Origin of the sequence: Gottfriedia sp. NPDC056225 (assembly GCF_042267765.1) — a bacterium.
Lineage (GTDB): Bacteria > Bacillota > Bacilli > Bacillales > Bacillaceae_G > Gottfriedia.
Genome location: NZ_JBHJTJ010000032.1, coordinates 1 through 53,176 on the forward strand (window position 1 = coordinate 1; position 53,176 = coordinate 53,176).

Annotated in this window: 39 protein-coding genes, 1 rRNA gene and 1 riboswitch; of the genes, 37 read left to right on the forward strand and 3 right to left on the reverse strand. The window is 35.7% G+C overall.

Features of this window, described 5'->3' with window-relative positions:
* The 15 genes from rrf to purD form a co-directional block, all read left to right on the forward strand.
* Positions 1-95: ribosomal RNA gene (gene rrf, locus ACFCYN_RS17970) — 5S ribosomal RNA — on the forward strand; the annotation flags it as partial.
* 163 nt (positions 96-258) lie between these two features.
* Complete coding sequence (locus tag ACFCYN_RS17975) at positions 259-816, forward strand: GNAT family N-acetyltransferase (RefSeq protein WP_172446773.1); 558 nt, start codon at positions 259-261, stop codon at positions 814-816.
* A gap of 508 nt (positions 817-1,324) precedes the next feature.
* Positions 1,325-2,422, forward strand: a complete 1,098-nt coding sequence (locus ACFCYN_RS17980; protein ID WP_375950785.1) for a PRK06851 family protein — start codon at positions 1,325-1,327, stop codon at positions 2,420-2,422.
* A gap of 423 nt (positions 2,423-2,845) precedes the next feature.
* A riboswitch (purine riboswitch) is annotated at positions 2,846-2,947 on the forward strand.
* Positions 2,948-3,079: 132 nt separating this feature from the next.
* A complete protein-coding gene (purE, locus tag ACFCYN_RS17985; protein WP_172446775.1) occupies positions 3,080-3,565 on the forward strand; it encodes a 5-(carboxyamino)imidazole ribonucleotide mutase in 486 nt (161 codons plus the stop codon).
* Entirely contained in the window at positions 3,562-4,710 is a 1,149-nt protein-coding gene (gene purK / locus ACFCYN_RS17990) for a 5-(carboxyamino)imidazole ribonucleotide synthase (RefSeq protein ID WP_375950787.1), read from the forward strand. Before purE ends, purK begins: the two co-directional genes overlap by 4 nt.
* Positions 4,707-6,002: an adenylosuccinate lyase gene (gene purB, locus ACFCYN_RS17995; RefSeq protein WP_172446777.1), complete on the forward strand. Its 1,296-nt coding sequence runs from the start codon at positions 4,707-4,709 to the stop codon at positions 6,000-6,002. The genes purK and purB overlap by 4 nt, the downstream gene beginning before the upstream one ends.
* 117 nt (positions 6,003-6,119) lie before the next feature.
* A complete protein-coding gene (purC, locus tag ACFCYN_RS18000; RefSeq protein ID WP_375950789.1) occupies positions 6,120-6,842 on the forward strand; it encodes a phosphoribosylaminoimidazolesuccinocarboxamide synthase in 723 nt (240 codons plus the stop codon).
* Positions 6,830-7,084: a phosphoribosylformylglycinamidine synthase subunit PurS gene (gene purS / locus ACFCYN_RS18005; protein ID WP_098118149.1), complete on the forward strand. Its 255-nt coding sequence runs from the start codon at positions 6,830-6,832 to the stop codon at positions 7,082-7,084. Before purC ends, purS begins: the two co-directional genes overlap by 13 nt.
* Positions 7,081-7,764 (forward strand): phosphoribosylformylglycinamidine synthase subunit PurQ, encoded by a 684-nt coding sequence (purQ, locus tag ACFCYN_RS18010; protein ID WP_375950791.1) that lies wholly within the window; start codon positions 7,081-7,083, stop codon positions 7,762-7,764. The genes purS and purQ overlap by 4 nt, the downstream gene beginning before the upstream one ends.
* Complete coding sequence (gene purL / locus ACFCYN_RS18015; RefSeq protein ID WP_172446780.1) at positions 7,748-9,967, forward strand: phosphoribosylformylglycinamidine synthase subunit PurL; 2,220 nt, start codon at positions 7,748-7,750, stop codon at positions 9,965-9,967. Before purQ ends, purL begins: the two co-directional genes overlap by 17 nt.
* A complete protein-coding gene (gene purF / locus ACFCYN_RS18020) occupies positions 9,952-11,364 on the forward strand; it encodes an amidophosphoribosyltransferase (protein ID WP_172446781.1) in 1,413 nt (470 codons plus the stop codon). The genes purL and purF overlap by 16 nt, the downstream gene beginning before the upstream one ends.
* An 84-nt stretch (positions 11,365-11,448) precedes the next feature.
* A complete protein-coding gene (purM, locus tag ACFCYN_RS18025) occupies positions 11,449-12,486 on the forward strand; it encodes a phosphoribosylformylglycinamidine cyclo-ligase (protein WP_375950794.1) in 1,038 nt (345 codons plus the stop codon).
* Entirely contained in the window at positions 12,486-13,049 is a 564-nt protein-coding gene (purN, locus tag ACFCYN_RS18030) for a phosphoribosylglycinamide formyltransferase (RefSeq protein WP_172446783.1), read from the forward strand. The genes purM and purN overlap by 1 nt, the downstream gene beginning before the upstream one ends.
* 50 nt (positions 13,050-13,099) lie before the next feature.
* The gene (purH, locus tag ACFCYN_RS18035) at positions 13,100-14,635 is read left to right on the forward strand and encodes a bifunctional phosphoribosylaminoimidazolecarboxamide formyltransferase/IMP cyclohydrolase (protein ID WP_375950796.1); all 1,536 of its coding nucleotides are present in this window, start codon (positions 13,100-13,102) and stop codon (positions 14,633-14,635) included.
* 19 nt (positions 14,636-14,654) lie between these two features.
* Positions 14,655-15,920 carry a phosphoribosylamine--glycine ligase gene (gene purD / locus ACFCYN_RS18040; RefSeq protein ID WP_375950798.1) on the forward strand — a complete coding sequence of 422 codons (1,266 nt, stop codon included), beginning with the start codon at positions 14,655-14,657 and terminating at the stop codon, positions 15,918-15,920.
* Positions 15,921-16,327: 407 nt separating this feature from the next.
* Here purD and ACFCYN_RS18045 read toward each other — a convergent pair whose 3' ends face one another.
* Positions 16,328-16,585: a YgaP family membrane protein gene (locus ACFCYN_RS18045; RefSeq protein ID WP_216853967.1), complete on the reverse strand. Its 258-nt coding sequence runs from the start codon at positions 16,583-16,585 to the stop codon at positions 16,328-16,330.
* Between the two features lie 222 nt (positions 16,586-16,807).
* Between ACFCYN_RS18045 and pcrB the strand changes: the two genes are divergently transcribed.
* The 9 genes from pcrB (at position 16,808) to gatB (ending at position 29,284) form a co-directional block, all read left to right on the forward strand.
* Positions 16,808-17,506: a heptaprenylglyceryl phosphate synthase gene (gene pcrB / locus ACFCYN_RS18050; RefSeq protein ID WP_375950799.1), complete on the forward strand. Its 699-nt coding sequence runs from the start codon at positions 16,808-16,810 to the stop codon at positions 17,504-17,506.
* Positions 17,506-19,683, forward strand: a complete 2,178-nt coding sequence (gene pcrA, locus ACFCYN_RS18055) for a DNA helicase PcrA (RefSeq protein ID WP_375950801.1) — start codon at positions 17,506-17,508, stop codon at positions 19,681-19,683. The genes pcrB and pcrA overlap by 1 nt, the downstream gene beginning before the upstream one ends.
* A gap of 15 nt (positions 19,684-19,698) precedes the next feature.
* Positions 19,699-21,699: an NAD-dependent DNA ligase LigA gene (ligA, locus tag ACFCYN_RS18060; protein ID WP_375950803.1), complete on the forward strand. Its 2,001-nt coding sequence runs from the start codon at positions 19,699-19,701 to the stop codon at positions 21,697-21,699.
* Positions 21,700-21,771: 72 nt separating this feature from the next.
* Complete coding sequence (locus tag ACFCYN_RS18065) at positions 21,772-22,974, forward strand: CamS family sex pheromone protein (protein ID WP_172446789.1); 1,203 nt, start codon at positions 21,772-21,774, stop codon at positions 22,972-22,974.
* A 201-nt stretch (positions 22,975-23,175) separates the two neighbouring features.
* A complete protein-coding gene (gene pruA, locus ACFCYN_RS18070; RefSeq protein ID WP_172446790.1) occupies positions 23,176-24,723 on the forward strand; it encodes an L-glutamate gamma-semialdehyde dehydrogenase in 1,548 nt (515 codons plus the stop codon).
* Positions 24,724-25,220: 497 nt separating this feature from the next.
* Entirely contained in the window at positions 25,221-25,745 is a 525-nt protein-coding gene (locus ACFCYN_RS18075) for a deoxycytidylate deaminase (protein WP_172446791.1), read from the forward strand.
* Positions 25,746-26,078: 333 nt separating this feature from the next.
* Positions 26,079-26,369, forward strand: coding sequence for an Asp-tRNA(Asn)/Glu-tRNA(Gln) amidotransferase subunit GatC (gatC, locus tag ACFCYN_RS18080; RefSeq protein ID WP_172446792.1), 291 nt, complete (start codon positions 26,079-26,081; stop codon positions 26,367-26,369).
* 14 nt (positions 26,370-26,383) lie between these two features.
* Positions 26,384-27,838, forward strand: a complete 1,455-nt coding sequence (gatA, locus tag ACFCYN_RS18085; RefSeq protein WP_375950806.1) for an Asp-tRNA(Asn)/Glu-tRNA(Gln) amidotransferase subunit GatA — start codon at positions 26,384-26,386, stop codon at positions 27,836-27,838.
* A 15-nt stretch (positions 27,839-27,853) separates the two neighbouring features.
* Positions 27,854-29,284 (forward strand): Asp-tRNA(Asn)/Glu-tRNA(Gln) amidotransferase subunit GatB, encoded by a 1,431-nt coding sequence (gatB, locus tag ACFCYN_RS18090; protein WP_172446794.1) that lies wholly within the window; start codon positions 27,854-27,856, stop codon positions 29,282-29,284.
* A gap of 54 nt (positions 29,285-29,338) precedes the next feature.
* On the opposite strand, the gene ACFCYN_RS18095 is transcribed toward gatB, so the two are convergent.
* Positions 29,339-29,806 carry a formate/nitrite transporter family protein gene (locus tag ACFCYN_RS18095; protein ID WP_172446795.1) on the reverse strand — a complete coding sequence of 156 codons (468 nt, stop codon included), beginning with the start codon at positions 29,804-29,806 and terminating at the stop codon, positions 29,339-29,341.
* A 260-nt stretch (positions 29,807-30,066) separates the two neighbouring features.
* On the opposite strand from ACFCYN_RS18095, the gene ACFCYN_RS18100 reads away from it, so the two are divergent.
* Positions 30,067-30,948, forward strand: a complete 882-nt coding sequence (locus ACFCYN_RS18100; RefSeq protein WP_172446796.1) for a diacylglycerol kinase — start codon at positions 30,067-30,069, stop codon at positions 30,946-30,948.
* A 111-nt stretch (positions 30,949-31,059) separates the two neighbouring features.
* Positions 31,060-32,439, forward strand: a complete 1,380-nt coding sequence (gene rlmD / locus ACFCYN_RS18105; RefSeq protein ID WP_375950808.1) for a 23S rRNA (uracil(1939)-C(5))-methyltransferase RlmD — start codon at positions 31,060-31,062, stop codon at positions 32,437-32,439.
* A 272-nt stretch (positions 32,440-32,711) separates the two neighbouring features.
* Here rlmD and ACFCYN_RS18110 read toward each other — a convergent pair whose 3' ends face one another.
* Complete coding sequence (locus ACFCYN_RS18110; RefSeq protein WP_375950810.1) at positions 32,712-37,145, reverse strand: S8 family serine peptidase; 4,434 nt, start codon at positions 37,143-37,145, stop codon at positions 32,712-32,714.
* Positions 37,146-37,768: 623 nt separating this feature from the next.
* Here ACFCYN_RS18110 and ACFCYN_RS18115 point away from each other — a divergent pair.
* From ACFCYN_RS18115 to ACFCYN_RS18165, 11 genes are all read left to right on the forward strand, one after another.
* A complete protein-coding gene (locus ACFCYN_RS18115) occupies positions 37,769-38,689 on the forward strand; it encodes an N-acetylglucosamine kinase (RefSeq protein ID WP_375950812.1) in 921 nt (306 codons plus the stop codon).
* A gap of 33 nt (positions 38,690-38,722) precedes the next feature.
* The gene (locus ACFCYN_RS18120; protein ID WP_375950814.1) at positions 38,723-39,853 is read left to right on the forward strand and encodes a MupG family TIM beta-alpha barrel fold protein; all 1,131 of its coding nucleotides are present in this window, start codon (positions 38,723-38,725) and stop codon (positions 39,851-39,853) included.
* Positions 39,854-39,878: 25 nt separating this feature from the next.
* Positions 39,879-41,246: a nucleotidyltransferase family protein gene (locus tag ACFCYN_RS18125; protein WP_375950816.1), complete on the forward strand. Its 1,368-nt coding sequence runs from the start codon at positions 39,879-39,881 to the stop codon at positions 41,244-41,246.
* 22 nt (positions 41,247-41,268) lie between these two features.
* Complete coding sequence (locus ACFCYN_RS18130) at positions 41,269-41,988, forward strand: SIS domain-containing protein (protein ID WP_375950818.1); 720 nt, start codon at positions 41,269-41,271, stop codon at positions 41,986-41,988.
* Between the two features lie 489 nt (positions 41,989-42,477).
* Positions 42,478-44,418, forward strand: a complete 1,941-nt coding sequence (locus ACFCYN_RS18135) for a BglG family transcription antiterminator (RefSeq protein ID WP_375950820.1) — start codon at positions 42,478-42,480, stop codon at positions 44,416-44,418.
* A 124-nt stretch (positions 44,419-44,542) separates the two neighbouring features.
* On the forward strand, positions 44,543-48,841 hold the full coding sequence (locus ACFCYN_RS18140; RefSeq protein ID WP_375950822.1) for an InlB B-repeat-containing protein: 4,299 nt from the start codon (positions 44,543-44,545) through the stop codon (positions 48,839-48,841).
* A gap of 105 nt (positions 48,842-48,946) precedes the next feature.
* The gene (gene celB / locus ACFCYN_RS18145; protein ID WP_375950824.1) at positions 48,947-50,251 is read left to right on the forward strand and encodes a PTS cellobiose transporter subunit IIC; all 1,305 of its coding nucleotides are present in this window, start codon (positions 48,947-48,949) and stop codon (positions 50,249-50,251) included.
* 119 nt (positions 50,252-50,370) lie between these two features.
* Complete coding sequence (locus tag ACFCYN_RS18150) at positions 50,371-50,886, forward strand: RDD family protein (protein WP_172446803.1); 516 nt, start codon at positions 50,371-50,373, stop codon at positions 50,884-50,886.
* 28 nt (positions 50,887-50,914) lie between these two features.
* Positions 50,915-51,223 (forward strand): PTS sugar transporter subunit IIB, encoded by a 309-nt coding sequence (locus tag ACFCYN_RS18155; protein ID WP_098118115.1) that lies wholly within the window; start codon positions 50,915-50,917, stop codon positions 51,221-51,223.
* A 115-nt stretch (positions 51,224-51,338) separates the two neighbouring features.
* Positions 51,339-51,650, forward strand: coding sequence for a PTS lactose/cellobiose transporter subunit IIA (locus ACFCYN_RS18160; protein WP_375950826.1), 312 nt, complete (start codon positions 51,339-51,341; stop codon positions 51,648-51,650).
* Positions 51,650-52,966 carry a 6-phospho-beta-glucosidase gene (locus tag ACFCYN_RS18165; RefSeq protein ID WP_375950828.1) on the forward strand — a complete coding sequence of 439 codons (1,317 nt, stop codon included), beginning with the start codon at positions 51,650-51,652 and terminating at the stop codon, positions 52,964-52,966. Before ACFCYN_RS18160 ends, ACFCYN_RS18165 begins: the two co-directional genes overlap by 1 nt.
* The last annotated feature ends 210 nt before the right edge of the window (positions 52,967-53,176 follow it).

Sequence of the window (53,176 nt, forward strand, 5' to 3'; positions counted from 1 at the left end):
GTCACACCCGTTCCCATACCGAACACGGCAGTTAAGCTCTTTTGCGTCGATGGTAGTTGGGGGTTTCCCCCTGTGAGAGTAGAACGTCGCCTGGTAACCAAAGCATCAGCTATTTAGCTGGTGCTTTTTTTTATTTAGGTTCTTTTACAATATACTCCTTATGCAATAAGACAAAAGTTTAGTGTGATAATGTTTTTTTAGGGATTGTTTATATTTGATAAAATATATAATGAACTTTCAATAAGCGAGGGAAAAGAAATGTTAATACATAAAATAGATCAAGAAATTTCGTTAAGAATGTTGAATATTGATGATGCAGAAGAATTTTTCAATTTAACAATTAATTCAAAGCCTTATTTAAAAGAATGGCTTGGTTGGTTAGACTATGTTGAGTGTATAGAAGATACTGCTCAAAACATTACAGCAAGACTTAAAGCATTTGCTGAAAATGGTGGTTATCCAAGGTCATTCGCTATTATTTATAAAGATCATATAGCTGGCACAATCGGTTTTAATGACATAAATAAGACTAATAAAATTGGTACAATTGGTTATTGGTTAGGTGAAAACTTCCAAGGTAAAGGTATTATGTCAAAGGCATTTAAATCATTAATTGACTATGGATTTAAAGATCTTGCTCTAAATAAAATAGAAGTTAGTGTCGCTGTTGGAAATAAAAAAAGTAGAGCACTTCCTGAACGATTTGGATTCGTTGTAGAAGGGGAAATTAGACAAGCAGAGTGGTTGTATGATCATTATGTAGACCATGTTATTTATGGACTTCTATCTAACGAGTGGAAGAAATTATGTAACTAACGGCTAGTTTTACATCAAATGGATGATATTACATAAGGTTGACAGACAATAAAATGAAGAGAAAAACAAACATACGTGCATACCTCAGTCTATTTTCCATTTGAAATTGCGAGAGAACGACTTGGCGTACAACCGACGAGCATATATTGATAGGGTCAGAAAGGGAGATATGCAGTAAACAAAGAGACAAGTTGGGAATTATGAAACTGTTATCACCCTCTAGTAGAATTAATCATCGTCTGGTCAATTTCTTACGATGAAAATCTTGCTAACGATGAATTTTCTCCATACCTCGAACAAATAACTCCATTTGTTCCTCAACCATCAAATTATGTTGTACCTTCCAAAACAAAAAGTTTAGAACCATTTTAAGCATGCTTTTTTTCCATTTACAAGGAAAGTTTCTATTTTATCTGCTAAAAATTCAATAAGTAAACAATAATATTAATTCTGGGCAAACACCCTTATGAGTAAATCTACATAATTTAGATTGAATGGAGGGAATAAGATGAGAGGAAAAATACTCAATTATTATGCAGGGGGTAATACTGCAAAAGGGTTTTATAATCTCTATGACTCAGCTTTAGAGGATTTAGATAGACTGTTTATTTTAAAAGGTGGTCCTGGAACTGGGAAATCAACATTAATGAAAACCATTGGTGAAAAGATTGTAAATAAGGGGATCGATATTGAATATTTACATTGTTCTTCAGATACAAATTCAATTGATGGTTTAATTATCCCGAAATTTCAAGTAGGTATAGTGGATGGAACAGCACCCCATGTAATTGAGCCTAAAGCTCCAGGGGTTATTGAGGAATATGTGAACTTAGGTGTCGCTTGGGATTCTAAGAAATTATCTTTACACAAGGAAGCGATACTTTCATTAAATAGTGAGATTTCTAAAAAGTTTAAAACGGCGTATGATACGTTTGCTGCGTCTTTAAAGGCGCATGATGGGATTGAAGATGTATATATTGCAAATATGGACTTTAAAGAAGCGAATAAACTAACTGATGAACTAATTGCGCTTTTCTATGGTAATGACAACAACACTGAAAAAGATTCAAAAGTAAAACATAGGTTTTTAGGTGCAGCAACACCAAGTGGTGCAGTTGATTATGTTCAAAATTTAACGGAAGAAATTGAAAAACGTTATTTTATTAAAGGAAGAGCTGGTTCAGGAAAATCGACGATGTTAAAAAAAATAGCAGCTGCAGGTGAAGAAAGAGGCTTTGATGTAGAGATTTATCATTGTGGTTTTGATCCAAATAGTCTTGATATGGTAATAATCCCGGAAAAAGGCATTGCGATTTTTGATAGTACAGCACCACATGAATATTTTCCAGATCGTGAATCAGATGAAATTATTGATATGTATGAAAGATGTATTACACCAGGAACAGATGAGAAATACGCTCAAGAAATTGAAAGAACGACAAAGTCATATAAAGACAAAATGAAGGAAGCCATTTCTTATTTGGCGGAAGTTAAAGTGCTAAGAGATGAATTAGAGGCGATTTATATAGGGGCTATGGATTTTTCTATAGTTGATAAGATTCAATCTGAAATACTAGAAGAAATTGAAAGTATCATTAATAAATAAAATAATACTAATAAAGGTGTGGCCATTTTGGTACGCCTTTTTGTGATTCATTAATTCCGCACTACACGGCTAGCTAAAATGCGGTATTTCATATAAAATCTCTGAAGTTTTAACAAAAGATCGGCTTTTTCGACAAAATAATTGGTTCTTCACGAAAAGTCAATAATTGAAATAGTGATTTTTCCATTCTATTATAGGGATAGATAGCATTAATTCTTTAGTGAAATAAAGCAGTTGAAGCGCGCTATTTTTATCAATTCATCCGATTTAGTAGTACAAATAAGAAATATACAGACATTTGTAATTTAATCCAAATAGTCTTCATAGAATAGAAAAAACAGTGTAAAACACGAACATTAAAATATTTTTTAATAAAAACATTCATATTTTATTGAAAAAAGAGTTATAAATTGATACTATAGAGATAGGAAATTTAGCAAACCTCATATAAGTTTGGGAATATGGCCCAAAAGTTTCTACCTAGTAACCTTAAATTACTGGACTATGAGGGGAAGTTAATCACACGTGTACGTTAGACTAGTATACGCCTAAGTAGATTATCTTTCTCACCATAGAGGGGATAATTCTATTTAGGCGTTTTTTGTTAGAAATTTATATAAAAAATAAAAATAGCGAATAAACTTGGGGGAAAAGCAGATGAAACCGGTAATTGGTGTCATTATGGGGAGTACAAGTGATTGGGAAACAATGCAACATGCTTGTGATGTGTTAGAAGAGTTAAATGTTAGCTATGAGAAACGAGTTGTTTCAGCACATCGTACACCAGATTTAATGTTTGAGTATGCAGAATCAGCTAGAGAACGTGGTATTAAGGTAATCATAGCAGGAGCTGGTGGAGCTGCTCACTTACCAGGAATGGTAGCAGCAAAGACAACACTTCCAGTAATTGGTGTACCAGTACAATCAAAAGCTTTAAATGGATTAGATTCATTATTATCAATTGTACAAATGCCAGGTGGAGTACCTGTTGCCACTGTAGCAATTGGTAAAGCTGGAGCAACAAATGCAGGCTTACTTGCAGCACAAATATTAAGCATCCAAGATCAAGAAGTTTATAAAGCGTTAGAAACGCGTCGCGAAAACACTACAAAACAAGTTTTAGAAAGTAGTGAATCATTATGAATAGCAAAGTTATCTTACCAGGGCAAACAATCGGCATTATTGGTGGAGGCCAACTTGGAAGAATGATGGCGCTTTCAGCAAAAGAAATGGGTTATAAAATTGCAGTTTTAGACCCGACTCCAAACTCGCCTTGTGGGCAAGTATCTGATATAGAGATTACAGCTGAGTATTCTAATATAGAAGCAATAAAACAGCTTGCGAATGTAAGTGATGTTATAACATATGAATTTGAAAATATTGATGTAAAAGCACTTGAGTATTTAGATGAACACTCATATTTACCTCAAGGTAGTGAGTTATTAAAGCTTACAAGAAATCGATTAACAGAAAAAACGGCGATTCAAAATTTAGGCATAAAGGTTGCACCATTTCGTCTAGTAGAAAACGAGGAGCAATTTACTGAAGCAGTCAATGCAATCGGATTACCAGCAGTTTTGAAAACAACAACTGGCGGTTATGATGGAAAAGGGCAGGTTGTTTTAAGATCTGAAGAAGACTTTGTTGATGGGTTAGAACTTGTTAAAAAACAACAATGTATTCTTGAAGGTTGGGTTCCTTTTGAAAAAGAATTGTCAATTATTGTCGCAAGAAATAGTAATGGAGAGGTAAGTACGTTCCCAATAGCAGAGAATGTACACATTAATCAAATTCTCCATACTTCATCTGTACCAGCAAATACTTCAAAATTAGTAATCAAAACAGCTGAAAACTATGCTGAAAAGATTGCGAGTTCATTTCATCTTGTAGGTGTTTTAGCAATTGAGCTATTTGTAACGAAAGATGAGCAGGTTTACATTAATGAATTAGCTCCACGTCCACATAATACAGGACATTATACGATGGAAGCAGTAGAAACTTCACAGTTTAAGCAGCATATTCGAGCAGTTTGTAATTTACCATTGGGCAATACAGAATTACTGAAACCAGTCGTAATGGTAAATATATTAGGTGAACATGTTGAAGAAGTCTTGAATGTAATGCAAAATGATAGTACATTAAATGTCCATCTTTATGGTAAAGAAGAAAGCAAAAAAGGCCGTAAAATGGGACATATTAATATAATGGCAGCATCAACAGAAGCAGCGATGCAAAAAGTAAATGAGTTAGGGATTTGGCAACAAAGCCCGATGGAGGTAAAAATATGATTGAACGTTATTCACGCCCAGAAATGGCAACAATTTGGACAGAAGAAAACAAATTTAAAGCTTGGTTAGAAGTTGAAATCTTAGCATGTGAAGCATGGGCTGAATTAGGAGATATTCCTAAAGAAGACGTAAAAGTGTTACGTGAAAAAGCTTCTTTCGATATAAACAGAATTTATGAAATTGAACAAGAAACACGCCACGACGTAGTTGCATTTACTCGTGCAGTTTCTGAAACATTAGGCGACGAACGTAAATGGGTACATTATGGTTTAACATCGACTGACGTAGTAGATACAGCACTTTCTTACTTACTACGCCAAGCAAATGCTATCCTATTAAATGATTTAGAGAATTTTATTGGAATCCTTGAAACAAAAGCAAAAGAACATAAATACACAGTTATGATGGGCCGTACTCACGGTGTACATGCAGAACCAACTACTTTTGGATTAAAGCTTGCATTATGGACTGAAGAAATGAAACGCAACTTAGAGCGCTTTAAGAACGCAATCGAAACAGTTCGAGTTGGTAAAATCTCAGGCGCTGTTGGAACATTTGCAAATACTCCTCCTTTTGTTGAAGAATATGTTTGTGAAAAATTAGGAATTCAAGCGGCACCAATTTCAACTCAAACATTACAACGTGATCGTCACGCACATTACATGGCAACATTATCTTTAATTGCAACATCAATTGAAAAGTTTGCAACTGAAGTTCGTGGATTACAAAAAAGTGAAACGCGTGAAGTTGAAGAATTCTTTGCAAAAGGTCAAAAAGGTTCTTCTGCAATGCCACATAAACGTAATCCAATTGGATCTGAAAATATGACAGGTTTAGCTCGTGTAATTAGAGGTCATATGGTTACAGCTTATGAAAATGTATCACTTTGGCATGAAAGAGATATCTCACATTCATCTGCAGAAAGAATCATCTTACCAGATGCAACAATACTTTTAAATTACATGTTAAATCGTTTTGGAAATATCGTTAAAAACCTTACAGTATTCCCTGAGAATATGAAACGTAATATGGATCGTACTTACGGATTAATTTATTCTCAACGTGTACTACTAGCTTTAATTGAAAAAGGTATGTCACGTGAAGAGGCATATGATACAGTTCAACCAAAAACGATGGAAGCATGGGAAACTCAAGTACAGTTTAAAGAGCTTGTAGAATCTGAAGGGAAAATTACTTCATTATTATCTCAAGAAGAGATTGATGATTGCTTCGACTATAATTACCACTTAAGTCAAGTTGATACAATTTTTGAACGCTTAGGATTAAATTAATAAAAAAATTGTTTGGCTAAGTTTAGAGAAAAAGATTCTTAGCCAAACAATTCAAATAAAAGATAAAGCAAAAATTCTATTGGGTGTTTAAATGAGGATATGGGAGGCATTGTTAGCATGGTGGAGCAAGTAATGTTGTATGAGGGAAAAGCAAAAAGGATTTTCTCTACTGAGAATCCTGAAATTGTAAGAGTTGAGTACAAAAATTCAGCAACTGCATTTAACGGTGAAAAGAAAGCAGAAATTGCCGGTAAAGGCCGTTTGAATAATGCGATTACTAGTTTACTATTTTCAAAGTTATTGGAAGCAGGGATTGCATCTCATTTCGTTGAAAAAACATCAGAACTTGAACAACTTGTAAAACGAGTAACAATTGTACCAATTGAAGTAGTTGTTAGAAATATTGTTGCTGGTAGCTTATCGAAGCGTATGGGATTAGATGAAGGTGTTAAATTAGAAAAGCCAATCATCGAATTTTACTACAAACGTGACGATTTAGGTGATCCGATTATTAATGAAGATCATATTGCTGCACTTAAACTAGCAACAACTGAAGATCTTGAAACAATTAGAGATATTGCTTTCCGTGTTAACGATGTACTAGTAGAACTATTTAATGAATGCAATGTTCGATTAGTCGATTTTAAATTAGAATTTGGCAAATTAAATGATGGAACAATTTTGTTAGCAGATGAAATTTCACCAGATACTTGCCGATTATGGGATAAAGATACAAACGCAAAATTTGATAAAGATGTATTCCGTAGAGATTTAGGTAACTTAACAGATGGATACGAAGAAATTTTAAAACGCTTAGGGGGATTATCATGTTCAAAGTAAGAGTATTCGTTACATTAAGAGAAAGTGTTTTAGATCCACAAGGAATTGCAGTAAAAAACGCACTTCATAGCATGAATTTTAGCGAAGTTGAAGATGTTCGTATCGGTAAATATATGGAATTATTAATTGATAAAAATGTTGCAGATTTAGATACAACTGTTAAAGAAATGTGTGAAAAATTATTAGCAAACATCGTAATTGAAGATTACCGTTATGAGGTAGAGGAGGTAGTCGCACAGTGAAGTTTGCAGTAATTGTGTTCCCGGGCTCAAATTGTGATGTTGATATGTATCATGCAATCAAAGATGAGTTAGGCGAAGAAGTAGAATACGTATGGCATGATTCAACGAATTTAGATGAATTTGATGGTATTTTATTACCAGGTGGTTTCTCATATGGTGATTACTTACGCTCTGGTGCAATTGCAGGATTTGCAAACGTGATGGATGCTGTAAAGAAAGCTGCTGCTGAAGGTAAACCAGTATTTGGCGTATGTAATGGATTCCAAATTCTAACTGAAGCAGGACTACTACCAGGTACTCTTAGACGTAATGAGAAATTAAAGTTTATGTGTAAACAAGTTGAATTAGTTGTTGAAAACAATGAATCAATGTTTACAACTGGATATGAAAAAGGTCAAGTAATTACAGTGCCAATTGCACATGGTGAAGGAAATTACTATTGTGATCAAGAAACTTATGAATCTCTTAAAGCTAATAATCAGATTATTTTCCGTTATCAAAATAATCCGAACGGTAGCTTAGATGATATTGCTGGAATCGTGAATGAAAAAGGAAATGTATTAGGAATGATGCCACACCCTGAGCGTGCAGTTGATGCATTATTAGGATCAGCAGACGGACTTCAACTATTTCGTTCGATTGTAAGAAACTGGAGGGAAAATCATGTCGTTACTTCTTGAGCCAAATCCAATTCAAATTGAAAATGATAGAATTTATACTACTATGGGCTTAACTGATGAAGAGTTTCAATTAGTTAAATCAATTATTGGTCGCAATCCGAACTATACAGAGCTTGGATTATTCTCAGTAATGTGGTCAGAGCATTGTAGTTATAAAAACTCAAAACCTTTATTACGTAAATTCCCAATCAGTGGTGAGCACGTTTTACAAGGACCAGGTGAAGGAGCGGGGATTGTTGATATTGGCGATGAGCAAGCTGTAGTTTTTAAAATCGAGAGCCATAATCACCCTTCTGCAATTGAACCATACCAAGGTGCTGCAACTGGTGTAGGTGGAATCATTCGTGATGTATTTTCAATGGGAGCACGCCCTGTAGCTCTTCTAAACTCTTTACGATTCGGTGAATTAGAAACGCCTAGAGTTAAATATTTATTTGAAGAAGTTGTTGCAGGTATTGCTGGATATGGAAACTGTATTGGTATTCCAACAGTAGGTGGCGAAATAAACTTCGATCCATGTTATGAAGGCAATCCTTTAGTAAATGCTATGTGCGTTGGATTAATCAACCATAAAGACATTAAAAAAGGTCAAGCACACGGTGCTGGAAACACAGTTATGTACGTAGGTGCTTCAACTGGTCGCGATGGCATTCATGGTGCAACATTTGCTTCTGAAGAATTATCTGATGCTTCAGATGAGAAACGTCCAGCTGTTCAAGTTGGCGATCCATTTATGGAGAAGTTATTACTTGAAGCATGTTTAGAAGTTGTTCAAAATGACGCTCTTGTTGGAATTCAAGATATGGGTGCAGCTGGATTAACATCTTCATCTGCTGAGATGGCTTCAAAAGCAGGAATGGGAATTGAGATGAATCTTGACTTAGTTCCACAACGTGAAGCTGGTATGACAGCATACGAAATGATGTTATCAGAATCTCAAGAACGTATGTTATTAGTAGTAGAAAAAGGTAGAGAGCAAGAGATTGTAGACTTATTTGAAAAGTATGATTTACATGCTGTATCTGTAGGAGTTGTTACAGATGATAAGATGCTTCGCTTACTTCATAAAGGAGAAGTTGTAGCTAATTTACCTGTAGATGCTCTTGCTGAAGAAGCGCCGGTATATCATAAACCATCTACTGAACCTGCATACTATGGCGAGTTCCAAGCGATGGAAAACTATATTCCTGAAATTAATGACTCAAAAGAAACGTTAAAACAATTACTATCTCAACCTACAATTGCAAGTAAAGAGTGGGTTTACGGTCAGTATGATTATATGGTTCGTACAAACACAGTAGTTGCTCCTGGTTCGGATGCTGCAGTTATTAGAATTCGCGATACAAAGAAAGCTCTAGCGATGACAACTGACTGTAATGCACGCTACTTATATCTAGATCCAGAAGTTGGCGGAAAAATTGCAGTAGCTGAAGCTGCACGTAATGTAATTTGTTCTGGTGCAAGACCACTTGCTATTACAGATTGCTTAAACTTCGGAAATCCTGAAAAACCTGAGATTTTCTGGCAGTTAGAAAAAGCAACTGACGGTATGAGTGAGGCATGTAATGTTCTAAGTACGCCTGTAATCGGTGGGAACGTATCATTATATAACGAAACAAATGGTGAAGCTGTTTACCCAACTCCTGTAGTTGGTATGGTAGGTCTAATTGAAGACGTTGAGCATATCACAACTCAAAACTTCAAAACTGCTGGCGATTTAATTTATGTAATCGGCGCGGCAGAAGCTGAGTTTGGTGGAAGTGAGCTTCAAAAATTATTAAATGGCAAAATCTTTGGTAAAGCACCAAGTATTGATTTAGCGATTGAATCTAGTCGTCAAGAGCAAATACTTGCTGCAATTCAAGCTGGTGTAGTTGCTTCAGCACATGATTTATCTGAAGGTGGTTTAGCAGTTGCGATTGCAGAAAGCACATTTGGTCAATCAGAAGTTGGTGCAACGATTACAATCGAAGGAAATGAAGTTGTATCACTATTTAGTGAAACTCAATCACGTTTCTTACTTTCAGTTAAACCTGAGCATAAAGAACAATTCGAAGCATTAGTGGATGCAAAGTTAATCGGTACAGTTACAGAAGAAACATCAGTAACAGTTCGTAATGAAAAGAATGAAACAGTTCTTCATGCTTCAGTTGAGGAACTGAAACAAGCTTGGAAAGAGGCGATCCCATGCTTGCTGAAATAAAAGGATTAAACGAAGAGTGTGGAATATTTGGAATTTGGGGGCATATTGATGCTGCCCAAATCTCCTACTATGGTCTTCATAGCTTGCAACATAGAGGTCAAGAAGGTGCAGGAATTGTTGTAACTGATGGGAATAAGCTTGAAGGTGCAAAAGGACTTGGATTAATCACAGAAGTTTTCAGTAAAGGTCAATTAAACGATTTACACGGAAAAGCTGCTATTGGTCATGTTCGTTATGCAACTGCAGGTGGAGGGGGCTACGAAAATGTTCAGCCTCTATTATTCCAATCGCATACTGGAAGCATTGCTCTTGCTCATAATGGTAACTTAGTAAATGCTTCAAGATTACGTAAAGATTTAGAAATGCAAGGAAGCATTTTCCAAACAACATCTGATACTGAAGTACTTGCTCATTTAATTAAACGTAATGGTTCGGCTCCATTAAAAGATAGCATTAAAGCATCTTTAAATATGATTAAGGGAGCATTTGCTTACTTAGTTTTAACACAGGATGCAATGTATGTTGCACTAGATCCAAACGGCTTTAGACCATTAGCATTAGCTAAACTAGGCGATGCTTACGTTGTAGCTTCTGAGACATGTGCATTTGATGTAGTTGGAGCGAAATATATTCGTGACGTTAATCCAGGAGAGTTATTAATTATCTCTGATAATGGAATTGAGACTGATCAGTTTACTTCATCAGTTAATCATTCGATTTGTAGTATGGAGTATATTTACTTCTCTCGTCCAGATAGCAATATTGATAATATCAATGTTCATGCTGCACGTAAAAGCATGGGCCGCGTTTTAGCAAAAGAAGCTCCAGTAGAAGCAGACGTTGTAATTGGTGTACCTGATTCAAGTATTTCAGCAGCGGTTGGTTACGCTGAAGAGTCTGGCATTCCTTATGAGCTTGGATTAATTAAAAACCGTTATGTAGCTCGTACATTTATCCAACCTTCTCAAGAGCTTCGTGAACAAGGAGTCAAAATGAAACTTTCTCCAGTTCGTTCAATTGTTGAAGGAAAACGTGTAGTAATGGTAGATGATTCAATTGTTCGTGGTACGACAAGCCGACGAATTGTACAAATGTTGCGTGATGCAGGAGCACTTGAAGTTCACGTTCGGATCGGTGCACCACCATTGAAAAACCCTTGTTATTACGGAATTGATACTTCTACTAGAGAAGAGTTAATTGCTGCAACTAATACAATAGAAGAAATATGCCAAGAAATTGGTGCAGATACATTAGAATTTATTAGTCTAGAAGGATTACTAAATGCTATTGGTAGAAATCATGAAGGTCCAAATAGAGGACAATGTACTGCTTGCTTTACAGGGCGTTATCCAACAGTAATCTATGATGAAAATGAATTAGTACATTCTCAGAATTAATATACAAAAATAGAGGCGGGTGATTACAGTCGCCGCCTCTTTTGATTTGAATTATTCATATGGAACGGAAGGGGAAATCATCACATGGCGAATGCATATAAACAAGCTGGAGTAGATATCGAAGCTGGCTATGAAGCAGTGAACAGAATGAAAAAACACGTTCAAAAAACAATGCGTCAAGAAGTTCTTGGTGGATTAGGAGGATTTGGAGGAATGTTTGATCTTTCTAAATTCAACTATAAAGAACCAGTTCTTGTATCAGGGACAGATGGAGTAGGAACAAAATTAAAATTAGCTTTCCAAATGGACCGTCACGATACGATTGGCATTGATGCAGTCGCGATGTGTGTGAATGATATTGTGGTTCAAGGAGCGGAGCCTTTATTTTTCCTAGATTATTTAGCAGTTGGTAAAGCTGTACCTGAACGAATTGAGCATATTGTTAAAGGTGTATCAGACGGTTGTATTCAAGCAGGTTGCTCTTTAATTGGAGGAGAAACAGCAGAAATGCCTGGTTTCTATCCAGAAGACGAATATGATATTGCTGGTTTTGCAGTAGGGATCGCTGATAAGTCAAAGCTTGTAACAGGATTAAACATTAAAGAAGGAGATATCTTATTAGGAATCTCATCAAATGGTATTCATAGTAATGGATATTCTCTAGTACGTAAGGTTTTATTAGAAAAAGGCGGCTTAGCACTTGATCAACACATTGATCAATTAGGTCATACATTAGGCGAAGAATTGCTACGCCCAACAAAAATTTATGTAAAACCGATCTTAAACGTTCTTAAAAAGACTGAAGTAAAAGGTATGGCTCATATTACTGGTGGCGGATTTATTGAAAATATCCCTAGAATGTTACCAGAAGGAATCGGTGCTGAAATAGATTATGGTTCATGGCCAATCCAACCAATCTTTGATTTATTAGAAGAGATTGGTGAATTGAAACGTGAAGAAATGTTTAATATTTTCAATATGGGTATCGGTATGGTTTTAGCTGTTAGCGAAGAAAACCTACATGAGATTATTAATCTATTAGAAGAAGACGGAGAAAAAGTATTCATTATTGGTAGAACGACATCAGGTGAAGGTGTTACCTTTGGTGGAGGTTCTCTGTAATGAAGAAGATTGCCGTATTTGCTTCAGGGAATGGCAGTAATTTTCAAGCAATTCTTGATGCAACTGTAAGCGGGGAATTGAATGCTGAAGTGAAATTACTTGTTTGCGATCGTCAAAATGCATATTGTATCGAACGAGCAAAACAAGCAAATATTCCTTCGTTTAACTTTACAGCGAAAGATTATGAATCAAAGGAGCAATATGAAGGTGAGATTATTGCCCATCTTAAAGAGTTAAATGTCGAATTTATCGTGTTAGCTGGCTATATGAGACTGATTGGGTCGACAATTTTAGACTCATTTCCTGGGAAAATCGTAAATATTCATCCTTCATTTCTACCATTATTTCCTGGAAAAGACGCAATCGGTCAAGCTCTCCTAGCTGGTGTCGAATCGACTGGTGTAACGGTTCATTATGTCGATGAAGGTATGGATACCGGGCCAATTATAGCGCAAGAGGAAATTCTTATTGAAAAGGGAGACTCTAAAGAGTCTCTTGAACAGAAGGTCCATAATGTCGAGCACGTTTTATATGTAAAAACATTAAATAAATTATTTAGTTAACTAGATTAAGATAAAGAGCATGAAATCGATTAGATAGGGGTATGTAGATCATGAAAAAACGAGCTTTAGTTAGCGTTTCAGATAAACAAGGGATTATTGAATTTGTAAGTGGATTAATTAAACATGACTTTGAAGTTATTTCAACAGGTGGAACGTTTAATTTATTAAAAGATGCTGGATTAAATGTAATTGGTATTTCAGAAGTTACTAACTTTCCAGAAATTATGGATGGTCGTGTAAAAACATTACATCCTTCAATTCATGGTGGGTTACTTGGTGTTCGTTCAAACGAAGAACATATGCGTCAAATGAATGAACTAGGTATTCAACCAATTGATTTAGTTTGTGTAAACTTATACCCATTTAAAGAAACAATCATGAAGCCTGATGTTACATTTGAAGATGCGATTGAAAATATCGATATCGGTGGTCCTACAATGCTTCGTTCAGCAGCTAAAAATCATGAGTTTGTATCTGTAGTAGTAGACCCGACAGATTATGAAGTAGTTTTAGCTGAGTTAGCTGATAATAATACAGTTTCTATTGAAACGAATCGCAGATTAGCTGCTAAAGTTTTCCGTCACACTGCAGCTTATGACTCATTAATTTCTAATTATTTAACAGAGCAAGTAGGGGAAGAAAATCCTGAAAGCTATACAGTTACTTATGAATCAAAACAATCTTTACGCTATGGTGAAAATCCTCACCAAAAAGCTACATTCTATCGTTCACCTATGCCAACAGCTTCATCAATTGCTTATGCTGAACAATTACATGGTAAAGAGCTTTCTTATAATAATATTAACGATGCAAATGAAGCATTAAATATCGTACGTGAGTTTTCAAATCCTGCAGTTGTTGCTGTTAAACATATGAACCCTTGCGGAGTTGGTGAAGGAACTACAGTTGAAGAAGCTTATGATCGTGCTTATACTGCAGATCCAGTTTCTATATTTGGTGGAATTATCGCAACAAACCGTGAAGTTGATGCTGCTACAGCTAGGAAAATGCATGAACTATTCCTAGAAATTATTATTGCTCCTTCATTTAGTGAAGAGGCGATTGAAATTCTAACTAGCAAAAAGAATTTACGTTTATTAACAGTAGACTTAGATACTAAACCAACATTTGCACCTAAATTAACAACAGTACATGGTGGTTTATTACGTCAAGATATGGATACATTTGGTTTAGATGAGGCAACTATTACAATCCCTACAAAACGTCAACCAACTGAAGAAGAGTGGGAGAATTTAAAATTAGGATGGAAAGTTGTAAAGCATGTTAAATCAAATGCGATTGTTTTAGCAAAAGACCATATGACAGTTGGAGTTGGCGCAGGTCAAATGAACCGTGTTGGGGCTGCTAAAATTGCAATTGAGCAAGCTGGTGAAAAATCAAATGGTGCTGCATTAGCTTCAGATGCATTTTTCCCAATGAATGATACTGTAGAAGCAGCGGCTAAAGCTGGAATTACAGCAATTATTCAACCAGGTGGATCGATCAAGGACGAAGATTCAATTAAAAAAGCTGATGAATATGGAATTGCAATGGTCTTTACAGGGGTTCGTCACTTTAAACATTAAGAAATAAGGAGATGACAAGATGAAAGTATTAGTTATTGGTCGCGGAGGCCGTGAGCATACAATTGCTTGGAAAGTAAATCAATCGGAGAATGTAACGGATGTATTTGTTGCTCCAGGAAACGATGGAATGATTGATGTTGCAACACTTGTCAATATTGATGAAAGTGACAATGAAGCACTTATTGCATTTGCAAAAAAAGAAGAAATTGATTTAACAATCGTTGGTCCGGAAGTTCCTTTAATGAACGGAATTGTAAATGAATTTCGAGCTGCTAACTTAAAAGTATTTGGTCCAACTAAGGAAGCGGCAATTATTGAAGGAAGTAAAAGCTTTACAAAGGATTTAATGAAGAAATACGCTATTCCAACAGCGGCATATGAAACGTTTACGAACTATGAAGAAGCGAAAGCATATGTTGAAAAGATTGGTGCGCCAATCGTTATAAAAGCTGATGGATTGGCAGCGGGTAAAGGCGTAGTAGTTGCAATGACGACTGAAGAAGCGATTGTAAGTCTTCACGATATGCTACTTGATGAAAAGTATGGTGATGCAAGTGCTTCTGTAGTCATTGAAGAATTTTTAGAGGGCGAAGAGTTCTCATTAATGTCTTTCGTAAATGGAAATAAGGTTTACCCTATGGTAATCGCGCAGGACCATAAACGTGCTTATGACGGAGATAAAGGTCCAAACACAGGTGGTATGGGGGCTTATTCACCAGTACCTCAAATCCCTGAATCGATTGTTGAGCAATCATTAAATGAAATAGTTTTACCAGTTGCAGAAGCAATGATTTCTGAAGGAAGACACTTTACTGGTATCCTGTATGCAGGTTTAATGTTAACAAGCCAAGGACCTAAAGTAATCGAATTTAATGCACGATTTGGTGATCCAGAGACTGAAGTTGTATTACCTCGTTTAGAGAGTGATTTAGCTGAAGTAATGTTAGCAATTTTAAACGAAGAAGAGATCCAATTAGAATGGTCAAAAGAAGCTGTTGTTGGAGTTGTACTTGCTGCAAATGGATATCCAGAAGTTCCTGAAAAAGGTGCTGTCATCAATGGATTAAAAAATGTAACTGATGAGACAATGGTTTTCCACGCAGGTACAAAGCTTGAAAATAATGAATTCGTTACAAATGGTGGAAGAGTACTAATTATTGCACATAAAGGCAGCTCGATAAATGAAGCTTGCGAAAATGTGTATAAACAAATTGACACGATTCAATCAACTGGTTTATTTTATCGCCATGATATTGGGCATAAAGCAATTAAAGTTAATAGTTAATTAGAAAGGGTCGTCAGTTTTGACGACTCTTTTTGACTGCCCACCAAGTGGTCACTTTTTTTGCGGAAATGCGAACAAGTTGTGTCTTTTGTTTGTAAAGTTGTGAACTTGGTTCAAAAAGTAGAGAGTTTCGTGCATAAGTTTGGTTGGAGCCGATTATTGTACAATCTACATCCTAAATTCAATATCGATAACTACTAATACTTTCTTATCTGATCAATCCAGTGCTTACTTTGCTAGTAATTTGGACAAACACAATAGCAATTCAAGAAAACAAAAAACCCGCTAGGAATGTTACCTTTCCTCGCGGATTTTTACAAATTTTGAGATAACCTATTTTTTTTCTAAAATAAGAACTAATGTTCTGTTTTGTCTATACAATCAACCATAGATTTGATAAACTACTTTTATGAAGGTTGAATGCAGTCTTCGAATGAATCTTCCTCGTCGTGTTTTTCTGCCATAATCATACATTTTTTGCCGAGTGCAGTCATTGGGCAAAAACGTAAAATTCCTTCAGCAACTTTCATGGCACCAACTATTATCAAAATGATGACAGAATTACTACATCTTCTGCGTGTGAGCTTTGCTGTGCCATAAGCTAAAATTGTTAAGCCAGCAGTTATACGTATGAGTGCGTTTATAGTGCTAATATTTGGTCTCAACAGTAACTCCCCTTATAATAAGTATCAGTGACTAAATCACTCTTTACCATTTTTCCCTTAAAATGTTGCAATATCATAGGAAACAATTAGCTGTAATGACTTATGTTGGGGATGAAGGGTTACTTTTCCTTTTTAATAAGATACAATACATTTATATTTTTGATAAAAATTAATTTATATATAGAGCTAAACTTAGGTTAAAAAACAATTCCGGAGGACAAAATGTACGATTATTCACAATGGAATCACATATTTAAATTAGATCCAAATAAAGACATCTCAGACGACGACTTAGAAAAGATTTGTGAGTCAGGAACGGATGCAATATTAGTTGGAGGTACTGACGACGTAACGTTAGATGATACATTATCATTATTAGTCAGAATTAGACGTTATGCGGTGCCTTGTATTTTAGAAGTTTCAAATCTTGAGGCAGTCACGCCAGGTTATGATTTTTACTTTATCCCGACTGTTTTGAATAGTAATGACCCGAAATGGATTGTTGGGATGCATCAACAAGCAATGAAAGAATTTGCTCATTTAGTTCATGCTGAAGAACTTGTGATGGAAGGTTATTGTATTTTAAATGAAGACTGTAAGGCCGCTAAGCTTACAAGTGCAGTGACGGATTTATCGGTAGAAGATGTTGTGGCATATGCAGAAGTTTCTGAGCAATTATTAAAATTACCAATATTTTATTTAGAATATAGTGGGACTTACGGTTCTGTAGAGGTTGTAAAAGAAGTATCAAACGTATTAAATAATACGAAACTATTCTACGGTGGAGGAATTTCTTCAACCGAGCAAGCGACAGAGATGAAACAATACGCAGATACAATTGTTGTTGGGAACATTATATATGAAAACTTACAAGAGGCTTTATTAACTGTAAAAGCTGCGAAAGAAGGAGCGACAAAGTAATGAAAACAGCAGAAGAATTATTGCAAGGCTTAAATCCAATGCAAAAAGAGGCCGTAAAGACGGTGGATGGTCCTTTATTAATTATGGCCGGTGCAGGCTCAGGTAAAACGCGAGTACTAACGCATCGTATTGCATATTTGCTAGGAGAAAAAGGCGTCGCTCCTTGGAATATACTAGCAATTACATTTACGAACAAAGCAGCAAGAGAGATGCAAGAGCGTGTATTTAACCTAGTTGGAAAAGACGCAGAAGACATTTGGATTTCAACATTCCACTCAATGTGTGTACGAATTCTACGTCGAGATATTGATCGAATCGGTTTTAATAGAAGCTTTTCGATTTTAGACACAACAGACCAATTAACAGTAATAAAAAACATTCTTAAAGAGAAGAACTTAGATTCAAAGAAATTTGAACCTCGTAGCATTTTAGGCTCCATAAGCAGTGCGAAAAATGAATTACAAACAGCTGCTGAGTATTCAAAAAATGCTTTTACTCCTTTTGAAAAAATCGTTGGAGAAATTTATACATCTTATCAAGATCGACTACGAAAAAATCATTCGTTAGACTTCGATGACTTAATTATGATGACAATTAATTTATTTGAACGAGTTCCTGAAGTATTGCAATATTATCAAAGAAAGTTTCAATATATCCATGTGGATGAGTATCAAGATACAAACCATGCTCAATATAAAATTGTAAAAATGCTTGCTGAGCAATTTAAAAATATATGTGTAGTTGGTGATTCAGACCAATCTATTTATCGTTGGCGTGGGGCGGATATTTCTAATATCCTTTCATTCGAAAAGGATTACGAAAAAGCGCAAGTCATTCTTTTAGAACAAAATTATCGTTCGACTCAAACGATTCTTGATGCAGCGAACGCGGTTATTACGAATAACTCAAATCGTAAAGCGAAAAAACTTTGGACAGAAAATGGACAAGGAAATCCTATTCATTATTTTAGAGCTGCCTCTGAACAAGATGAAGGATATTTCGTAGCCGGGAAACTAGCACAATGGAAAAAAGAAGGAATTCAACAATATGGTGATTGTGCAATTCTTTATCGCACGAATGCTCAATCACGTGCAATGGAGGAAGTTTTAGTTAAATCTAATATTCCTTACAAAATGGTCGGCGGAGTTAAGTTCTATGATCGTAAAGAAATTAAGGATATACTTGCTTACTTAAGATTCATTGCAAATCCAAATGATGAGATTAGTTTTTCCCGAGTTATTAATGTGCCAAAACGCGGTGTAGGTGCGGCATCTGTTGATAAAATTATTAACTATAGCATCATGAATGACTTATCTTTATCTGATACTTTAGAGCAAATCGATTTCGTTGGTTTAAGTGGTAAAATTACGAAAGCTACTGGAGATTTCCACACGATGACGAAAAACTGGCAACAAATGCTAGATTATTTATCAGTAACAGAACTAGTTGAAGAAGTTCTTGATAAAACTGGCTATATCCAAATGTTAAAAGATGAAAATACAATAGAATCTGCTTCAAGAATTGAAAATATTGAAGAGTTTTTAACAGTTACAAATGCTTTTGAAGAAAGCAGTGAAGATAAAAGTCTTGTTTCATTCTTAACTGATTTAGCGCTTGTTTCAGATATTGATCAAGCCGATAAGGATGAGTCGCAAGCCGACGAAGTTATACTAATGACACTTCATTCAGCTAAGGGATTAGAGTTCCCAGTAGTCTTTTTAATAGGTCTGGAAGAAGGGATTTTCCCACATAGCCGTTCTTTAATGGATGAAGAAGAGATGGAAGAAGAAAGAAGATTAGCGTACGTAGGTATAACACGTGCGGAAAAGAATTTATATATTACAAATGCACAAACACGTACACTTTATGGTCGCACTAGTGTAAACCAAGAATCTCGTTTTATTAATGAAATACCTGAAGAATTATTAGATCGTGCAAATAAGAAGGTTGTTAATGAAAGACGAGCTGTTTCAAGACCTGCAGTAGCAATGAAAACAACTGGTGGCGAGTCACTAGGTTGGAGAGTTGGAGATAAAGCTTCTCATGGTAAATGGGGAATTGGTACAGTTGTAAGTGTAAAAGGAGAAGGCGAAGCAATGGAATTGGATATTGCTTTCCCAAGCCCAGTTGGTATAAAGCGTTTATTAGCAAAATTTGCTCCAATTACGAAAGCATAGAAGGGATGGTAGCTCATGGATCAAAAAATCATTGATAAAGTTGAGGAACTAAGAACAAAATTAAATCAATACAACTATGAGTATTACGTATTAGATCAGCCTTCAGTGCCAGATGCCGAATATGACTTAGTATTACATGAATTAATCGGATTAGAGGAACAATATCCTGAAATTTTAACGCCGGATTCTCCTTCTCAACGTGTTGGTGGACAGGCAATTGATCTATTTGAAAAAGTCGTTCATAGTCATCCAATGTTAAGCTTAGGTAATGCGTTTAATGAAGGTGATTTAAAGGATTTCGATCAAAGAATTAGACAGGATACACAAATAGTATCTTATGTTTGTGAATTGAAAATAGATGGTTTAGCAGTTTCATTACAATATGAAAATGGATTGTTTGTTAAAGGTGCAACTCGTGGAGACGGTACAGTAGGAGAAGATATTACTCATAACTTAAAGACGATTAAAGCCATTCCATTAAGACTTTCTGAACCTATCACAATCGAAGCTCGTGGTGAGGCATTCATGCCAAAAGCTAGCTTTGAAAAGGTAAATGAATTACGTGAGAAAAATGGAGAAGAATTATTTGCTAATCCTAGAAATGCAGCGGCAGGTTCACTTCGCCAGTTAGATCCTAAAATTGTTGCAAAGAGGGATTTATCATTTTTTGTTTACGGATTTCCTACGGCAGCAGAATTTTCAATTGAAAAACACAGTGAAGCATTAGATTATTTACAAAAGCTAGGATTTAAAACTAATACATTCCGTAAAACTTGTCATACAATTGATGAAGTAATTGAATATGTTGAGGAATGGAAAGAAAAACGTCCATCATTACCTTATGAAATAGATGGAATCGTTATAAAAGTGGATGAATATAGTACCCAGAATAAATTAGGATCAACGGCTAAAGTGCCGAGATGGGCTATTGCATTCAAGTTCCCAGCTGAAGAGGTAGTTACAAAGTTAGTAGATATCGAATTAAGTGTAGGGCGTACAGGAGTAGTAACACCAACTGCTATATTAGAGCCAGTTCGAGTTGCAGGTACGGTCGTTAAGCGCGCATCGCTCCATAATGAAGATTTAATTAAGGAAAAAGACATTCGAATTGGCGACACAGTTGTTATTCGTAAGGCGGGAGACATTATTCCAGAAGTAGTAAATGTGTTATTAGATCGCCGTACTGGTGATGAGCAGCCTTTTGAAATGCCAACTCACTGTCCTTCATGTGATTATGACTTAATAAGGGTGCCAGGTGAAGTTGCACTGCGTTGTGTAAACCCGTTTTGCCCGTCTCAGATTCGTGAAGGATTAATTCATTTTGCGTCTCGAGATGCTATGAATATTGAAGGTTTAGGAGAGCGAGTAGTCGCTCAATTATTCGATGCAAACTTAATTAAAACTTTTACAGATCTTTATCTTCTTACAAAAGAACAGTTATTGGCATTGGAACGATTTGGAGAAAAGTCAGCGGATAAATTAGTATCTGCAATACAAACTTCAAAAGACAATTCACTTGAAAAACTATTGTTCGGATTAGGGATTCGCCATGTTGGAGCTAAGGCAGCAAAAACGTTGGCTCAGCATTTCCAAACAATCGATCATATTATGGAAGCCTCAGTTGAAGAATTAACAGGAATTAATGAAATTGGTTCAAAGATGGCACAGTCAATTAGTGATTATTTTTCACAAGACGAAGTAAAAGAACTAATTTCAACATTTAAATCTGTTGGCGTAAATACTGAATATAAAGGAATTCAAGTAGAAAATATTAATATGGATTCTCTTTTTGCTGGTAAAACAGTAGTATTAACTGGTAAGCTAGAACAGATGACTAGAAGTGAAGCTAAAAAGCAATTAGAAGCACTTGGTGCAAAAGTTGCTGGAAGTGTTAGTAAGAGCACTGATTTAGTTATTGCGGGTGAGGCAGCTGGTTCGAAATTAGATGCTGCTCGTAAATTAAATATCGAGGTTTGGGATGAAGAGAGAATGATTAAAGAGCTTCAACCACAATAAACCTTTCAATCAACTAGAGAGCGGACAGTTAAGATTAGTTCGTTCACTTATTAAATAGAAGGTGTGAGTTAGATGAAGAAACGTATAGGAATGCTCCTATGTTGTTTTACGCTCATCTTATCTGGCTGTTCATTAACGATCAAGAATGAAGATAAGGTTGTACAAGAAAACAATAATAAAAAAGGGGAAGATGCGATTATACCCCGATATTCAATTTCAAATGATTACTACAAGACAATACTTCCGTTTAAACCTAGTACAACAAGAGGTGCTGTCGTTGCAAATATCGATAATAGATTAGATATTAATGAATTTGAATTAGGTTTAATGCGACTTGTACAAGAGCAGTATTCAACAAAAGATTACTTGTATCAAGAAGGTCAATTATTAAGTAAAGAAACAGTGGTATCTTGGTTGAATAGGAAGTATACTCCTGCTCAATTTAAAGAAAAGCAAAATGCACTTAAAGCTGCAAATTTAAACCCAAAATCGATTACGAATGACGGATTGAATCCGATTCAAAACGATTCTAAAAATTTAAGTGCAGATCAAAAAGCTCAGCAATCTCCAATCTATTTAAATCATATTTTAGAGCAGGATTATCTAAAAAAAGATGGAAAAGAAGTTAAAGTTGAAGGAATAGCAATTGGTTTAGCGATGAACTCTGTCTATTACTATCAAGAAGAGCATGGCTACCCAAGAGAACTTAAAATTTCACAAGAAGATATGTTAAAGCAAGGAAAAGCAATCGCTCAAGAAATTTTAACTCGAGTTCGCAAAATGGATGCATTTAAAAATATTCCAATTACATTTGCTATTTACCGCCAGCAAAGTCAATCTTCCGTTGTACCAGGGAATTACGTTGCAATGACTTCAGTCTCAGGAAATGACTTCTCGATTAGCAATTGGGATAAAATTAATGAAAAATATTATTTATTCCCATCAGCTGCTGCAACTGCAGATTATCGTGATGATGCAATGAAAATGGTCAACTTTAAATCAGATATAGAAAATTATTTTCCAAATTATACGGGTGTAGTAGGCACTGGATTTTATAAGGATAATGAATTAATACAACTAAAAATTGATATACCTATGCAATTCTATGGTAAGGCAGAAGTCATAGCTTTTACACAATATGTAGCAGGACTTATGATGGACCATTTCCCTTCATACTTAAAGGTTGAGACGAATATATTCTCATCTAATGGACAGGAAGCTCTCATTGTAAAAGATGTAGATGCGAAGGAACCTAGTGTGCATATTTATGATTAAAGGAAGAGAACTACTCTTCCTTTTTTTCTATTTATGGGAAGAATCTGTAAGCGTTTCATGTTTGAAGAATATATAGGAATAATGTATTATGTAATTGTGAGTTTTTTATTCAGTAGTTATTCTACTAGCAATTGACTGAAAAATTTGATATAAAAACGTTTACAGTTATTGCTATTTTTAATTTAAAGGGGGATTTATTCAATGGTTATACCTTACAAACATGAGCCATTTACTAATTTTGGCCTAGAGGAAAATCAAGAACAATACAAACAAGGATTAGCAACAGTTTCATCTTACTTAGGTGAAAAATATCCGCTAATCATTGGTGGAGAGCGTATCTTTACAGAAGAACAAATCGTATCTGTAAATCCTTCAAATCATAAAGAAGTAATCGGTTCTGTATCTAAAGCAAGCCGCGACCTAGCTGAAAAAGCTATGCAAATTGCTGATACAACATTTAATACATGGAAAAAAGTTAAACCTGAAGTTCGTGCTGACATTTTATTCCGTGCGGCTGCAATTATTCGCCGTCGTAAACACGAATTCTCAGCTTTATTAACAAAAGAAGCTGGTAAGCCTTGGAACGAAGCAGATGCTGATACAGCTGAAGCGATCGATTTCTTAGAATTCTACGCTCGTCAAATGTTACAATTAAAAGACGGAATTCCTGTTGAAAGCCGTCCTGGTGAATATAACCGTTTCAACTACATTCCATTAGGAGTTGGTGTTGTAATCTCTCCTTGGAACTTCCCGTTTGCAATCATGGCTGGAACAACTGTAGCTGCTGTAGTAACAGGTAACACTGTTCTATTAAAACCAGCAAGTACAACTCCAGTAGTTGCTTACAAATTCTTAGAAGTATTAGAAGAAGCTGGATTACCAGCAGGCGTTGTAAACTTCGTACCAGGAAGTGGTGCTGAAGTTGGTGACTATTTAGTAGATCACCCACGTACTCGTTTCATCAGCTTCACTGGTTCTAAAGAAGTTGGTATCCGTATTTATGAGCGTGCTGCAAAAGTTAACCCAGGTCAAATCTGGTTAAAACGTGTTATCGCTGAAATGGGCGGAAAAGATACAATGGTAGTTGATAAAGAAGCTGATTTAGAATTAGCTGCTAAATCAATCGTTTCATCTGCATTCGGTTTCTCTGGTCAAAAATGTTCAGCTTGTTCTCGTGCAGTAATTCACCAAGATGTGTATGATCAAGTTCTTGCTCGTGCAATCGAATTAACAAACGAATTAACACTTGGAAACCCAGAAGATCGTACAAATTACATGGGTCCAGTTAATGACCAAGCTGCTTTCAACAAAGTAATGAGCTACGTACAAATCGGACGTGAAGAAGGCCGTGTAGTAACAGGTGGAGAAGGAGACGATTCTACTGGTTGGTTCATCAAACCAACAATCGTTGCTGACGTTGCTGAAGATGCACGTTTAATGAAAGAAGAAATCTTTGGACCAGTTGTAGCATTCTGTAAAGCTAACGACTTTGATCACGCTTTAGAAATTGCTAACAACACAGAATACGGTTTAACAGGTGCTGTTATTTCTAACAACCGTGCAAACATCGAAAAAGCACGCGAAGATTTCCACGCTGGTAACTTATACTTCAACCGTGGATGTACAGGTGCGATCGTTGGTTACCAACCATTTGGTGGATTCAACATGTCAGGTACTGACTCTAAAGCAGGCGGACCAGACTACTTAGTTCTTCACATGCAAGGTAAAACAACTTCAGAAATGCTTTAATAGATAAGATTAAGCTTGTTTTATAGACATGCTTTATTAGAAGAAACCCACAAGGAAATTAATTTTCTTTGTGGGTTTCTTTATGTTCTTTTTATATCAGTCATTAATCAAAAAACTTAGGTTAAATAATTCTTGTCCATAGTATGTTTAAATATGGAATATTTTTCAAAACATTCTGTTGTTCAGTAGTAAATATAATCAAGCCATTAGTATAATGGGTGAAAGGAATTTAATAAAAGTAAGATTAGAGGACTTTGAATAGGAATCCTAAAAATGAATTCTTTAAATTCTACGACTTTATTATGTTAATTTTAATTTTTTAGACTTATAATTACGCGATCATTATTTTTTTAATAATTAAATGTGAAGTGATTCACATATAAGTTTTTTTATAAAATGGGAGAAGGGCGTAAAACTTAATTTCCAACTAAGCCCTTCTTCTTATTATTATGCTATAATTTTAAATAGACTTTTAGTGAACAGAGAGAAGGGATACCATGCAAATTTTACAGAAAATTATTCAATTAGTAGATTCAATTCCTTTAGGGAGTCGAGATGATTGGGACTCTTATTTTTTAGGACAAGCATTTATAACTTCTCTTCGTTCAACTTGTGGAAGTAGAAGAGTCGGAGCAGTTATTGTAAGTGATAATAGAATCATTGCTTCTGGGTATAATGGATATCCAAAGGGAGCTAAGCATTGCATTGATGGTGGATGCCCACGCTTTGCTGCTCGTCAAGAAGGTATATTAGATAGTGGTAAATACTCAGATGATTATCCATGTGATGCTTTCCATGCTGAAGAAAACGCAATTTATCAATTAGTACAATCGGGAATTCAAAAAACGAAAGGTGACAATTGGACGATTTATTGTACAACTGCGCCGTGTAGGGCTTGCGCGAAAATGATCAATGGAGCGGGTATTACTAGGGTTGTTTATAATGTAGGTTATCCGGATGATTATTCGATTGAGTATTTTAAAAAATATGGAGTTGAATTAACAAGAATTCCTACTGAATAATAGAAGATTCAATTTTAAACAAACGTTTGATTTATTTTATATTGAAATGGTTAGTATGATTTAATAGTTTCAGTGTATAAAAATATTTGATTTCAGACTGATTGAAGATGTTTGTCTTTCGAAATAGAGTGTCGGACGGGGAGCAGAGTGATTTTAGAGGTATTGAACATTGCTTATTCCGGCGAAACTAAGGAGAAAGCGAGCGTTTTTTTGCGAGTCTGAAATTTTTTTAATTATTTTAGTTGGATTTAAGTGGAATGTTGCCCGACACATGGGAAATTTGGTATTATCAGTATATTGTATGTTGTGCGAATAATATGGAGGTGCATATAAATGTCAAAAATTACAATGGAGCAAGTTAAGCACGTTGCTCATTTAGCGCGTTTAGCGGTGACAGAGGAAGAAGCAGAGAAGTTTTCAAAACAGCTTGGGGCAATTTTAGATTTTGCTGAGCAGTTAGGTGAACTTGATACAACAAATGTGAAACCAACTACACATGTTCTAAAAATGCGTAATGTATTACGTAAAGATGAGCCAAGTACAGGTTTACCAATTGAAGAGGTATTGAAAAATGCACCAGACCACAAAGATGGACAAGTTAAAGTTCCGTCAATATTGGATTAAGGGGGGAAATTAGAATGTCATTATTTGAATATACAGTTTCAGAATTACATAGCAAATTAAAAACAAAAGAGATTAAAGTAGAAGAATTAGTAAATGAATCTTATGAGCGAATCTCTGCAGTAGATGGCGAAGTAAAATCATTTTTAACATTAAATGAAGAACAAGCGCGTCTTCAGGCGAAAGCTCATGATGAAAAACCTTGGGATGAGTCTCGTGGAATTCTTGCTGGTATGCCTATTGGTGTAAAAGATAATATTGTTACGAAAGGTCTTCGTACTACTTGTGCGAGTAAAATCCTTGAGAACTTCAATCCAATTTATGATGCGACAGTTGTAACGAAATTAGCAAAAGCTGAAAGCATCACGATCGGAAAATTAAATATGGATGAATTTGCAATGGGTTCATCAAATGAAAATTCTGCATTCGGTGGCACTCGTAACCCTTGGAATACGGATTATGTTCCAGGAGGAAGTAGTGGTGGTTCTGCAGCTTCAGTTGCTGCTGGAGAAGTATTATTCTCTTTAGGTTCTGATACAGGTGGTTCAATTCGTCAACCAGCTTCATTCTGTGGTGTTGTTGGTTTAAAACCTACATATGGTCGTGTATCTCGTTCTGGATTAGTAGCATTTGCTTCTTCATTAGATCAAATTGGACCAATCACTAGAAACGTAGAAGATAATGCTTTATTATTACAAGCTATTTCTGGACTAGATGCAAGTGACTCAACTTCAGCAAATGTAGAGGTTCCTTCATTTGTTCAAAGCTTAACAGGTGATGTAAAAGGTCTTCGAATTGCTGTACCTAAAGAATATTTAGGTGAAGGAGTAGGAGAAGAAGCTCGTGCATCTGTAATGGCTGCTTTAAACCTATTAGAAAGCTTAGGCGCAACTTGGGAAGAGGTTTCATTACCACATTCTAAATATGCATTAGCTACATATTACTTAATTTCTTCATCAGAAGCATCTGCTAACTTAGCTCGTTTTGACGGTATTCGTTACGGTCACCGTGCAGCGGATGTAGAGAACTTAATTGATCTTTATAAGAAAACAAGAGCTGAAGGCTTTGGTGATGAAGTGAAACGTCGTATCATGTTAGGTACTTATGCATTAAGTTCTGGTTACTATGATGCTTATTATAAAAAAGCTCAACAAGTACGTACATTAATCAAAGAAGATTTCGAGAAAGTATTTGAAAACTATGATGTTATTATTGGCCCAACTACGCCAACTCCTGCATTTAAAGTAGGCGAAAAAGTAAGTGATCCAATGACAATGTACGCAAATGATATTTTAACAATTCCGATTAACTTAGCTGGTGTTCCTGCTATTTCTGTTCCTTGTGGTTTCCATAATGGTTTACCATTAGGATTACAAATTATCGGTAAACATTTTGATGAGTCTACGATTTACAAAGTTGCTCATGCATATGAGCAAGCAACAGACTTTACAAAACAAAGACCACAACTATAAGGAGGCGCGGGAAAGATGAATTTTGAAACGATAATCGGTTTAGAAGTGCACGTAGAATTAAAAACAAAATCAAAAATCTTCTCACCAAGCCCTAATGCGTTTGGTGCAGATCCAAATACAAACACTGGTGTAATCGACTTAGGATACCCTGGTGTGTTACCAGTATTAAATGAAGAAGCAGTTAACTTTGGGATGAGAGCTGCAATGGCATTAAATTGTGAAATTGCAACAGAAACAAAGTTTGATCGTAAAAACTATTTCTATCCTGATAACCCAAAGGCATATCAAATTTCTCAATTTGATAAACCAATTGGTGAGAACGGATGGATTGAAATTGAAGTAGATGGTAAAAAGAAACGTATCGGTATTACTCGTGTTCATTTAGAAGAGGATGCTGGAAAATTAAATCACACGGATGAAGGTTACTCTTTAGTAGACTTTAACCGTCAAGGTACACCACTAATTGAAATCGTTTCTGAGCCGGACATGCGTACACCAGAAGAGGCATATGCTTATCTTGAAAAATTAAAAGCAATAATTCAATTCTCTGGAGTTTCTGATGTAAAGATGGAAGAAGGTTCATTACGTTGTGACGCGAACATTTCATTACGTCCATTTGGTCAAGAAGAATTCGGTACAAAAGCTGAATTAAAGAACTTAAACTCATTTGCTTTCGTTCAAAAAGGATTAGAGCATGAGCAAGTTCGTCAAGAGAAAGTGTTATTATCTGGTGGTGTAATCCAACAAGAAACTCGTCGTTACGATGAAGCTACAAAAACGACAATCCTAATGCGTATAAAAGAAGGATCGGACGATTACCGTTACTTCCCAGAACCTGACTTAGTTGAGTTATACATTGATGATGAGTGGAAAGAACGTGTTCGCAATAGCATTCCAGAGCTTCCAGATGCTCGTAAAAAACGTTATGTAGAACAATTAGGTTTACCTGAATATGATGCGATGGTATTAACTTTAACAAAAGAAATGTCTGATTTCTTCGATGCAACTGTAACGAATGGTGCAGATGCAAAATTAGCATCAAACTGGTTAATGGGTGAAGTTTCAGCATATTTAAATAAATCTCAAAAAGATTTCCATGAAGTAGCTTTAACACCTGAAAACTTAGCTAGCATGCTTAAATTAATTACAGACGGCACAATCTCGTCTAAAATTGCGAAAAAGGTATTCACTGAGTTAATCGAAAACGGTGGAGATGCAAATGAAATTGTAAAAGCTAAAGGCTTAGTACAATTATCTGATGAAGGCGCTCTTCGTACAATCGTTATTGAAACACTTGATGCGAACCCACAATCAATTGAAGACTTTAAAAATGGTAAGGACCGAGCTATTGGCTTCCTTGTTGGTCAAATGATGAAAGCGACTAAAGGTCAAGCGAACCCACCATTATTAAATAAGATCTTAATGGAAGAAATTCAAAAAAGATAAGACTCTATAAAAAAACTACGGGCTATAAGCAGCTCGTAGTTTTTTTGTAGTTCATTAAAATGACTCGATTAAATGATTGGCTTGTTGGTGCATGCAAGTGGAGATCCACTTTACTGTTGGGTCATTATATAATCCAGTTAAATGGATTAATAAAGCAAAGCAAGCTGCACCTAATAAATTTCCTATGTAAGTCGTAAGCCATATAAGAATCACTTCTGGCCATTTTATTTTTCCTTTAATGGCAGTATAGGCAAAATAAAATATGTTTCCTAAGAATAGGTCAGCTCCACCGTAGGCAATGAGGAGAATGGCTACAGCAAATGTTATGGCAGCCAAAGGGTATGCAAATGGTGAGTGATCGGCATTAAATAAATGGCCAGATTTAAATGCTACGATAATGCCGAATCCTATGAACATACTAGCCATTGTTGATCTAAATAAAAAACGAAAAATGCTTTCACGGTAAACCTTTAACTTCTTTAGTGCTAAATATTCCACGTTCAGTAATGGTTTGTTTTCCATATTATCAATCCTTAATTCTACTTTAATGTATTTATTATCAATATGTACTATAATGATTAAGTTGTTCAAAAAGAATGGAAAATATAGCAAAGAATTGAATGTAATATAAATTTAATATAATAACGTAAGTGCAATATGTGTTTGAACCTGCTTTATAAAGGGAAAAATAGATAAGTAAAATGGAAAAAGTTTACTACAAAATCTTTTTAGGGTAGGATAGAAAGTAGAGAACTTAAATAAATTAAGTAGGATGGTTAACGATGAAGCGTGCTAGAATTATCTATAACCCTACTTCAGGTCGTGAAGTTTTTAAGAAAAAGCTTCCTGATGTTTTGCAATTGTTTGAGCAAGCTGGATTTGAAACCTCTTGCCATGCAACAACTGGTGCAGGTGATGCGACAATCGCAGCAAGAGAAGCATGTGAACGTAAATTTGATTTAGTTGTAGCTTGCGGTGGAGATGGAACACTAAATGAAGTCATTAGTGGTTTAGCAGAACAAGAGTATCGACCAAAGTTAGGATTAATCCCAGTTGGGACAACAAATGATTTTGCTAGAGCAATTGGCGTCAATGTTTCAATTATGGAAGCAGCTGAAGTCATAACAAACGGGCAAACTGTGCCACTAGATATTGGAAGAGTTGCTGGAAAATATTTTGTAAATATTTTAGCTGCCGGTAAAATTACAGAATTAACATATGAAGTACCTAGCAAACTAAAAACAATGTTAGGACAACTAGCATATTATTTAAAAGGTATTGAAATGTTACCAAGAGTTAAGCCCACTCATTTAAAAATTGAGTATGATGGAAAAGTTTTCGACGATGAAGCATTTTTGTTCTTATTATCGAATACAAATTCAGTTGGTGGATTTGAGAAAATTGCACCAGAGGCAAGTATTAATGATGGACAATTTGATTTATTAGTCTTAAAGAAATCAAATATAGCCGAAATTATAAGAGTATGTGCTCAGCTATTAAAAGGTCAGCATGTACAAAATGAACACGTTCTTTATACTAGAGCAAGTCATTTGAAGATTATGTCTGATGAAAAGCTACTATTAAATATTGATGGTGAATATGGTGGAGAAACTCCATGTACAGTAGATATGCTTTACAATCATCTAGAAATCTATGTACCATAATAAGTGAAATAGTAGTAAATACTAGTAAAAAGTAACCACGGTAGTTAACGTGGTTATTTATTTTGTATAATAAATAAATGGTTATAAAAGCTTGAAAGGTAGGTAAAGGACTTGTCGAAAAGAGTGTTACCTGTAGAAAAAAATCAATTTATAGATGTTGAATTTATCGATTTAACTCATGAAGGACATGGTGTAGCAAAGGTAGATGGATATCCAATATTTGTACCAAACGCGCTACCAGGAGAAAAAGCACAAATTAAAGTGCTAAAAACAAGTAAAGGCTTTGGATTCGGTAAAGTGACCGAATTCCAACTGGAAAGTGATGTTCGAGTTGAACCAATTTGTTCAATCTATCACCAATGCGGGGGCTGTCAAACTCAACATATGAGCTATGAAGGCCAGCTTGCAGCGAAACATAAACAAGTAGTAGAAGTAGTAAAACGAATTGGTAAACTTGACGATGTCGTAATTCATCCAGTTCTAGGAATGGAAAATCCATGGAGCTATCGAAATAAAGCACAGGTTCCGGTAGGGGAACTAGAAGGCGGTCTAGTAGTAGGCTTCTATCAAAAAAGAAGTCATGAAATCATTCCAATGAATGAATGCCACATTCAAGGTAAAGAAAATGACGAAATGATTCAAGGCGTTAAAGATATATGCGATGAATTAAAAATTGAGCCATACGACGAAATCAACCATAAAGGTCAATTACGTCACATAATGGCACGTTATGGATACTACACAAATGAATCGATGCTTGTTCTTGTTACAAAGAAAGCTAACTTTCCTAAAAAAGATGAACTAGTAGCTAGAATCGTTGAGAGATATCCTACGATTACAAGCATTATTCAAAGCGTAAATAATGAAAAAACAAATGTGATTCTTGGAAATCAAACGTTTGTTTTATATGGAAGTGAAACAATTAAAGATAAAATCGGCGACATTACTTTTGAAATTTCAGCTCGATCATTCTATCAAGTAAACCCGACGCAAACGAAAGTCTTATATGATAAAACGCTTGAGTATGCAAATCTTAATGGAGATGAAACTGTTATCGACGCATATTGCGGAATCGGATCAATCTCTTTATTCTTAGCTCAAAAAGCGAAAAAGGTATATGGAGTAGAAATTGTTTCAGAAGCAATTGAAGATGCGAAACGGAATGCAATGATTAATGAGATGACAAATGTTGAATTTGAAGTTGGTAAAGCAGAAGAAGTGATACCAAATTGGTATAAGCAAGGTATCTCAGCGGAAGTACTTGTAGTAGACCCTCCAAGAAAGGGCTGTGACGAGGCTTTGCTGAATACGATCATTGATATGAAACCAAGCAAAGTAGTGTACGTATCATGTAACCCAGCAACTCTAGCAAGAGATTTACGTGTGCTTGAAGATGGTGGTTATAAGACGTTAGAAATACAACCTGTTGATATGTTTCCGCATACTAGTCATGTGGAGTGTGTGGCTGAACTTATTTTAAAAACGAATTAATAGAAGTAAAAAGGCAACGTTCCTATTTTGGTACGTTGCCTTTTCACTTCTATAAATGGGTTTGCAAACTTGTACTATATATTAATACTCCACCAATTCGAATATAAAAATTATCCCTTTAGGTAGATACTCCTAATACCAATAACTCTTTATCTACACGCGTTAGAAATGTTTTCCCAAAACAAATCCTTGAGTATGGTTTTAGAACGGGAATTAGAAAGGGAGATACCATTAAGAGTATCTCCCTTTATTACATTTAAATATTTATATCGTTACTTAAACGTAATCGATCGCTTTACAGAATTACTTTTGTTCCCTGCATGATCGATTGCATAGAGTACATATTCATTTTTTCCTTTTGATGGCTTCGGAAGTTTTGCGACAAATGTTCCATTGCTTGAGACTTTAACCTTCGCCACTTCTTTTGTACCTTTTTTTACGATAATCGTTGCTCCTGCTTCAGCCGTACCTTTAATTTCGAATTTTCCTTTAGCAAAAAAGCTCGTAATTTTTGGTGCATTTGGAGCTGTTCGGTCTAATACAGTAGTAGTCGATGCTTTACTTTGATTTCCTGCTGCATCGCTAGCGTACACTGATAGGACTGTACCTGCTTTTTGTCGGCTAAATTTGATACTATATGAACCTTTTGAGTTCGCTTTTCCAGTTGCGATGACTTTGTTTTTGATACTCACAATAACTTTCGAACTCGCTTCTGCTGTACCTGCAATGACAGTATCATTGTCATCAACAGCCTTAATTTTTGGTGCACTTGGAGCTGTTTGATCTAATCCAACGTTTTTAATCGAAGTTGTAACATTACCTGCTTTATCAGTTGCGATTGTTTCAATCGCATTTTCACCTTTTACTAATATGATTGGTAATGTGAATGATCCAGCACTATCAACTTTTGCTTTCGTACCGTTAATCATAACTGAATCAAAGTTTTCATCAGTTGCAGTTCCTTTCACAATAACAACGTCCTTATTTGTCTCATTTCCGTTTGTTGGCGCTGTAATTGTGAGTTGAGGTTTGATCTCATCCAGAACTACTTTAACAGGATTTGAAGGTTCCGTCATTCCCGTTTCAGTTGAGGCTGTTGCTGTAATCACATTATTTCCTTTAGACATTAAAACATCTGCTTTAAACTTACCATCTTCATTAGATGTAGTGGTTACTATATCGCTGCCATCTCTAAAAATGTGTACTTTAGTTAGCGGAGTCGTTTCCCCTGCAACAGATACAGTTTTTTCATTTGTATAGGATTCGTCGGCTGGCAGTGTGATTAATGGCTGAGTAACTTCATAGCTGACACGGGCTCTAATCATGTAATTCCCTTCAGTAGTTGGCGTTTGAGACCAAATACCTTCTTTACTCTGCCAGCTTCGGTATGATTTGTCACCATTATCATCTCTTCCAATACCTGGTACAGAAGGATATCTACCTTCCTGTACGTAAACAATATAGAAATCGTCTTCAACAACAATACCTTCAGCTGATAAATCTACTGACATATATTGTCCATTTCGGACAGCCGTTGCATTGATTGGTCCAGCTAGTTTCTTGCCAGGAGCACCATAATTACCATTTGCATCATAAACTTCAACCTTGAAATCTGTTCCTCCTGGAGTCGGCCAGCTGCTACCATAGAAGGCGAATAAGCCTTCAGTTACTAGCGCACGTTTTTTCCCTTTAGGAAGAGACATTTTTACTGCAAATTTGTTCCCACTATTATTTAGTGCAGTACCACTTTCGATAGATCCATCATCATAACCAATTTCGTCTTTCTGACCAATGAAAGGTTTTAGTTTAGGATTTTGTTCTGTCGTTTTTCCTCCTGAAATGGTAATCGTCATGTCTTGATTGTAAAAATTATTCGGTGCTGAAACATGCATTGTGTAAGTTCCTTCATATGCAGTAATCGTAAATTGTCCATTTTCGTCTGTTAAGACTGGTTTGATTGCTGCATCTTCCATTAACATTAACCTTGCATTTTGAATTGGTTTACCTGTAACGTTGTTAACTACCTTACCAGTAACCGTACCCTTTGGAATTGGTTTTAAAGTAAAGTCTTCTTTCGTTACATTTTTATCTGCAATATTAACTGTATGGTTAGCTGACTGGAATCCATATGCCTCAGCCTTTAACGTAAATGTTCCATTTTCCTGGCTTAGCATGTAGCTACCATCCGCTGGATTCGTATTGACAGAGCGTCCGGTTTCAAGAACACTAACTCGTGCTTGAATTGGAATTACTGATGATACAGATCCAGCAGTATTAGTTTGATTTCCAGTTTGGATATCGTTCGAATCAACCAACATATTCTGAAGCGAATTCGAATCATTTAGAGCTGTATTTGTAATCGAAACATCGTCTATATGCCATCCTTGATTTTGGTAGGTATCATTAGATTTTACATTAAAGATTACGTAGATTTTTTTACCAGCATATTTTGATAAATCAATTTTTCCGTCCTGCCAAGTACTAGGTGTATTTTCAAACTGGGCGATTTGATCCCAATTCTTTTTATCAGTCGATACGTAAATATAGCCAAAATCTGTTTTATACTCAAATGAGTACCAATGCTTGAAGTTTAAAAAAGTTTGACCTCCTTCTGGAACATTAATCGGAGGCATTGCCAATGACATATCCGCGTTTGGAGAATAGGCACCTGACAAGCTTGTGCCATACATTTTGTTTTTAAATATATCAGCACCTGGCTTTGTTGGGGCGCTTTTCATAAACAGTCCATATTCCCAACTGTTATTTTTTCCATAGCTGTACCAGCCAATTGGAGTCGATTCGAAGTCTTGTGTGTATCCTACGGAAGCTCCTGAAACGATTTTTAATGAATAGTTGTCACTTGTCGTTTCATTACCACTAAAATCTACTATTCTCCATCTATAAGAAATCCCAGGTTGTGCAACCTGATCACCAGTAATAGTTGCACGGTAAGTCCCATCAAGGTAATTACCAGAAGTACGGGTCGCAGCAATAGATTGCCATTCTTGATCTTGACCAGTACGATATTGTAGCTCCACTTTTTTGACGCTGACATTATCTTTAGCATTGATTTCAAGTGGTAAAGCTAAACCTTCGTATGCTTCTGTAGGGACAGTATGCTGGAATGTTGGAGCAATAGCATCATTTCCTTCTCCAAGTACTTGTCCTGTGACAGCTCCAAAACCATTTGTAATGGAGGATACTGCTTTAAATACGTTTAGTAGACCATAACCATACCCGCTATTTGGCACTTCAGTATACTTGCTATCTGTAAGCGGCTTTGCAGTTTTCATTAAAATTTGTTCCACGTCATCTACAGTTAAAGAAGCGTTTGCCTGTAGAAGTAATGCAGCAGCGCCAGCTACTGCCGGTGCAGCCATTGAGGTTCCGCTCATTGCTCCGTATGTACTCCCTGGTACCGTAGAAAGAACATTAACACCTGGTGCAGAAATATTTGGCTTAATTTCATCATATGGAGCTGGGCCTCTTGACGAAAAGTCGGCTAATTTTTCATCAATATCTAACGCTCCAACTGTAAATGATTCAGGGTAGTTTCCAGGTGCAGCTGCAGTTCCAGTACCTGGACCGGAATTTCCTGCAGAGAACACTGGGAGAATACCGGCTTCACGCCAATTCTGAACCATTAAACGGTACCACTCATTTAATCCAGGTCCGCCGCCCCATGAATTATTAACGATATCTGGTGCCTTTTCAGGATGTGGATTTCCTTCTTTATCTTTTGGAGCAAGAATCCATTCTCCAGCTTGAAGTAAGTCAGCATCTGTAGCTCCTAATGCTGTAAAGGCTTTAACTGCAATCCACTTAGCACCTGGAGCAACACCAACCTTTTTGTCAGCAGTACCTCCAACCATGGTACCCATTGTATGTGTACCATGAACTCCGTCGTCGTAAGGAACATCTTGACCAGCAGTAGCATCAAACCAGTTAAACTCATTATTCGGCTGATCCGGATGTGTAGGGTCATAACCACGATACTTTTCCTTTAGCGCAGGATGATCCCACTGAACACCTGTATCAATATTAGCAACAACAACACCAGTACCGTCAATTCCCTTATCCCAAGTTTGAGGTGCACCAATTTTATCAATATTCCACTCAATATTGGTAGCATCTTCTGTATTATTAATTTTTGCAGATGTCTTTGTAGTTTCCTGTACGGGTTCAATTTGATGTCTAATTTCATTCGGAAGAATCTTCTCTACTTCACCAAATTGAGCAAGCTCATTCATTACCTCTTCCGTTCCCGTAACAGCCATAGCGTTTACGATATAGAAAGATTCATAATCTTTAACACTTCCATCTTTTTTCTTTTTCCCTAAAAATTCTTGTATATTATGTTGTGTTTCTGATGATTTTGATTTTAATGAAGATACGACTGTTGAGCGGACTGCTAGCTCGCTCCTTGTTTCAGAAAGCTTTTGATCTTCAGCTTTTTCAGCCGCAACAGCTGCAATAGTAGGAGTATTAACCTGATCTCTAAACTTAACTAGAAACGTTACATATTTTTGATCGTCAAATTGATTAAGAAGTCTCTCACTAACCTTGTCTGTTCCTATTACATTGGAACTGTACACATTCAAATTTGATTGTGCGTAAGAAACAGCTGAAAAATTGGATGGTACAAATAGCGTCATACTAAGTGATGCAATAGCCAACCTAGTTCTAAAACTTTTCTTTCTCCTCATCCTACTCAATCTCCTTATTATGTTTAGATTTGTCTAGACTTCAAGCACTCCCCAGTGAAAAAATGGATTTGCTAAAAGCCAAAATTGCGTTATTCTTTCCTCCTTTCTTTCAATAAAAAGTAAAATACAATTTTAATAATAGGTGAAGTTTATGTATTTTTAATGTTTTGAAAATTATGTCAATTTTAATTTTTCTTATATATTTTTAATGCGAGATATTATTACTCTGATTTAGAAAACAACGAGTAGATGGGGATCTGTTATAAATCTAGTAGATTTACTAGACTTAAATTATTTAGGAAACCTTTAGTGAAAAGAAGGTATCAGTAACAGATTCGGAGTAATTTTTAAGTAGTTTAATAGAGAAGATCATGTTGAGGAATAAATTGAGTTACTCACTTTTAATAAGTTGTTTTTTTCCGTTTTATGAAGAAAATATCGTCCTAGAAAAAGAGGTAAGTATAATTTACAATGAATACAACTATACGTTAACAACAGTATGAAGATTAATAATGAACGGTTGAAAAATGATCTGCAAAGTCGAAGGTATTCGCAGATTGCCTTAATAAAAAGATTTCTGGAATCAATATATTAAATTAAAGGAAAGGATGGATCAACAACTAATGAATAATAGATTAATAGTTGGTATGGACGGCGGAGGAACGAAGACGAGAGTAATGGTAAAAGAAAGTCTAGATGGAGAAACGCTTTTTGACCAAAATTTTGGGATGTCAAATTATAATAACATTGGCGTAGAAGGGCTTAAACCAGTTTTTAGTGAAATATACGAAGCACTATTTGCTTGTTTTGGAGAGCGTTTACAAAATGCCATTCTTGTACTAGGTTCTGCAGGAGTAGACCGACCGAAGGATATTGATATTTACTTGAATGCGTTAAAAGAAAGTGGTTTTACATGTCAGCTAGAAGTTGTAAATGATGCAGAGATTGCTCTTGTTGGTGGTAATGGAGATCGAAAAGATGCTTTAATGATTGCTGGTACAGGTTCGATTGTTATGGGAGTTGACGCAAAAGGAAATACGATTCGCTCAGGTGGCTGGGGTGGCTTAATTAGTGATGAAGGTGGAGGCTTTCAAATTGGTTTACATGCGATTTCAGCTGTTATGCAAGAGTACGACAAAGTGATTTCCCCAACTTCGTTTACTGATAAATTACTTGGTCATTTTCAGCTGAATTCTCCAGAAGATTTTATGGATTTATTATATTTGGAGGATACAATTCCGGTTGATAAGATAGCTTCGTGTACACCAATTATTTTAGAAGCATGGGTAAATGGAGACGAGGCAGCTTGTACGATTGTTGAAGGGGAGCTTAATAAGTTAGTGCGATTAGTTGTAGGAATCAGTCGTCAAATAGCATCAGATAATTTCCGTCTTTCTGTTGCGGGTAGTTTACTAACTAAGTCATCTGAATATTTCGATACGTTGAAGAATAAGTTAAGTATCACTTTACCGCAAGTAGAGCTTTCTGCACCGCTTTATGATCCGGTTTTTGGTGCCATTATTATTGGTGAGAAATACAAGTAAAGATAAAAATAAAAATATAAGGAATGGCGAATGATGATGCGTGAAATAGGAATTAGTGTTTATCCCAACTTTTATCCGTTAGAGCAAATCAAAGACTATTTAAAGAAGGCTAGCTCGCTAGGCTTTAAAAAGGTATTTGTTTCATTGATTTTAAATAATCATGGGTTTGAAGGTGCGCAAAATGTAAATGCAGACACTTGGAATGATCTACTGAATTACTGCAAAGAACTGAATATGACTGTTTCAGCTGATATGAATGATGAAGTCTTCAATGAGCTAGGCTGCACTTTAACGGATCTTTCATCGCTACAAAAGATGGGAATTACGAGACTTCGTATTGATGGAGGGTTTAAGGGTGAAGAGGTTGCAATTCTTTCAAAAAATCAGCAGGGAATTCAAATAGAAGTTAATGCCTCAATGTCTTCTTCTGATAATAATGATGGAAACGCCTTGCGAGAGTGTCGCGAGTTTTTAGAAATAATTGAAAGAGAGGGAAACATTGGACAACTAACGGCTTGTCATAACTTTTTTCCTTTGCCAGACACAGCGCTGTCTCTTGAGGACATTCGTTCAATTAACAACTTATTTGCATTATTTGATGTGCCTGTTGGAGGGTTTATTGCATCGCAGCTTTCACCTAAAGATTTACATCATTTAGGTCACGGGGTTTGTACGATTGAAAAGCACCGTTTTTTACCTAGTCATATTGCTATGTTAGAGCTATTCGCAAATGGGTTTAATGATGTGTTGATTGGCGATTCGTTTGCAGATCTTTCAGAGCTTATGGAAATGGCAAGATGCTATAAACAAGATTATATAGAAATTCCAGTTGTATTTAATCCGTATGTTCTGGAGCAAACGAAAGTTAAAATTTTGGAAAAAGTACTTGTTTCAAGAGTCGATCAACCTGCAAATCTCATTCGGGCGACTGATACAAGGGGAATCGAAGTGCCTCATTGCTATTGTGCTCCTAGAAGAAAGTATTCGGTTTCAGTTTTAAATAATCGAAGTGCACAATATGAAGGAGAAGTACAAATTTCACTAAAAGATTTGGGGCAATCTGTTGAGCATAATGTGATTGGTTTTGTTCATCCTTTTGCATATGACCTATTACCTTATCTGTTGGCAGGTAAAAATAAATTTCGATTAGTAGAGTATAAGTAAAAATTAGTATAGTCGAGGTATTAAAATGGTAAAAAGTGCAGTTATTCTTGCAGCAGGAAAAGGGAGTAAAATGTTTCCCTTCAACACGGTTCGCTCTAAAACAGTCATAAAAATCGCTGGAAAACCATTAATACGTTATAACATTGAATCTATTTTAGATTTGGGAATAGAAGAAATCGTAGTTGTTGTTAATGAAGAGTATCAAAGAGAAATTGAAAATGTTTTATCAGATATAAAGAATGTTAAATTTGTGGTCGACCAAACAAATTTAGGAAGCGCGGAAAGTTTAGTAAAGGGAATTGAGAAACTTTCTACGAACGAAGAATTTTTAGTTCTATACGGAGATACAATCATTGAACAAGAGGATTTAATGAGATTAGTTAGTTCGAAAAAACCTGCTGTTTTGTTAAAAAAATTAGAAGAGACATCGAGAAATTGGATTGGTGCAAGCATGGAAAATGGATTTGTTCAGTCGATTGGTGCTCACTATCGTGGCGACAGCATTACCCATCAATTCGCGGGATTTCGTTTTGACGAAGCTATTTTAGATGAAATTAAAAGAACGCCAGACTATTTTCCAAATGTAAAAGTAGGCGTAGGTGCTCCGAAAGAACGCTATATTGAAGCTGCTCTTCTGAAATGGATAGAGAAAACAAAATTACAGGCGATTGAATGTAGTGGCCATTTCTTTGATATTGATAAACCGTGGCATATGTTAGAAGCAAATGAGTTCATGGTGAATTATTTATGTAATGCACTTCAAGAAAACGAGCTAGCAGAAGGTGCGACGATTTCAAAACAAGCAACCATTCATGGTTATGTAAAGTTGGGTAAGAATTCATCGATTGGTGATCGAGTTATTATTCACGGTAACTTAATTGTAGGTGACGATACAATCATTGATAATGGAGCGATTTTTAATGGCAATGCGGTAATTGGTGAACAAACAGTTATTCGTAATTACTGTATCATTTATGAGGGTGTTTCAATTGGATCATATTGTATTTTCGATCATTGCGCAGAATTCCTCGGTGGGATGGTAATGGATAAAGTTTATCTATATCACTATGGAGAGTTTTATGGTGCAATTGGCAGTCATACGGATATCGGGGCTGCAACGGTTTGCGGAACATTACGCTTTGATGACGGAGAAACTGAGCATGTTGTGGATGGGCGGAAGGAAGTACCTTTACATTTTTCAAATGCTGCTTATCTTGGTGATTATTGCAGAACGGGAGTTAATACGATTATTATGCCAGGCTGTAAAATTGGTGCTTATAGCGTGCTTGGTGCGGGTGCAATTATCGATAAAGATATCGAACAAAACAGTCTTGTTTTTGTAAAGCAAGACCTGGTCATCAAAAAGTGGAATGAAAAGAAGTACGGCTGGTAAAATTAATAGAAGAAGGTATAGAATGATGGAAAATTATTATAAATATGTGACGGCAAATCTCGAAAAGCTATATACGACACAAATTCAAAAAATGGATGAAGCTGCAACATGTATTTTTGAAGCGATTCAAAACGGAGGGCGTTTCCTTGTTACTGGTTCGGGTCACTCACATATGTTTGCAGAAGAATTTTATGTAAGAGCAGGTGGATTTGCCAAAGTTTCTCCTATTTTACCAAACGAATTCTTTTTACATGATCATCCTTTAAAAAGTACTGTGATTGAACGTGTAGAAGCTTATGCAAAAGTAATTTTTGATTTATACAAAATTACCTCAAAGGACGTACTTGTCATTGCTTCAAACTCGGGAAGAAATGGAATGACAGTGGAACTTGCAAAAATGGCACAGGAATGTGGTGCAAAGGTTATTTCGTTTACAAATCCTGATCATCCGAAAGACTCAAAATCAAGACATAGTAGTGGGAAGTACCTTTGTGACTTTAGTGATATAGTCGTTAATAATTGTACTGGCCCTGGAGATGCTGCTTTTTATGTAGAAGAAGCAAAAACAGGAATGGGAGCAACTTCAACAATAGCAGGAGCATTTGTAGCTCAGACGATGTCCATAATGCTTGCAAAAAAATATCATCAAGCTGAACTTGTACCGCCAGTATTTAAGAGCTCTAATGTTGATGGTGGAGATGAATGGAATAAAGAGCTGTTTGCAAAGTACTATGGAGTGTAATGTTAAGAGCTAAGTCTTAATGTAATTTACATTTTGTATCCAAAAATAAAATGAAATAAATTCGATTAGCTTGTTTAAAATCATATCGATCATCTATTGCGTTTCCGATTTATGGAGCGCTTTTTTTTATGCAAATAGGTTTAAAGGAGGAGTATCGTATTACGGAATTTCTAATACGTCGTTAAGTAATACTTAAAACAGTTAAATAGTGAATCCCTTTATCCTAGCGCTTTTATAAGTAATATGCATTTTATTTGTATACAAAATTAATTAAACTGACTGGCGTTAGTAAAAAGTACCTCTATTTACCCGTAGGTCTATAGTCGTATTATAGCAAAGACGGTACATATGTCACTTTGAACATATGAACTAGACGTATTTATATTTAAATTGCGAACTATTTTGGAAAAATTCAAACTGTTAAATAGATTTGATGAAACGTAAACTAAAATTACTAGATTAGCAGGATCTAGGGTGGTGAGGTAATGTATGCGAAGAGATTTAATATTGCAATATTTGTATCAAAAAGGAAAGTCACTTTCGTCACAGGAACTTGAATCAGAATTTGCAATTTCAAATCGGACTTTACGAAACGAGTTGAAAGAATTAAATGTAATCGGAGAAAAGTCTGGATTTGTGATTCAAAAAAAACGCGGTGAAGGCTATTTACTTCATGTAGAAAACCAAGATCTGGTCCAAAACTATATGAAAGAAATTGACGGTGCACTTGCTCCTGACTTACCTCGTGTTCGTGTGAACAATATTATTATGCTTCTGCTTCAAACGACAGAATTTCAAACGATTGATCTGTTTGCTGATAGTCTAATGATCAGTAGATCCACAGTTTTTAGCGACATGATTGAAGTTGAAAAGCAAGTCAGAATTTTTGATTTAAAAGTAGAAACAAAATCGCGCTATGGTGTTCGTCTATTAGGTGACGAAACAAATTTTAGAAGAGCATTTTCTTACTTCTTAAGTCAAAAGGAAACAGGGCTTTTAAAGAAATCAAATTATCAAACTTTTGAGAAGGCGTTTCCTTTTGAGGAAATTCGGGCTGTCTTGAATGAAGAAGTGCAAAATAACCAATTGAAAATAAGTTATTTTGCACTTGAAAACATTTTAGTTCATATCCAAGTACTTTCGTTTCGAGTAACTCAACACAACTTTATCTTGCCTAATCAAGAGAAGAAGTTAGATTTATCTCTAATCAAGCCATCGTTTATGAATATTGCTAAAAGAATTTGTGAGATTCTTTCTGAGCTTTACCATGTCGTACTACCACAGAGTGAGATTATTTACTTAGCTGCTCACATAAGTGGTAAATCGAGTGTAGATGAAATTGAGGAAGAAGAAAAGAATGACTTAAAACAAAAACTAATGAGTTGTTTGGAAAAATTGGATCAAACATTCTTTACGCAGTTTTCAGGTGATCAGCAGCTTTTGAATACGCTTATCATGCATATGTATCCGTTGTTAAGAAGGTTATATTTCAATTTAAAGCTTACAAATCCATTGATAAATGATGTATACAGCAGGTATTCCGATGTGTTCATGATTGCTTTAAATTTTTCTGAAATGATAAAGGAAATATGGGGATTTGAACTTTCCAGCGATGAAATGGGCTATATAACAATGCATCTAGCAGCCCATGTGGAAAGAGAGAAACAAAAACAATTAAGTTCCTATAAGAAAATTTTACTTTCGTACGGATTAGGTGCAGGCTCAGCGGACTTAATGAAAATGAAACTAGAGTCACTATTTCAAGGAGCGAGTATTGATGTTGTTGTGTATAGCGAGCTCCAATCAGTGAATCTAGAAAACTATGATTTATTAGTATCATCGACTGCAATACCTTTTGATCATATTTCAATTCCGTATATTCAAGTAGCACCAATCCTAACAGAAACGGATGTCCAGAGAATCCGACGCAAGCTTACAAGGTATCCAGCTAATAAAGTTAAAGAAGATGTACCAACACTCTTATCACTATTTCATACAGATTTGTTTTCGATTGAAGAAAGTAAAGAGTCATTCGACTACAAAGCTTTTATAAAAGAAAAGGCAAATAGAGTTGTTGAACTAGGGTATGCATCACCTGACTACCCTGATTTAGTAGTCGACCGAGAAGAAAAAATATCAACGATCCTGCAAAACGGAATTGCCGCACCACACGCTTTAAAAATGGTTGCGATTCAAGACTCAATCAGTGTCGTGATATTTAAAAATCCGCCAACAATTGTCGGAAAAGTCGTACAAATTCTATTTTTAATAAACCTACGCGCTGGAGACTTATTTTTACACAAAGAGTTAAGTCGATTATTTTTACATTTGATGGATCATCCTGAGGCGAAGCAGAAAGTATTAAAGTCAAATAATTTCAACGATTTTCAGTACGAAATTTCAAAAATTTTATTTCAGTATGGTTCCTAATGATAAGGAATGCACTGAAATAAGTGGGGGAACGTTCGGTCTGTCAGTATTTTTAAATAGAGAGATAAGATTTTAGAAGACAATATAGTAATCAAAAAAAGATAAATTATTTGGAGGAAGATAAATGAAAAGAAATAAATGGCTTTTTGGTAGAGCTCTTCCAGCTTCAGTATTAGCAGCATCAATGTTTGCATCACCTATTAATGGTGTTATTGCAAAAGCTGCACCGACTATTTCAACTCAATCAGTAGCGCCAACTTCAACTGGCACTAAGATTTTTATGAATACTACACAAATCACTCATGCGAAACCAAGTGGTTTAGATACAACTAAACCAGTAAAATGGACAACTTCTGATCCTTATGTTGCATATGTCGATACAATCGGTAATGCAAAGGGAGATTTTAGCGGGAAAATTCTAGGAGTATCTGGTGGTTCAGCAATTATCACTGGTACTGGAGTAGATGGAAGTGGTAATCCTGCAACGGTGAACATTACGGTTTCGGTAATTGAGACACAATCACATACTAATCTAGAAAAGCTTGTTTACTACTACAAAGCGGGCGACGCAAATATTCCAGCTGCTCTTGCTTCTACAAGTTGGAAGACAAGTCACATTCCAACTGCACCATCTGGAACTAAATTCCCTTCTAAAAGCTATGTTGGCTATGTTAATGGGGAAAATGGTGTGAAATGGTTAATTTCAAAAGATACTTTAATTAGGTCTAACGGTAATGTTAACTTTGGTGATGAAAAAGATCATCCAATCACGACTGGTATTGTATCAGATGCAATTACATTATATGATCCGAACTTAGCACCGGCTGATCAAATTCAATATTTGCAAGGTGGAAGATATATTCCGCAAACTGGTGAAAATTCAGGATCTGGAATTGATAAAAACGGTAATCCAACTCAATTTAACGCTAAAGAGGTCATTACGAACATTATGCCTGATGGTAATAATGGACTTTGGATTTTAGGTGCAAAAGGAAATGCTACTCATATTGTAAGAAAGCAAATGTCACTAATGGGTAAATCATTAGTTCAGGAAGAAATTTCTAGAAACTATGCAGACCGATTTGGATTCCAATCTGGATCTATGAGCTTTTCTGACCAAAATAATATGATTAAAGCACTTATGACTGCCGATAAAGATGCGATAACTTCAGTTTCTGATACAGATAATGATGGATTATGGACTACAATGTACGCTTCAGGTGAAATTTGGAGATACAACTACATGAAAGAAAACTTTGGTGAAAAAGATGCTAGAACAATCGACGCAAAAGCTTCTGCTGTTCGTGCTGTTGAAGCGATCGTAACACTAGGTTATGTTTCTGGAATGCAGTTAAAAGTACCTTCAAAAGAAAATGTAAATGACGTTGTATATATCGTTAACTCACTTGGTGGAAAAGTAACGACGATTGATGAAGGCAAGGCTTGGCTTGCAACAAATGAAGGAAAACCTGTTTTCGTTGATCAAGATGGAAATTATACATTAACTGATACAGGAAAACCTGCTTCTGCTGGTTTCTTTGCAAGATCATTCAAAGTAGAAGGTAGTAATAATGGTTCTACAACTACAGAAAGTAAGTCATGGGATCAAGCTTGGTTACAAAAAAGCGCTGGAACTACTACAGATGTAGATGGAAAAGAAGTTAAATATTCTGTCCCAGGTAAAATCAATGGGGGAACTGCAGGCATTAAAGCATATGACACTGTTGCAGTACCATCACGTTTAACAAATATTGTAAGAGATCAAAACCCTGGTCTAGATGATGCTACAAAAGCATTAGACTCAGATAAAGTCTATTACAAAGCAACAACGTCTACAGATGAATTAGTAGGTCATTACTTCACATTAGATCTTGCTTATAAAACATTTAAAGATAGCGATCCTGAGTTAGCGGCTCTTGTGAAAAATGATTTAATTAACCATACAAATGCGATGGTTTTAAACAACTATTACCAAGTAAGTGTGACTGGAGAAAACCCAATTGAATCTCGTTTTAATGGAGTTGCTCCTGGAAATGGATTAAATGCTCCTTCAGCTCCGACTAAATGGGCAAATTTAAATCCGGAATTCCTTGATGGTGTATCAAATGCTTGGGGTAGAAATGATTATGAAGATGGTCCATTAAATGCAACATTAGCATTACAAATGCTTGTAGCTGCAAGAGATATGGGTAGCTATACGCCTGAAGAAAAAGCTGAACTTGAAAACCAAGGCGTTGCAGTAATTGCTCCACTTGATTTTGCAAACGAATACAAAGTGATGAATGGTGTGAAAGCGTCTACAAAGTCAGAACACAATGATTACAAAACAAGATATCCAAAGTCATATAACTCAACTTCACTAATGGATATGTCATTGCAATACCACTCTAGATACTTTGGTATTTCGGCTCATAACGGAGATGATATCGGTGTAAGTGGTGTTTCTTACGAAGCATACATGAACTATTCTGATGAAGAAGAAGCAGCGTTATCATACTACACGTTATCTCACCATGCTGAAAAATCAACTTCTCAAGGTATCTTACAAGGCATGAACCAATGGTGGTTTAACGAAAAAAGAGAGAAAAATCCATTTATGTCAACTTTCTACGCAGCTTCTTTAGGTGCAATGAAAGATAAAGGATTTAGTATCGCAAACTCAACTGTTGACCTTGCAGGTTCAACATGGCAAATGACGCGTATTCCAAACAACTTCGTAAACTGGGATGTTCTTTCTGCCAATAGAAATGACGTAACACATGTTACGCCAGATTTAATGGTTGACCAACTTATTCCACGTGATGAAGTAATGATGTCTAAATACAATACAAACATTTTCGGAACGATGGATCGAAGAACAATTGATTCAGGTAACAGCACATCAATGGAATCTTCAACTGTAACATCTATGCCTTATTGGTTAACGCAAAACCCTGAGGATGCTGCTTATGTAGACGATTTAGGTTCAAAAGTTACAGCACCTGTAAATAATGGTACAGAAAGCTTAGACTACCCAACTAACGTAGCAGCTATGAATCCTAACGCTAAATATAATGAGAATACACATACATTCACAATTAATGTAGGTGACTCTGTTAAGTTGGATGCTAAAGCGACAGGCTATACGAAAAACGTAGCATGGTTAACGAATGCTTGGAATCTAGCAGGATATAGCAATGGAACACCATCGCAAATCAATGCGGATTCAAATGTTTCTTCAGTAATCGACTTAAGAAATTTAGCGGCTTACGATGAAGTAGGAAATGTAGATGCTACTGGAATTAGTGTTGATGGAGAGCATTATGGTGCATACGCAACTGCTTTAAAACCAGGTACAGTGACTGTTACTGGCTATACGATTGATGGGTTCTTTAGAACACCTAAAAAAGTAACGTACACAATTAAAGTTGTTGATCCAATGACATCAGGAGAAAAAATTGCTCCAGCTGAACTTGATAAAAATTCTTTCGCATATCCAACTTGGTTAAAAAATGCAATGGCTGAATCAGGATTAAATGAAGAAGGAAATAAATATGTAGAAGTTAGTTACGAGTCATCTTCACCAGACGACGTTACTATCGATAAAGATGGAAAAGTTACGTACAAAACAGACAAGCCAGCTAATATCACTGCAACAGTAGTATATTCTGGTATGACATTAGATGGTGATCCTGCTTTTGCAAATGATAGCCATGTGATGACTTACGAACGCACAGTATCTAAAAATGCAAAACAGACAGTTGCATTTGATTCTCAAGGTGGATCTTCAGTAGATTCACAGATTGTTAGTTACAATGAATCGATTACATCTCCAAAACCAACAAAAACAGGCTATACATTCGTTGGCTGGTATAAAGATTTAGCAGGTACACAAGCATGGAACTTTGCAACTGATCAAGTAACAGCATCTACTACCCTTTATGCTAAGTGGAGTATTAACAAATACACAGCTTCATTTAATAGTAATGGTGGATCTGCAGTTACTGCTAAAACAGTAAACTATAATTCTGTTGTAACAAAACCAGCTAATCCAACAAGAAAAGGATTTGTCTTCGCTGGATGGTACAAAGATGCTGCACTTAAAACAGCATGGAACTTTACGACTGATCAAGTAACAGCAAATACAACACTTTACGCAAAATGGACTGTTGCTACGCCGACAGGTTTAAAAGCAGCAAAAGCAAGTACAACTTCAGTTAAAGTAAACTGGGCTTCAGTAAGCGGTGTTTCTGGATATGAAATTGTTCGCGCAACGAAGAGTGACTTCTCTGATAAAGTGACAAAAACAACTACTTCAGGAACATATACTGCAACAGGACTAGTTAAAGGTAAAACTTATTACTTTAAAGTTCGTGCTTATACTCTAGTTGGTAAAGTGAAGGTTTACGGAAATTACTCAACAGTTGTTAAATACAAGCTATAAATTGAAAGTAAAAAGCTAATTATTATTGAATAAATTCCAAGGATCTTAGTAGAAAAGGAATTTCCTAATTTGCTAAGATCCTTAATCCTCAGAGAGGTGAGAAAAATGAAAAGTAATTTTTTTGAAAGAAAATTCTTACCGATTGCTTCTAAAATAGGCAATCAAAGACACTTACTAGCTTTACGTGACGGTATTATGTTTGCAATGCCACTAATGATTATTGGTTCGTTTTTCATTATCGTAGCTTGGTTAGAAGCAGATTGGTATCAAAACTTTATGGCAAAAGTATTTGGTGAAAATTGGAATGCTTTCGGAGACATCGTATATAACGGTTCAATGGGGATTATCGCCTTAGTAGCAGTATTTGGTGTTGCATACTCGTTAGCTAGTAGCTATAAGGTCGATAAAAAGAATATAGACGGAGTTCCAGCTGGGGTTTTAGCGTTAGCAAGTTATTTAATTGTTAACATTATGAGCACTTTTAAAGATGGTAAGGAAACCGTATCGGCTTGGTCACCTGATCTTTTTGGTGCACAATACTTGTTCGTTGGATTAATCATTGCAATTATTACTGCTGAAATTTATCGCTACTTCTTACAAAAGAAGATCATTATTACATTACCAGACACGGTACCGCCATCGGTTTCTCGTTCATTTACAGCCCTAATTCCTGGTTTCGTGATTATCCTTTTCTTCTTACTAGTTAGATATGGATTTAGTCATACAGGTTGGGGAGATTTTGCAACTTTTGTTCATAAAGTTGTGACACGACCATTTACGATTTTAGGTTCAACTTATATTGGTACGCTTGTTGCGTGTTTAATGGAACATATTTTATGGAACTTTGGTATCCACGGTTCATCAATCATTACATCGGTTATGGAACCAATTTGGATACAAAATGCTGACGCTAACTTAGCAGCAGTAAAAGCTGGTAAAGCACTACCACATATCATTACGTATACATTCTATGAAAATGGAATCTGGATGGGTGGATCAGGTGCTACTTTACCGGTAGCAATCTATATGACGTTTTTAGCGAAGTCAAAACTACTTAAGAAGGTAGGACGTCTAGCAATTGGACCTTCGATATTTAACGTTAATGAACCAATTATGTTTGGTGTTCCAATCGTTTTAAATCCATTTTTAATCGTTCCTTATATTCTTGCACCAGTAGCAGTGTTAACGGTTACGTATTTTGGTACAGTGATGGGGATTTTCCCTCATACAACAGGAACAATTATTCCTTGGACAACCCCGTACTTCATAAGCGGATATCTTATGACGGGTGGAAAAATTATGGGTGTAGTTATGCAATTAGTCGCTTTTGCGGTGGCATCATGTATTTGGTTCCCATTCATACGATTGTGGGATAAGAAAAATTTAGAATTGGAGAAAGCTAAAAATTAATTTTAAACCGATCTCCTTTCGGGCGTCGGTGTCATCCTGTTCATGAATGGCACCCAAATCATTTCGATGATTTGATAGGTCTTTAAAAAACGGATTATTGATTAGAAGGGACTACAACTATGGAAAATCGACAAAAAATTATTACTTCGTTTCGATTAAAAAGAATCGGTGCCTTTATCATTGATGCAATAATTGTTTCAATTATCTTGTCAATTGTATATCGCATAACAGGACTGCCAAACTTTCCAGGCGTTCTAGGAAATATGATTGAACTTCAGAAATCAGCAGCTAGTCAAGATGCAGCTGTAAAGGTAATGGCTCTTTTTAATGAAGCATTTCTCCAATCACTTATAATCTATTTTTGTTATGACGTAATAACAACTTTATTATTAAGAGGATCAACAATTGGAAAGTTGATCTTCCGATTAAAGTTAACACGTATTAATAACAAAAAAGGAAAACTACCTTATATATTACTAGTGATTGTTAGAAGTTTCTTTAAATTTTTGACGATGTTCATTTTTCAAGGTTTCCCATTCTTTTTATCCGTTATTAGCATGTTTGCTAATAAAAAATCTTTAGCCGTACACGATCGAATCGGACGCTTTGTCGTTATCAATAAAAACGAATTATAAAAACTTACAAAAGAAAGAGGAAATTATCATGAATATCTTACTTTGCTGTGCTGCTGGAATGTCAACTAGTCTAATCGTTTCAAAAATGGAAAAAGTTGCTGAATCAAACGGAATTACAGCACGTATATGGGCAGTTTCTGAATCAGTTGTTCGTTCAGAAATCGATGAGGCTGATGTGTTATTACTAGGACCACAAGTAAGATTCCTTTTAGAAGAAATGGAAGAAATCTGCGGAGAGAAAAATATTCCGGTTGAAGTAATTAATATGATGAATTATGGCATGTGTGATGGTGAAGCAATCTTAGAACAAGCCATCGAATTAATTAAAAACAAGTAGTCTTAATTATTGAGAAGTGACTCTTCTTCTCTTTATTCAAGCAATTTACGATGATTGCCTTAAACGAGAGGTATACAATAAAAAATTTTAATAAAAAAGAGAGGAGGTCATTTTTATGATTAAAAATGAAACGGAAATTTTCACACTGATCCTACATGGTGGTAACGGTCGAAGTGCAGCAATGGAAGCTATTAAAGCAGCAAAGAAAAAAGACTTCGTATTAGCACGTAAGAAATTGCAAGAAGCGGGTGATGCTTTAAATGAAGCACATCATATTCAAACAACCCTTATTCAATCTGAGATTGGTGGTACTCCAACGGAGATTTCACTTTTAATGATTCACGCACAAGATCACTTAATGAATGCAATGACCGTAAAAGACATGGCAAAAGAATTCGTTGACTTGTATGAAGGGGGGGTAAAGTAATGTCTAAGAAACTTAAAATCGTTACAATAGGTGGGGGTTCAAGCTATACGCCAGAATTGGTTGAAGGCATTATTAACCGTTATGAACAAATACCAGTATCAGAGCTTTGGCTTGTTGACGTAGAGGAAGGTCGTGAAAAATTAGAAACAGTTGGTGCTTTAGCAAAACGCATGGTCAAAAAGGCCGGAGTTCCAATGGAAGTTCATCTTTCTTATAATCGTCGTGAGGCTTTGAAAGATGCTGATTTTGTTACAACACAGCTTCGCGTTGGACAACTAGCTGCTCGTGCTCTCGATGAAAGAATTCCGCTTAAACATGGTGTAATTGGTCAAGAGACAAATGGGGCAGGCGGATTGTTTAAAGCACTACGTACAATTCCAGTTATTTTAGATATTTGTAATGAAGTTGAAGAGCTATGCCCGAATGCTTGGATACTAAACTTTACAAACCCTGCAGGCATGGTGACTGAGGCGGCATTAAGATATTCAAATATTAAAAGATTTATAGGACTTTGTAATATACCGATCGGAATGGAAATGGGTATTGCAAAACTTTTAAACGTAGATCACTCACGCGTACGAATTGATTTTGCAGGTCTAAATCATATGGTATTTGGAGTAGAGGTTTATTTAGACGGAGTTAGTGTAAAAGAGCAAGTACTTGAAATGATTATGGACCCGGCTAATGCAAGCTTTGCAAAAAATATAGATGCAGAAGAGTGGGCACCTGAATTCCTTAAAGCAATTAATGTCATTCCTTGTTCATACCATCACTACTACTACAAAACATCTGAGATGCTAGAAAGAGCATTAAAAGACTTTGAGTCGAACGAAACACGCGCAGAAGTCGTGCAAAAAATTGAAGCATCTCTTTTTGAAAAGTACAAAGATGAAGCGCTAGATGTAAAACCACCGGAGTTAGAAGAACGTGGTGGAGCTTACTATTCTGATGCGGCATGCCGATTAATCTCATCGATTTATAATGATACAAGAGATATTCAACCATTGAATACGGTGAATAAAGGAGCAATTTCAGGCTTACAATATGATAGTGCTGTAGAAGTAAGTTGTGTGATCACGAAAGATGGACCGGTTCCATTAACAATGGGAGAATTACCAGTTCCTATTCGAGGCTTAATTCAAACGATTAAATCATTTGAACAAACGGCAATTGAGGCTGCTGTAGAAGGTAATCGTGAAAAAGCAATTCTTGCTTTAACGATTAATCCACTTGTAGCGAATGATAAACTTGCTGTAGCAATAGTAGATGAGATGCTTGAAGCACATAAACAATATTTACCTAAGTTCTTTAAATAAAACAATTTTCTTAAGGTGGCGACCATCATGTGGTGCTGCCTTTTTTATTTATTTTAAAGATATTTGTAAGTCAAGAGCCTACTTAATACTTATTTTATTTGGGATTTTAACACTTTAATTTACTACAGAAGTCTTACAGTGGTCTTTTTTATTTTTAATAAATTCGTGAATATATATCTAGTAAAACAAATACATATAGAACTTTAAATC

Bases quoted from the DNA above. Each gene is read 5' to 3' on its own strand.
- purS (WP_098118149.1), top strand. From the start codon at position 6,830: ATGTTCAAAGTAAGAGTATTCGTTACATTAAGAGAAAGTGTTTTAGAT.
- ACFCYN_RS17975 (WP_172446773.1), top strand. From the start codon at position 259: ATGTTAATACATAAAATAGATCAAGAAATTTCGTTAAGAATGTTGAAT.
- pcrA (WP_375950801.1), top strand. From the start codon at position 17,506: ATGAAAACAGCAGAAGAATTATTGCAAGGCTTAAATCCAATGCAAAAA.
- celB (WP_375950824.1), top strand. From the start codon at position 48,947: ATGAAAAGTAATTTTTTTGAAAGAAAATTCTTACCGATTGCTTCTAAA.
- ACFCYN_RS18150 (WP_172446803.1), top strand. From the start codon at position 50,371: ATGGAAAATCGACAAAAAATTATTACTTCGTTTCGATTAAAAAGAATC.
- ACFCYN_RS18100 (WP_172446796.1), top strand. From the start codon at position 30,067: ATGAAGCGTGCTAGAATTATCTATAACCCTACTTCAGGTCGTGAAGTT.
- ACFCYN_RS18140 (WP_375950822.1), top strand. From the start codon at position 44,543: ATGAAAAGAAATAAATGGCTTTTTGGTAGAGCTCTTCCAGCTTCAGTA.
- ACFCYN_RS18125 (WP_375950816.1), top strand. From the start codon at position 39,879: ATGGTAAAAAGTGCAGTTATTCTTGCAGCAGGAAAAGGGAGTAAAATG.
- gatC (WP_172446792.1), top strand. From the start codon at position 26,079: ATGTCAAAAATTACAATGGAGCAAGTTAAGCACGTTGCTCATTTAGCG.
- purH (WP_375950796.1), top strand. From the start codon at position 13,100: ATGAAAAAACGAGCTTTAGTTAGCGTTTCAGATAAACAAGGGATTATT.
- purC (WP_375950789.1), top strand. From the start codon at position 6,120: ATGGTGGAGCAAGTAATGTTGTATGAGGGAAAAGCAAAAAGGATTTTC.
- ACFCYN_RS18095 (WP_172446795.1), bottom strand. From the start codon at position 29,806: ATGGAAAACAAACCATTACTGAACGTGGAATATTTAGCACTAAAGAAG.
- pcrB (WP_375950799.1), top strand. From the start codon at position 16,808: ATGTACGATTATTCACAATGGAATCACATATTTAAATTAGATCCAAAT.
- ACFCYN_RS18165 (WP_375950828.1), top strand. From the start codon at position 51,650: ATGTCTAAGAAACTTAAAATCGTTACAATAGGTGGGGGTTCAAGCTAT.
- ACFCYN_RS18135 (WP_375950820.1), top strand. From the start codon at position 42,478: ATGCGAAGAGATTTAATATTGCAATATTTGTATCAAAAAGGAAAGTCA.
- gatA (WP_375950806.1), top strand. From the start codon at position 26,384: ATGTCATTATTTGAATATACAGTTTCAGAATTACATAGCAAATTAAAA.
- ACFCYN_RS18160 (WP_375950826.1), top strand. From the start codon at position 51,339: ATGATTAAAAATGAAACGGAAATTTTCACACTGATCCTACATGGTGGT.
- purN (WP_172446783.1), top strand. From the start codon at position 12,486: ATGAAGAAGATTGCCGTATTTGCTTCAGGGAATGGCAGTAATTTTCAA.
- ACFCYN_RS17980 (WP_375950785.1), top strand. From the start codon at position 1,325: ATGAGAGGAAAAATACTCAATTATTATGCAGGGGGTAATACTGCAAAA.
- gatB (WP_172446794.1), top strand. From the start codon at position 27,854: ATGAATTTTGAAACGATAATCGGTTTAGAAGTGCACGTAGAATTAAAA.
- purD (WP_375950798.1), top strand. From the start codon at position 14,655: ATGAAAGTATTAGTTATTGGTCGCGGAGGCCGTGAGCATACAATTGCT.
- purK (WP_375950787.1), top strand. From the start codon at position 3,562: ATGAATAGCAAAGTTATCTTACCAGGGCAAACAATCGGCATTATTGGT.
- ACFCYN_RS18110 (WP_375950810.1), bottom strand. From the start codon at position 37,145: ATGAGGAGAAAGAAAAGTTTTAGAACTAGGTTGGCTATTGCATCACTT.
- purB (WP_172446777.1), top strand. From the start codon at position 4,707: ATGATTGAACGTTATTCACGCCCAGAAATGGCAACAATTTGGACAGAA.
- ACFCYN_RS18130 (WP_375950818.1), top strand. From the start codon at position 41,269: ATGATGGAAAATTATTATAAATATGTGACGGCAAATCTCGAAAAGCTA.
- purM (WP_375950794.1), top strand. From the start codon at position 11,449: ATGGCGAATGCATATAAACAAGCTGGAGTAGATATCGAAGCTGGCTAT.
- ACFCYN_RS18155 (WP_098118115.1), top strand. From the start codon at position 50,915: ATGAATATCTTACTTTGCTGTGCTGCTGGAATGTCAACTAGTCTAATC.
- pruA (WP_172446790.1), top strand. From the start codon at position 23,176: ATGGTTATACCTTACAAACATGAGCCATTTACTAATTTTGGCCTAGAG.
- ACFCYN_RS18075 (WP_172446791.1), top strand. From the start codon at position 25,221: ATGCAAATTTTACAGAAAATTATTCAATTAGTAGATTCAATTCCTTTA.
- ACFCYN_RS18115 (WP_375950812.1), top strand. From the start codon at position 37,769: ATGAATAATAGATTAATAGTTGGTATGGACGGCGGAGGAACGAAGACG.
- purL (WP_172446780.1), top strand. From the start codon at position 7,748: ATGTCGTTACTTCTTGAGCCAAATCCAATTCAAATTGAAAATGATAGA.
- ligA (WP_375950803.1), top strand. From the start codon at position 19,699: ATGGATCAAAAAATCATTGATAAAGTTGAGGAACTAAGAACAAAATTA.
- purF (WP_172446781.1), top strand. From the start codon at position 9,952: ATGCTTGCTGAAATAAAAGGATTAAACGAAGAGTGTGGAATATTTGGA.
- ACFCYN_RS18065 (WP_172446789.1), top strand. From the start codon at position 21,772: ATGAAGAAACGTATAGGAATGCTCCTATGTTGTTTTACGCTCATCTTA.
- ACFCYN_RS18120 (WP_375950814.1), top strand. From the start codon at position 38,723: ATGATGCGTGAAATAGGAATTAGTGTTTATCCCAACTTTTATCCGTTA.
- purE (WP_172446775.1), top strand. From the start codon at position 3,080: ATGAAACCGGTAATTGGTGTCATTATGGGGAGTACAAGTGATTGGGAA.